The sequence below is a fragment of the Microbacterium sp. CH1 genome (assembly GCF_001595495.1).
Lineage (GTDB): Bacteria > Actinomycetota > Actinomycetes > Actinomycetales > Microbacteriaceae > Microbacterium.
This window is the reverse complement of record NZ_LOSO01000011.1, coordinates 771,078-827,161: the sequence shown is the minus strand read 5'-3', so window position 1 is coordinate 827,161 and position 56,084 is coordinate 771,078. Positions and strand designations below refer to the sequence as shown.

At 70.6% G+C, this 56,084-nt stretch carries 51 protein-coding genes (2 of these 51 cut by a window edge); 32 read left to right on the top strand and 19 right to left on the bottom strand.

The window, feature by feature from the left end; translation table 11 throughout:
* The 3 genes from AUV07_RS07400 to AUV07_RS07390 all read right to left on the bottom strand — a co-directional run.
* Positions 1-1,225, bottom strand: partial view of a Mur ligase family protein gene (locus tag AUV07_RS07400; RefSeq protein WP_062635243.1) — the 5' portion only. It extends 392 nt beyond the left edge of the window; 1,225 of the gene's 1,617 nt are visible here — the first part of the coding sequence; it begins with the start codon at positions 1,223-1,225; its stop codon lies beyond the left edge, outside the window.
* Positions 1,226-1,316: 91 nt separating this feature from the next.
* A complete protein-coding gene (locus tag AUV07_RS07395) occupies positions 1,317-1,991 on the bottom strand; it encodes a YcnI family copper-binding membrane protein (protein WP_025103163.1) in 675 nt (224 codons plus the stop codon).
* 91 nt (positions 1,992-2,082) lie between these two features.
* Complete coding sequence (locus AUV07_RS07390; protein ID WP_062634969.1) at positions 2,083-2,667, bottom strand: hypothetical protein; 585 nt, start codon at positions 2,665-2,667, stop codon at positions 2,083-2,085.
* Between the two features lie 66 nt (positions 2,668-2,733).
* On the opposite strand from AUV07_RS07390, the gene AUV07_RS07385 reads away from it, so the two are divergent.
* Entirely contained in the window at positions 2,734-4,047 is a 1,314-nt protein-coding gene (locus AUV07_RS07385; protein ID WP_157523943.1) for a M50 family metallopeptidase, read from the top strand.
* A 15-nt stretch (positions 4,048-4,062) separates the two neighbouring features.
* On the opposite strand, the gene AUV07_RS07380 is transcribed toward AUV07_RS07385, so the two are convergent.
* A complete protein-coding gene (locus AUV07_RS07380) occupies positions 4,063-5,946 on the bottom strand; it encodes a chorismate-binding protein (protein WP_062634967.1) in 1,884 nt (627 codons plus the stop codon).
* A 210-nt stretch (positions 5,947-6,156) separates the two neighbouring features.
* Here AUV07_RS07380 and ispG point away from each other — a divergent pair, with 210 nt between their 5' ends.
* The 3 genes from ispG to AUV07_RS07365 are packed head-to-tail and all read left to right on the top strand — an operon-like array spanning position 6,157 to position 8,551.
* Positions 6,157-7,287, top strand: coding sequence for a flavodoxin-dependent (E)-4-hydroxy-3-methylbut-2-enyl-diphosphate synthase (gene ispG / locus AUV07_RS07375; RefSeq protein WP_025103167.1), 1,131 nt, complete (start codon positions 6,157-6,159; stop codon positions 7,285-7,287).
* A gap of 13 nt (positions 7,288-7,300) precedes the next feature.
* Complete coding sequence (locus tag AUV07_RS07370) at positions 7,301-7,633, top strand: nuclear transport factor 2 family protein (protein ID WP_062634965.1); 333 nt, start codon at positions 7,301-7,303, stop codon at positions 7,631-7,633.
* A gap of 51 nt (positions 7,634-7,684) precedes the next feature.
* Entirely contained in the window at positions 7,685-8,551 is an 867-nt protein-coding gene (locus AUV07_RS07365; protein ID WP_062634963.1) for a hypothetical protein, read from the top strand.
* A 202-nt stretch (positions 8,552-8,753) separates the two neighbouring features.
* Here AUV07_RS07365 and AUV07_RS07360 read toward each other — a convergent pair whose 3' ends face one another.
* Together AUV07_RS07360 and AUV07_RS07355 are read right to left on the bottom strand one after the other, a co-directional pair.
* Entirely contained in the window at positions 8,754-9,446 is a 693-nt protein-coding gene (locus AUV07_RS07360; RefSeq protein WP_062634962.1) for a hypothetical protein, read from the bottom strand.
* Between the two features lie 98 nt (positions 9,447-9,544).
* Complete coding sequence (locus tag AUV07_RS07355) at positions 9,545-10,957, bottom strand: RNB domain-containing ribonuclease (RefSeq protein ID WP_062634960.1); 1,413 nt, start codon at positions 10,955-10,957, stop codon at positions 9,545-9,547.
* A gap of 78 nt (positions 10,958-11,035) precedes the next feature.
* On the opposite strand from AUV07_RS07355, the gene AUV07_RS07350 reads away from it, so the two are divergent.
* Both AUV07_RS07350 and AUV07_RS07345 read left to right on the top strand, forming a co-directional pair.
* Positions 11,036-11,806: an isocitrate lyase/PEP mutase family protein gene (locus tag AUV07_RS07350; protein ID WP_062634958.1), complete on the top strand. Its 771-nt coding sequence runs from the start codon at positions 11,036-11,038 to the stop codon at positions 11,804-11,806.
* Between the two features lie 39 nt (positions 11,807-11,845).
* A complete protein-coding gene (locus tag AUV07_RS07345) occupies positions 11,846-13,606 on the top strand; it encodes a proline--tRNA ligase (RefSeq protein WP_062634956.1) in 1,761 nt (586 codons plus the stop codon).
* An 18-nt stretch (positions 13,607-13,624) separates the two neighbouring features.
* Here the strand turns inward: AUV07_RS07345 and AUV07_RS07340 are convergent, their stop codons facing one another.
* Entirely contained in the window at positions 13,625-14,128 is a 504-nt protein-coding gene (locus AUV07_RS07340; RefSeq protein ID WP_062634954.1) for a pyridoxamine 5'-phosphate oxidase family protein, read from the bottom strand.
* A 134-nt stretch (positions 14,129-14,262) separates the two neighbouring features.
* On the opposite strand from AUV07_RS07340, the gene AUV07_RS07335 reads away from it, so the two are divergent.
* The 6 genes from AUV07_RS07335 (at position 14,263) to AUV07_RS17540 (ending at position 22,362) form a co-directional block, all read left to right on the top strand.
* A complete protein-coding gene (locus AUV07_RS07335) occupies positions 14,263-15,303 on the top strand; it encodes a TIGR00730 family Rossman fold protein (protein ID WP_025103176.1) in 1,041 nt (346 codons plus the stop codon).
* A 189-nt stretch (positions 15,304-15,492) separates the two neighbouring features.
* Positions 15,493-16,476: a transcription termination factor NusA gene (nusA, locus tag AUV07_RS07330; protein WP_062634952.1), complete on the top strand. Its 984-nt coding sequence runs from the start codon at positions 15,493-15,495 to the stop codon at positions 16,474-16,476.
* 62 nt (positions 16,477-16,538) lie between these two features.
* The gene (locus AUV07_RS17280; RefSeq protein ID WP_081811550.1) at positions 16,539-16,793 is read left to right on the top strand and encodes a YlxR family protein; all 255 of its coding nucleotides are present in this window, start codon (positions 16,539-16,541) and stop codon (positions 16,791-16,793) included.
* A gap of 94 nt (positions 16,794-16,887) precedes the next feature.
* Complete coding sequence (gene infB / locus AUV07_RS07325; RefSeq protein WP_062634951.1) at positions 16,888-19,620, top strand: translation initiation factor IF-2; 2,733 nt, start codon at positions 16,888-16,890, stop codon at positions 19,618-19,620.
* Positions 19,621-19,725: 105 nt separating this feature from the next.
* The gene (gene rbfA, locus AUV07_RS07320; RefSeq protein WP_060923633.1) at positions 19,726-20,151 is read left to right on the top strand and encodes a 30S ribosome-binding factor RbfA; all 426 of its coding nucleotides are present in this window, start codon (positions 19,726-19,728) and stop codon (positions 20,149-20,151) included.
* A gap of 72 nt (positions 20,152-20,223) precedes the next feature.
* A complete protein-coding gene (locus AUV07_RS17540; protein WP_062634949.1) occupies positions 20,224-22,362 on the top strand; it encodes a helix-turn-helix transcriptional regulator in 2,139 nt (712 codons plus the stop codon).
* Positions 22,363-22,366: 4 nt separating this feature from the next.
* Here AUV07_RS17540 and AUV07_RS07310 read toward each other — a convergent pair whose 3' ends face one another.
* Positions 22,367-23,263, bottom strand: coding sequence for an A/G-specific adenine glycosylase (locus AUV07_RS07310; RefSeq protein WP_442922880.1), 897 nt, complete (start codon positions 23,261-23,263; stop codon positions 22,367-22,369).
* Between the two features lie 52 nt (positions 23,264-23,315).
* Here AUV07_RS07310 and truB point away from each other — a divergent pair, with 52 nt between their 5' ends.
* The 6 genes from truB (at position 23,316) to AUV07_RS07280 (ending at position 29,593) form a co-directional block, all read left to right on the top strand.
* Positions 23,316-24,209 carry a tRNA pseudouridine(55) synthase TruB gene (gene truB, locus AUV07_RS07305; protein ID WP_062634945.1) on the top strand — a complete coding sequence of 298 codons (894 nt, stop codon included), beginning with the start codon at positions 23,316-23,318 and terminating at the stop codon, positions 24,207-24,209.
* Positions 24,206-24,574, top strand: a complete 369-nt coding sequence (locus AUV07_RS07300; RefSeq protein ID WP_062634943.1) for a hypothetical protein — start codon at positions 24,206-24,208, stop codon at positions 24,572-24,574. Before truB ends, AUV07_RS07300 begins: the two co-directional genes overlap by 4 nt.
* Positions 24,575-24,629: 55 nt before the next feature.
* Complete coding sequence (locus AUV07_RS07295; RefSeq protein WP_231729434.1) at positions 24,630-25,067, top strand: hypothetical protein; 438 nt, start codon at positions 24,630-24,632, stop codon at positions 25,065-25,067.
* Positions 25,064-26,014 carry a bifunctional riboflavin kinase/FAD synthetase gene (locus AUV07_RS07290; protein ID WP_062634940.1) on the top strand — a complete coding sequence of 317 codons (951 nt, stop codon included), beginning with the start codon at positions 25,064-25,066 and terminating at the stop codon, positions 26,012-26,014. Before AUV07_RS07295 ends, AUV07_RS07290 begins: the two co-directional genes overlap by 4 nt.
* A 201-nt stretch (positions 26,015-26,215) precedes the next feature.
* Positions 26,216-28,360: a DEAD/DEAH box helicase gene (locus AUV07_RS07285; RefSeq protein WP_062634939.1), complete on the top strand. Its 2,145-nt coding sequence runs from the start codon at positions 26,216-26,218 to the stop codon at positions 28,358-28,360.
* Between the two features lie 204 nt (positions 28,361-28,564).
* A complete protein-coding gene (locus AUV07_RS07280; RefSeq protein ID WP_025103187.1) occupies positions 28,565-29,593 on the top strand; it encodes a 6-phosphofructokinase in 1,029 nt (342 codons plus the stop codon).
* A 233-nt stretch (positions 29,594-29,826) separates the two neighbouring features.
* On the opposite strand, the gene AUV07_RS07275 is transcribed toward AUV07_RS07280, so the two are convergent.
* Positions 29,827-30,543, bottom strand: coding sequence for an endonuclease domain-containing protein (locus tag AUV07_RS07275; protein ID WP_231868212.1), 717 nt, complete (start codon positions 30,541-30,543; stop codon positions 29,827-29,829).
* A gap of 574 nt (positions 30,544-31,117) precedes the next feature.
* Positions 31,118-33,211, bottom strand: coding sequence for a S9 family peptidase (locus AUV07_RS07270; RefSeq protein ID WP_062634936.1), 2,094 nt, complete (start codon positions 33,209-33,211; stop codon positions 31,118-31,120).
* Positions 33,212-33,366: 155 nt separating this feature from the next.
* Here AUV07_RS07270 and AUV07_RS07265 point away from each other — a divergent pair, with 155 nt between their 5' ends.
* From AUV07_RS07265 to AUV07_RS07250, 4 genes are read left to right on the top strand one after another with little or no spacing between them, the layout of a single operon-like run.
* Entirely contained in the window at positions 33,367-34,731 is a 1,365-nt protein-coding gene (locus AUV07_RS07265) for an inorganic phosphate transporter (protein ID WP_062634935.1), read from the top strand.
* On the top strand, positions 34,728-35,063 hold the full coding sequence (locus tag AUV07_RS07260) for a hypothetical protein (protein WP_025103191.1): 336 nt from the start codon (positions 34,728-34,730) through the stop codon (positions 35,061-35,063). The genes AUV07_RS07265 and AUV07_RS07260 overlap by 4 nt, the downstream gene beginning before the upstream one ends.
* Before the next feature lie 51 nt (positions 35,064-35,114).
* Positions 35,115-36,044, top strand: coding sequence for a phosphodiesterase (locus AUV07_RS07255; RefSeq protein ID WP_062634933.1), 930 nt, complete (start codon positions 35,115-35,117; stop codon positions 36,042-36,044).
* Between the two features lie 51 nt (positions 36,045-36,095).
* Positions 36,096-37,556: an aspartate ammonia-lyase gene (locus AUV07_RS07250; RefSeq protein WP_025103193.1), complete on the top strand. Its 1,461-nt coding sequence runs from the start codon at positions 36,096-36,098 to the stop codon at positions 37,554-37,556.
* 64 nt (positions 37,557-37,620) lie between these two features.
* On the opposite strand, the gene AUV07_RS07245 is transcribed toward AUV07_RS07250, so the two are convergent.
* Entirely contained in the window at positions 37,621-38,490 is an 870-nt protein-coding gene (locus AUV07_RS07245; RefSeq protein WP_025103194.1) for a fumarylacetoacetate hydrolase family protein, read from the bottom strand.
* An 89-nt stretch (positions 38,491-38,579) separates the two neighbouring features.
* Between AUV07_RS07245 and AUV07_RS07240 the strand changes: the two genes are divergently transcribed.
* The 3 genes from AUV07_RS07240 to AUV07_RS07230 all read left to right on the top strand — a co-directional run bounded on the left by AUV07_RS07240 (position 38,580) and on the right by AUV07_RS07230 (position 41,193).
* On the top strand, positions 38,580-39,881 hold the full coding sequence (locus AUV07_RS07240; RefSeq protein WP_082802876.1) for a PrsW family intramembrane metalloprotease: 1,302 nt from the start codon (positions 38,580-38,582) through the stop codon (positions 39,879-39,881).
* Between the two features lie 211 nt (positions 39,882-40,092).
* Positions 40,093-40,461 (top strand): FKBP-type peptidyl-prolyl cis-trans isomerase, encoded by a 369-nt coding sequence (locus AUV07_RS07235; protein ID WP_025103196.1) that lies wholly within the window; start codon positions 40,093-40,095, stop codon positions 40,459-40,461.
* A gap of 177 nt (positions 40,462-40,638) precedes the next feature.
* Positions 40,639-41,193, top strand: coding sequence for a YceI family protein (locus AUV07_RS07230; protein ID WP_025103197.1), 555 nt, complete (start codon positions 40,639-40,641; stop codon positions 41,191-41,193).
* 31 nt (positions 41,194-41,224) lie between these two features.
* On the opposite strand, the gene AUV07_RS07225 is transcribed toward AUV07_RS07230, so the two are convergent.
* On the bottom strand, positions 41,225-42,520 hold the full coding sequence (locus AUV07_RS07225; protein ID WP_062634931.1) for an MFS transporter: 1,296 nt from the start codon (positions 42,518-42,520) through the stop codon (positions 41,225-41,227).
* A 185-nt stretch (positions 42,521-42,705) separates the two neighbouring features.
* Here AUV07_RS07225 and rpsO point away from each other — a divergent pair, with 185 nt between their 5' ends.
* Positions 42,706-42,975: a 30S ribosomal protein S15 gene (rpsO, locus tag AUV07_RS07220; RefSeq protein WP_017203073.1), complete on the top strand. Its 270-nt coding sequence runs from the start codon at positions 42,706-42,708 to the stop codon at positions 42,973-42,975.
* 98 nt (positions 42,976-43,073) lie between these two features.
* Here the strand turns inward: rpsO and AUV07_RS07215 are convergent, their stop codons facing one another.
* Positions 43,074-44,078: an isopenicillin N synthase family dioxygenase gene (locus AUV07_RS07215; protein WP_062634929.1), complete on the bottom strand. Its 1,005-nt coding sequence runs from the start codon at positions 44,076-44,078 to the stop codon at positions 43,074-43,076.
* Between the two features lie 150 nt (positions 44,079-44,228).
* Between AUV07_RS07215 and efeU the strand changes: the two genes are divergently transcribed.
* Genes efeU through efeB form a run of 3 tightly spaced genes read left to right on the top strand, consistent with a single transcriptional unit; the run spans position 44,229 to position 47,726 of the window.
* Positions 44,229-45,167: an iron uptake transporter permease EfeU gene (gene efeU / locus AUV07_RS07210; RefSeq protein ID WP_062635236.1), complete on the top strand. Its 939-nt coding sequence runs from the start codon at positions 44,229-44,231 to the stop codon at positions 45,165-45,167.
* The gene (gene efeO / locus AUV07_RS07205; RefSeq protein WP_062634928.1) at positions 45,164-46,396 is read left to right on the top strand and encodes an iron uptake system protein EfeO; all 1,233 of its coding nucleotides are present in this window, start codon (positions 45,164-45,166) and stop codon (positions 46,394-46,396) included. The genes efeU and efeO overlap by 4 nt, the downstream gene beginning before the upstream one ends.
* Before the next feature lie 25 nt (positions 46,397-46,421).
* The gene (efeB, locus tag AUV07_RS07200) at positions 46,422-47,726 is read left to right on the top strand and encodes an iron uptake transporter deferrochelatase/peroxidase subunit (RefSeq protein ID WP_062634926.1); all 1,305 of its coding nucleotides are present in this window, start codon (positions 46,422-46,424) and stop codon (positions 47,724-47,726) included.
* Between the two features lie 7 nt (positions 47,727-47,733).
* Here the strand turns inward: efeB and AUV07_RS07195 are convergent, their stop codons facing one another.
* Both AUV07_RS07195 and AUV07_RS07190 read right to left on the bottom strand, forming a co-directional pair.
* Positions 47,734-48,618 (bottom strand): serine hydrolase domain-containing protein, encoded by an 885-nt coding sequence (locus AUV07_RS07195; RefSeq protein WP_062634924.1) that lies wholly within the window; start codon positions 48,616-48,618, stop codon positions 47,734-47,736.
* Entirely contained in the window at positions 48,615-49,742 is a 1,128-nt protein-coding gene (locus AUV07_RS07190; RefSeq protein WP_062634922.1) for an acyltransferase family protein, read from the bottom strand. Before AUV07_RS07190 ends, AUV07_RS07195 begins: the two co-directional genes overlap by 4 nt.
* A gap of 111 nt (positions 49,743-49,853) precedes the next feature.
* On the opposite strand from AUV07_RS07190, the gene AUV07_RS07185 reads away from it, so the two are divergent.
* Together AUV07_RS07185 and AUV07_RS07180 are read left to right on the top strand one after the other, a co-directional pair.
* Complete coding sequence (locus tag AUV07_RS07185) at positions 49,854-51,080, top strand: LLM class flavin-dependent oxidoreductase (protein WP_062634920.1); 1,227 nt, start codon at positions 49,854-49,856, stop codon at positions 51,078-51,080.
* Position 51,081: 1 nt separating this feature from the next.
* Positions 51,082-51,726: an FMN reductase gene (locus tag AUV07_RS07180; RefSeq protein WP_025103206.1), complete on the top strand. Its 645-nt coding sequence runs from the start codon at positions 51,082-51,084 to the stop codon at positions 51,724-51,726.
* Between the two features lie 129 nt (positions 51,727-51,855).
* On the opposite strand, the gene AUV07_RS07175 is transcribed toward AUV07_RS07180, so the two are convergent.
* Positions 51,856-52,545, bottom strand: a complete 690-nt coding sequence (locus AUV07_RS07175) for a response regulator (protein ID WP_062634918.1) — start codon at positions 52,543-52,545, stop codon at positions 51,856-51,858.
* Entirely contained in the window at positions 52,542-53,828 is a 1,287-nt protein-coding gene (locus AUV07_RS07170; protein ID WP_062634916.1) for a sensor histidine kinase, read from the bottom strand. The genes AUV07_RS07175 and AUV07_RS07170 overlap by 4 nt, the downstream gene beginning before the upstream one ends.
* 145 nt (positions 53,829-53,973) lie before the next feature.
* On the opposite strand from AUV07_RS07170, the gene AUV07_RS07165 reads away from it, so the two are divergent.
* Positions 53,974-55,413 (top strand): cation:dicarboxylate symporter family transporter, encoded by a 1,440-nt coding sequence (locus tag AUV07_RS07165; protein WP_062635234.1) that lies wholly within the window; start codon positions 53,974-53,976, stop codon positions 55,411-55,413.
* Between the two features lie 54 nt (positions 55,414-55,467).
* On the opposite strand, the gene AUV07_RS07160 is transcribed toward AUV07_RS07165, so the two are convergent.
* Both AUV07_RS07160 and AUV07_RS07155 read right to left on the bottom strand, forming a co-directional pair.
* On the bottom strand, positions 55,468-55,647 hold the full coding sequence (locus AUV07_RS07160) for a DUF5302 domain-containing protein (RefSeq protein WP_025103207.1): 180 nt from the start codon (positions 55,645-55,647) through the stop codon (positions 55,468-55,470).
* A 39-nt stretch (positions 55,648-55,686) separates the two neighbouring features.
* Positions 55,687-56,084, bottom strand: partial view of a DedA family protein gene (locus AUV07_RS07155; protein ID WP_231868211.1) — the 3' portion only. Its footprint extends 187 nt past the window's final position; only the last 398 of its 585 coding nucleotides appear in the window; the start codon falls outside the window, past its right edge; its stop codon occupies positions 55,687-55,689.

The window sequence follows — 56,084 nt, the reverse complement described above, 5'->3', positions numbered from 1 at the left end:
CGAAGAGCATGAGCACCTTGCCGGGGGTCACCCGCCGCACGGCCGCCAGGGTCTTCTCGAAGGCGTCGGGCGAGTGGCCGAAGTCGACGAAGACGGCCGGTCCCCGCGCGCCCGAGACGAGCTGCGTGCGACCGGGCAGGTAGGCCCGGATGCCGCCGTCGCGCTGCAGGGCCCCGACGATCCGCTCCCAGGCATAGCCGCCCTCGAGCAGCATGACGATCGCGAGCGCCGCGTTCGCGGCCATGTGCGGGCCGATCACGGGGACGGTCGTGGTGAGCGTGCCGGCCGGTCCCGTCATCGTGAACGTGGTGCCGGTCGCCCGCTCGTCGTCGATGACGACCACCCAGTCCGCTCGCGATGCCTGATCGGCGTCGGCGGCGATGGAGGGGGTCCCGACGGTGACGACGGTGATCTCGGAGCGTTCGACGACGAGGGCGCCGGAGGACGAGTCGAGGCAGACGACCCCGCGCACGGCGCGGTCGGGGCGGAAGAGCGGCAGCTTCGCCTCGAAGTACTCCTCCATGTCGGCGTAGTCGTCGAGGTGGTCGTGGCTGAGGTTGGTGAACCCCGCGACGTCGAACCGGATGCCGTCGACGCGGTGCCGGGACAGGGCCTGGGCGCTGACCTCGACCGCGACGGCCTCGACCTCGCGCTCCCGCATCAGCGCGAGGAGGGCGTGCATCTCGGAGGCCTCGGGGGTGGTGAGCCGCGAGACGATGACCTCGCCCGCGATGTGCCGCTCAGCCGTGGAGGAGAGCCCGGTGACGACGCCCATCTGCTCGAGGATGCCCTCGAGGAGGTGGGAGACGCTCGTCTTGCCGTTCGTCCCGGTGGTGGCGAACAGGAGGGGGAGCGGATCCTCCGCGCCCGTGCCGTACACCCAGGCGCTCAGCGCGCCGAGCACGCCGCGGGGGTCGTCGACGATGAGGATCGGGAGGCCGGCGTCGGCGGCGATGTCGGCACCCGCCTGGTCCGTGATCACCGCGACCGCTCCCTTCTCGGCGGCGGTCTTCGCGAAGTCCGCGCCATGGCGGTTCACGCCGCGGATGGCGACGAAGGCCTCGCCCGGGCGCAGGTCCGCCGTGGCGAGGGTGATGCCACTGAGAGTGACGCCCTCCACATCGCCCCGCACGGAGCGGGCGAACAGGGAGGCGAGTTCGGACAGCTCGCGCCGGGGCGGGTTCGCCGGGCGGAGCACGGGGGGCAGGGTCGGCTGTTGTTCCATCGACATGTCGTCTCCATGTTCTCACGGCCGCGGTGTCAGCCCGGGCGGGTCGGTCCGCCGCGCGCCGGAGCCGGGCGCGGCGGACCGGGGGTCAGGCGCGGCGGCGGAACGCGAGCACCGCGACCACCAGCGCCGCGACGCCGGCGAGCAGACCGCCGGCACCCAGCGCGATGCCCAGCGCGTCGTCGCCGTCGTCCGCCGTCGCGGGCTGCGGCGCGGCGCTCGTGCCGTGACCGTCCGCGGTGCCGTCCGTGACCGTCACGACAGGCGCGGGGGAGTCGAGGTCGTGCGGGTCCTCACCCTTCTCGGCGAGCTGCGTCCACTCGGTCGCGCCGTCCACGCACTGCTGGACCACCGGGAAGGCGAGCGTCTCGGGCGTGTCCTCATCCAGGCCCACCGACATGCTCACGGCGCCGCGCAGGTCGGTGGGCACCGGCGTGAGGGCGGTGTAGGTGACGGCGCTCACGAGACCGTCGTCGCCGCGCTCGACCTGGATGGTCCAGTCGCCGTCGAGCGTGGGGGCGACCGAGGCGAGGCCGTCCGGCATGGTGATGCGCAGGGCGGTGGTGGGCGAGGTGCCGCAGCCGTGCGAGAACGAGAAGGTCAGCACGCCGTGGTCGCCCGCGGCGAGCTCGTCGGGGCTGACGCTGACGTGTGCCCCGGCCATCGCGGGGACGGCGAGGGCGAGGGCGAGTCCGCCGACGACGCCGGTGGCTCCGAGGAGGGTGCGGCGTGGACGACGGGGACGGATGGTGGTGTTCGACATGGGGTCTCCAGATGCTCGTGTGCGGGCGCGCCGGAACAGCGCAGCCCGGAAGGATGGGCCGTCGAACGGCGACGGTCGGATCGAGGGCGGCTCAGCCGCCGACGAGCACCGGAGGACCGCGTCGCGAGACCACGGCTGTCGTCGCGACGTCGAGCGGAGGGAGGAGGGCGGAGCGCAGCGGACGCGGCGGTGCCGGAGGCGTGGAGGCGGGCGTCGCCGTGCGTCGGAGGGCGGCCTGGAACCAGCGGGCGATCGTGCGCAGCACGCTCTCGCCATGCCACAGCAGCACCGTCGTCAGCAGGGCGGCGACGAGGTGCGCCGACAGCATCAGCGCTCCTGGCCCTGCGGTCGGTGACAGCGGGCCGAGTGCGCTCAGGTCGAGGTGGTGGGAGTGAACGCCGAGTCCCGGCGCCTCCTCGGCGGTGGGCGCCCCCAGGAGCTGGAAGAGCAGGTGGAACGCGCCCTGCGCCAGGATCACGGCCACCGCGACTCGGGCGCGCGAGGACCGACGGCCGACCACGGCGGCGGAGAGCGGCACGAAGAGCGTCGCGACGGCGGCGATGAGCAGCGGGTGCGGGGCGGCCCCGCCGGCGAGCGTGTGGGAGACGGCAGCGAGGAGCGTGGCGATCGCGGACACGGCGGCGGCGCGGAGGAAGCGCAGCTGCCGGGACGTCATCGTGCCAGCCTAGCGACGCTGCGCGAGCCGGGCGGATTCCTAGGCGGCGGGCAGTAGCGTGGGCTCGTGGTATTCCTGCTCTATCTGGGCGGCATCGTGTTCATGCTGATCGGCCTCGGCCTCTCGATCGGTCTGCACGAGGTCGGCCACCTCGTCCCCGCGAAGCTCTTCGGCGTGCGTGTCGGCCAGTACATGATCGGCTTCGGGCCGCGCGTGTGGTCGAAGCGGATCGGCGAGACGGAGTACGGCTTCAAGCTCCTGCCCCTGGGCGGCTTCATCTCCATGTCGGGGATGTATCCGTCGTCGAAGGACAGCGGGCCCGCCTCCGGGGCGTTCCGCACGCTCATCCAGGACGCGCGTTCGGCCAACGACGAGACGATCGCGGAGGGCGCCGAGGACCGGGTCTTCTACAAGCTGCCGGTGTGGAAGCGCGTGATCGTGATGCTCGGCGGACCGCTCATGAATCTCGTGCTGGCCGTGGTGATCTTCACCGTTCTCGTCAGCGGGATCGGCGTGCAGCAGGGCACCACGACGGTCGCGGCGGTGAACGAGTGCGTGGTCCCTGCGTCGTCGACGGCGACCGAGTGCGGGGCCGACGATCCGGAGTCCCCGGCCGCTGCGGCCGATGTGCAGCCGGGCGACGTCCTCGTGTCGATCGACGGGAAGCCGGTGTCGACCTTCGCGGAGGCCACCGCCATCGTCCAGGCCTCGCCGGGCGAGCCCCTCGCCCTCGTCGTGCGCCGGGACGGCACCGAGCGGACGCTGACCCTCACGCCCATCGCGGCGGAGCGCACCATCACGGACGCGAGCGGGCAGCCGGTGCTCGACGACGACGGCGATCCCGTCGTGAAGGAGGTCGGCTACGCGGGGATGATCGCGCAGATGGGCTACGTGCAGCAGCCGCTGACCGCCGGACCCCAGCTGGCGGCGGACACCGTCGCCCGGGTCGGCTCGCTGATCGTCACGCTCCCGGTGCGCCTGTGGGACGTCGGGGTCTCGCTCGTGACGGGAGGGGAACGCGATCCGAACGGGCCGCTGAGCGTCGTCGGCGTCGGGCGTCTCGCGGGCGAGGTGGCCGCGACGGACGCTCCGGTGCTCAACCGCTTCGCCGTGCTGCTCGGCCTTCTCGGCTCGCTCAACGTCGCGCTCTTCGTCTTCAACCTCATCCCGCTGCTGCCGCTCGACGGCGGGCACATCGTCGTCGCGCTGTGGGAGGGGATCAAGCGGGCGTGGGCCAAGCTGTTCCGGCGGCCGCCTCCGGCCCCGGTCGACGCCACCAAGCTCGTGCCGCTGACCGTCGTCGTCGCGACGCTGCTGATCGCGATGGGCGCGCTCCTGCTCGTGGCCGACCTGTTCAACCCGGTCAAGCTCCTGGGCTGAGCGGCCGGAACGCGCTCAGCGCAGGGCGTGCGCCGCCAGGCGCTCCAGCGTGCGGATGCCGTCGCGGGACAGGATCGATTCGAGGTGGCCCTGCACCGATGCGAAGCCTTCGCCGCGGAGCGCGTAGACGTCTCCGGTCACCGGATCCGCGGAGACCTCGGCCGCGCCCACCGTGGTTACTCCGGGGTCGACCCGTGCCGTGAAGGTGTTGTAGAACCCGATCGAGGCGTCCTCGCCGAATACGGGCACGGCCTTCTGCAGCCCCTGGTGCGGAGCGTCGAGGGGCGTCAGCGCGATCCCCATCCGGTCCGCCAGGATCTGGTGGCTCAGGCAGACCGCGAGCAGCGGCGAATGCGCCTGCAGGCGGGCCGCCACGACCTCGCGCATCCGGGCGATGCGCGGGCTCGTGTCGTCTCGGGGGTCGCCGGGGCCGGGGCCCGCGACGACGAGATCGGCCGTCTCGACCGCCTCGTCGTCCACCTCGTCCCAGGACGCGATGGTCACGTCGAGCCCGAGGTGCCGCAGCTGATGCGCGAGCATCGTCGTGAAGCGGTCCTCGGCGTCGACGACGAGGGCGGAGTGGCCGGAGAACGGACCGGTGAAGTCCTCGCCCTGCGGGTTCAGCCAGAACTCGGCGAGGCGGGCGTTGCGCGAGGAGAGGAGCGCGGCGACGTCCGGGTCGTCGGCGAGACGCCGCGGCTCACCGGGGGCGTCGGCGTCGCTGCGGGCCTCGGCCACGCGGTCCCGATCGATCGCGCCGATGGCGCCGAGCACGCCCGCGGCCTTGCCGTGGGTCTCGGACACCTCGCCGTGCGGGTCCGAGTGGCGGACGAGGGTCGCGCCGACGGGCACGCTCAGCTCGCCGTCGCGCAGGTACACGGTGCGGATGAGGATGGGCGCGTCGAGGTCGTGCCCGCCGTCGGCGTTGGGCGTGAAGAGCGCCGCGACGCCCGAGTAGTAGCCCCGGGGCTTGCGCTCGTGCCGCCGGATCACGGCGCAGGCGTTCTGCATGGGGGAGCCGGTGACGGTCGGGGCGAACATCGTCTCGCGGAGGATGTCCCGCGGGTCCAGCCCGCTCCGTCCGCGCAGCATGTACTCGGTGTGCGTCAGCCGCGACATCTCCTTGAGATGCGGGCCCGTGATGCGTCCGCCGTCGGCGCAGACGGCGCTCATCATCTTGAGCTCCTCGTCCACGACCATGAACAGCTCCTCGGTCTCCTTGGTCGACGCCAGGAAGTCGGTGAGCGTCTCCTTCGTCGCGCCGCCGGCCGGATGCCGGAAGGTGCCCGAGATGGGGTTCATGGTGACGACGCCGCCGCGGGCCACGACGTGCGCCTCGGGGCTCGCCCCGACCGCGATGTGCCCGGGGGTGACGACCGCGAACGTCCAGTAGGCGCCGCGCTCGTGGGCGAGCAGAGCCCGGAACCAGGTGAGCGCCGCCTGGCGCTCATCGGCGTCGACGGTCGCGGTGAAATCGCGGCGGATGACGAAGTTCGCACCCTCGCCGCGGCCGATCTCGTCCGCGATCACTGTCTCGACGATCCGCGCGTACTCCTCGTCCGCGATGTCGAAGCCCTCATCGCGGAGCGGGATCGGGGTGGTCGGAAGCGCGTCGAGCACAGCAGCGGTCGGCAGGTCGAGGTGCTCCGCGACGACGAGGCAGCGCAACGGGGCGCCGTCGTCCTGGGCCACGAAGCCGCGCTCGCGGACCTGTCGATACGGGACGAGCGCGAACACCTCCCGCGGCTCTCCCTCGACCGTCAGGGGGATGTCGGCGAGCAGGTCGACGTCGGTCACTTCTCCGGTGAGCAGCTCGACGGTGTCCGCGCCGTCCCGGGCGATCAGCACGAAGGACGCGGTGGGGTCGGCGCTGAGCTCGTCGAGGCGAGAGAGGGTCATCGATGTCTCCTGTGCGAGGGCTCCGGCTCGGCGCAACGAAAAGACCGCCCCGGAGGCGGTCTGGATTCGAGGGAACGCGAACACACCGCCTAGGAGGCGGGCCACCAGGTGATGTGCGCGATCATGGGGCGAAACTACCACACCCGCCGCATCCAGCCCTTCCGCATCCGGGCGGCGTAGGCTGGGATCGTGCCAGCAGTGAATCTTGGGATGCCGAAGGTCCCCGAAGTCCTCGCCCCGCGTCGCAAGTCCCGTCAGATCAAGGTGGGCAAGGTGCTCGTCGGCGGCGATGCGCCCGTCAGCGTGCAGTCCATGACGACGACGAAGACCACCGACATCAACGGGACGCTGCAGCAGATCGCGGAGCTCACCGCCTCCGGCTGCGAGATCGTCCGCGTCGCCGTGCCCTCGCAGGACGACGCCGACGTGCTGCACATCATCGCGAAGAAGAGCCAGATCCCGGTCATCGCCGACATCCACTTCCAGCCGAAGTACGTCTTCCAGGCGATCGACGCCGGCTGTGCGGCCGTGCGCGTGAACCCGGGCAACATCCGCAAGTTCGACGATCAGGTCGGCGAGATCGCGAAGGCCGCCAAGGACGCGGGCGTCTCGCTCCGCATCGGCGTGAACGCAGGCTCGCTCGACCGTCGCCTGCTCGAGAAGTACGGCAAGGCCACGCCGGAGGCCCTCGTCGAGAGCGCGGTCTGGGAGGCGTCGCTGTTCGAGGAGCACGACTTCCACGACTTCAAGATCTCGGTCAAGCACAACGACCCGGTCGTCATGGTCAAGGCCTACCGTCAGCTCGCCGAGCGGGGCGACTGGCCGCTGCACCTCGGCGTGACCGAGGCGGGACCGGCCTTCCAGGGCACGATCAAGAGCGCGACCGCCTTCGGCATCCTGCTGGGGGAGGGTATCGGCGACACCATCCGCGTCTCGCTGTCCGCGCCGCCGGCCGAGGAGGTCAAGGTCGGTCACCAGATCCTCCAGTCCCTCAACCTCCGGGAGCGCAAGCTCGAGATCGTCTCGTGCCCCTCGTGCGGTCGGGCTCAGGTCGACGTCTACACGCTCGCGGAAGACGTCACCGAGGGGCTCAAGGAGATGACGGTGCCGCTGCGCGTCGCCGTCATGGGCTGCGTCGTGAACGGCCCGGGTGAGGCACGCGAGGCCGACCTCGGTGTCGCCTCCGGCAACGGCAAGGGACAGATCTTCGTCAAGGGCGAGGTCATCAAGACGGTCCCGGAGGCCGACATCGTCGCCACCCTCATCGAGGAGGCGAACCGCATCGCCGCCGAGATGGGACCGGACGCTCCGCTCGGCACCGCCCAGGTCGTCACCGCCTGATCCGAGGAGTGCCGTGTCCGACATCCTCCTGCCCGCGCCGGTCCAGGCCATGATCGACGCGATCAACGCCGGGGACACCGACGCCTTCGTCGCCGCGTTCACCGCGGACGGCTTCGTGAGCGACTGGGACACCGTGAAAGCCGGTGCCGACGGCGTGCGCGGCTGGGCGGACAGTGATGCGATCGGCGCCGGGGCGCGGATGACCGTGCTCTCGGCCGCCACGGACGGCGACACGACGCGCATCCGGTTCGCGTGGAGCAGTCGCGTCTTCAACGGCGAGTCCGAGGGGATCTTCGTCATCGACGGCGACCGGCTCGCCAGCTTCACGATCCCGCCGTCCCACTGACACCCCGTGCCTGATCGGCACCACCGTTCCGCCGTCTCTCCGAGGAGCCCCATGACCACGCCCACGATCGTCACCTTCCCGGACGGCAGCCTCCGCGGAGACGCCGTCGTGACCCGTGTGGCCGACGATGCCGACGGGACGGTGGTCGTCGTGGACGCCACGCCGTTCCACCCCGTCGATCACACCTGGCCCGATCAGCCCGGCGATACCGGCGACATCTCCGGCGAGGACGGAGCCGTCCCCGTGACCGAGGCGCTCATGGCGGCCGTCTCGGATGACGGCGCGTTCGCGGTGGGCAGCGCGATCCCCGTCAAGCGCGGGACCGAGGGGTGGACCTGGCTGGTGGGCCACCGGCTCGATGGTGCCGCACCCGCCTGGCTCGCGGAGGGGACGCGCGTGGCGCTCTCGGTCGACGAGGCTCACCGTGCCGGCCTCAGCCGCGGTCACACCGCGTGCCACCTCGCCTCCCTCGCCCTGGATCTCGCGGTCGCCGACCTCTGGCGCAAGGACCCGGGGGAGGATGCGCTGGGAAACCCGGACTTCGAGGGACGGGCGAACCAGTCCAGCCGCATCCGCGAGGACGGCGCCGTCGATGAGTACCGCCTCGGCAAGAGCCTGCGCCGCGCGGGATTCGACACCGAGACGTTCGCGGCCACGCTGGCGGACCGCGAGCAGCGCATCAACGCACAGCTCGCCGCATGGGTCGCCTCCGCTGCCGCGAGCCGCATCGAGGTGGACGGACCGACCATCGTCGACCGGCGACGCTGGCACTGCGACCTCCCCGAGGGCGAGGCCGTGATCCTCTGCGGCGGCACCCACGTCCGTTCCCTCGCGGAATTCGCCGCCATCGCGGTGACTCTGGATCTGTCCGACCCGCAGCTCCTCGTGATGACGACGACCGCGACTCCCGCCTCCTGAGCCCTCGCCCGCCTCAGGCATTCGCGCGAGGACAGGCGTCAGCGGCTGGTGTCGCCTGCTGTCGCGTGCTTGCCTGTTCTCGCGCCACGCCAGGCGAGAGACGCGCGATTATGCCCTCGCCCGCCTCGGGCATTCGCGCGAGGACAGGCGCCAGCGGCCGGTGTCGCCTGCTGTCGCGTGCCTGCCTGTTCTCGCGATGAGGTCAGCGCACGAACCCCGCCTGCACCCGACCACCCGCGAGTTCCAGTTCCTCGCCGACCCGCGCCGCGAACCCCGGGATGTCTCCGGCGAGCAGCGGAGCGCTGAGCTGCTCCGCGCGCTCGGGACTCCACGCGCGCAGACGTCGGGGGAGCCACTTCCCGGAGCCGATCCACTGCCCGTTGGCCAGCAGCATCAGCTCGGCCATGCGCTCGAACAGCAGGCCGGCCACGACCTGCTGCTCGAGCGGGTCCGTGGCGTCCTGGAGGTCGTCGAGCAGATCGGTGATCACGTACCGCCGGAATCGTGTCTCGCGGTCTTCCACTGTGGGGCCCGCGGCGAGCACGGCGCCCCACCGGGCCCGCAGGTCGTCGAGCCCGGGCCCGGAGCGCACCGGCACGCCCTCCATGAGCATGTGCACGATGACGGGTCGGTACTGCGCAAGGCCGCGGTTCGCCCATGTCTCGAACCCTTCCGCCGTGTAGGCGAAGACCTCGAAGATCTCGCCCTCGAACTCGAAGGTGGCGGCCTCGCTCGCCCGGGCGTCGTCGGCGAAGAGATCATCGTCGATGAGCAGGAGGTCGATGTCGCTCGAGCGCGTGCGCTGGCCGCGGGCCGTGCTCCCGGCGACGATCGCGATGCGTGCGCGCGGATACCGCGCGGCGATGAAGCGCCCGACCCGCTCGACCTGATCCATCTCGACAGGGTAGCCGGCGGGGACGCAGGCGAACGCGGGAGCGCAGGCTCTGGTGCCGGTAAGCGCCTGATCCGGCGTCCTCGCCTGTTCCGGCGGAGTCAGACGGCGAGCTCGATCTCGCCCGTCGCGATGTCCACGCGCGAGACGCGCAAGCGCACCACGTCCCCGGGCCTGGCGAAGCCCACCGGCGCGGTCGTCGTCACCGCAGGCTCCGCGATCTGAACGGCGGCCCGCTCGCCCCGGAGCTCGATGACCGTCGCCTCGACCGTCTGTCCCACCAGAGGTGTGAGCAGGGCGGCCTCGACCCGGTTCACGGTGTCCGCGTCCAGCTGCGACGCCCGTCGGCCCGAGTCCTGCATGAGCGCGGGGAGGTCGCCGAGGGAGGAGCGCACCCACTCCGGCACCGGCTGCCCGGTCGACACCGCGAGACAGATCGCGAGGGCCCACCTGTCGACGAGCCGGCGCAGAGGCGCCGTCGCGTGCGCGTAGGGGGCTCCGATCGCGGCCTGCACGGCGTCCGCGGGCGGCTCGCCGTCGAACACCACGTACCCCGCACCGCGGAACAGCGAGGCTGCGGCCTCCAGCACGGGGAGCGCCATCGGGTCGGTGCGGTCGAGACCACGGAGGTACTCACCGTAGGTCCCGTCGGTCCACGCGCGTCCCAAGGCCTCCGTCTGGTGACGGAAGGCCGCGAACGCCGCCTCGTCCGGCTCCGGCATCGTGCGGAGGATGCCCACGCCTGCGTCGATCATGAGCGTCGCGGCCGCCATCCCGGTCATGAGCGACAGCTGCGCGTTCCACTCCTCCACGGGCAGGGGGCTGCGGCGCTCGATCGCATAGGAGCCGTCCTCGGTGCGCACGACCTCCTCGTCCGGGACGTTGAGGCTGGCTCCACCGCGCCCACGCTCCTGTTCGAGACGGAGGGCACCGATCTCCGGCAGCAGGGCCGCGTGGCCGCCGTCGCCCCGGTCCAGCGCCTCCTGGGTGGAGGCGTAGTCGAGCTGCGCGCGCGACCGGATGAGGGCGCGCTCCAGCCGGAAGTCGGTCACGGTGCCCGCGGCATCCAGCGCGAACGTCCACACGAGTGCGGGACGGTCGACATCGGGGAGCAGGGAGACGCGGTCCTCGCTCAGCACCGGCGGATGCAGCGGGATCGTGCCGTCCGCGGCGTATAGGGTCTGTCCCCGTCGGCGGGCCTCCGCGTCCACGGCACCACCGGGGGTGACGAAACCCGGCACGTCCGCGATGGCGTACCGCACCCGATAGCCGTCGCCGTCGCGTTCGAGGTGGAAGGCCTGGTCGAGGTCACGGGCGCCCGCCGGGTCGAGGGTCGCGAACGGGATGTCCGTGAGGTCGAGCTCCGGGGTCGTCGCCGAGGCCGCTTCCGCCTCGGCGAGCACGTCGGCGGGAAACGCGGTCGGCGTGTCCAGGGCCTCCCGCAGCGCGGAGAGCGCCGCGGCGAGCTCGGTCTGGGCGGCGGACGGGGCGACATGCGAGCGGCGCTGGGGCATGCCGCCAGCCTAGGTCGAGCACCGGGACGATCCGCCGCAGCCGGCCCGCGTGCCCGCATCGGCCGCTAGCGTGGGGACATGACCACTGCTGCCAAGGCCCAGACCCTCGTCGGACTCTATGACGCCCCGGAGATCCTCCGCGTGGTGAACGTGTGGGATGTCGTCTCCGCACGCGCCGTCGCCGCGCTGCCGGAGACGAAGGCGATCGCCACCGCCGGTCACGGCATCGCCGCGTCGTTCGGCTACGACGACGGGGACACCCCGCGCGACGTCATGATCGACATGGTCGGACGGATCGCGGCGGCCGTGTCCGTTCCCGTCACCGCCGACCTGGACGACGGGTACGGCGACGCGGGGGAGACCACCCGCCTCGCGATCGCGGCCGGCGTCGTCGGCGCGAACGTCGAGGACCGCCTCAAGCCGCTCGACGAATCGGTCGCCGTCGTCGAGGCCATCGTGAAGGCCGCGGAGGCGGAGGGCGTACCGTTCGCCCTCAACGCCCGGACCGACGCGTTCGTGCGCGCCGGATCGCGCCCCGTGGAGCAGAGCATCGCGGATGCCATCCAGCGCGGTCGCGCCTTCCTCGATGCGGGCGCCACCGCGGTCTTCGTCCCCGGCGTCCTCGACGCGAACGTCACCCGTCAGCTCGTCGAGGGGATCGGTGAGCGCAAGGTCAGCGTGATCGGCATCCCCGGCGCGCTCGCCGCCTCCGAGTACGAGAAGCTCGGCGTGGCCCGCATCTCCTACGGTCCGCTGCCGCAGCGCGTGGCGCTCACGGCTCTGCAGGAGCTCGCGGAGACCCTCTACGGCGGCGGTGTCGTGCCGCAGGGACTCCCGGCCCTCAACTGAGCGACGAGGCGGGTGACCGCGGCTCACTACACTTGAGCCGTGGTCACTCGTCTTTCGAACTTCTTCCTCCGTACGCTCCGCGAAGATCCTGCCGGTGCCGAGGTCGCCAGTCACAAGCTGCTGATCCGCGCCGGGTACATCCGACCGCAGGCGGCGGGCATCTTCGCGTGGCTGCCCCTCGGCCTGCGCGTCAAGGCGAAGATCGAGACCGTCATCCGCGAGGAGATGGCCGCCGCGGGTGCGCAGGAGGTGCACTTCCCCGCACTGATGCCGCGCGAGGCGTACGAGGCCACCGGGCGCTGGGACGAGTACGGAGATCTGCTGTTCCGCCTCCAGGACCGCAAGGGCGGGGACTACCTGCTGGCGCCGACGCACGAGGAGGCGTTCACGCTGCTCGTGAAGGATCTGTACTCGTCGTACAAGGACCTGCCGCTCACGATCTTCCAGATCCAGGACAAGTACCGCGACGAGGCCCGGCCGCGCGCGGGTCTCCTCCGCGGCCGTGAGTTCACGATGAAGGACGCCTATTCGTTCGACGCCTCCGACGAGGGGCTGGACGCGAGCTACCAGGCGCAGCGGGACGCATACGAGCGCATCTTCCAGCGGCTGGGCCTCGAGTACGCCATCGTGCAGGCCGACGCCGGGGCCATGGGCGGTTCGCGGAGCGAGGAGTTCCTGCACCCGACCCCCGTGGGCGAGGACACGTTCGTCCGCAGTGCCGGCGGCTACGCGGCCAACGTCGAGGCCTTCAGCACACCCGTCCCGGCTCCGGTCCCGTTCGATGCCGATGGCGCGCCCGTGGTCTTCGACTCGCCGGACACGCCGACCATCGAGACGCTCGTGGCGCACTGCAACCGCGAGCTCGACGGCGAGTACACCGCGGCCGACACGCTCAAGAACGTGGTCCTCGCCCTGAAGCACCTCGACGGCACCCGTGAGCTCGTGATCGTCGGCATCCCCGGCGACCGCGAGGTGGACGAGAAGCGCGCCGAGGTCGCGTTCGCGCCGGCCGAGGTCGAGACCGCTACCGCCGAGGACTTCGAGAACAACCCCCTCCTGGTGAAGGGCTACATCGGTCCGTGGTCGCCCACGGGCGCCGTGCTGGGCGAGGAGTCCGCGACCGGCATCCGCTACCTCGTCGACCCCCGCGTGAGCGAGGGCACGAGCTGGATCACCGGCGCGAACATCGACCAGAAGCACGCGCACTCCGTCGTCGCCGGACGCGACTTCGAGGCGGACGGCATCGTGGAGATCGCGAACGTGCGCGCCGGCGACCCGGCGCCCGACGGCTCCGGTCCGGTCGAGCTCGCCCGCGGCATGGAGATCGGTCACGTCTTCCAGCTCGGGCGGAAGTACGCGGAGGCGCTCGGCCTCAAGGTCCTCAACGAGAACGGCAAGCTCGTCACGGTCACGATGGGGTCGTACGGCATCGGCGTCACGCGGATCCTGGCGATCATCGCCGAGCTCAACAACGACGACAAGGGCCTCATCTGGCCGGCCTCGGTCGCCCCGTTCGACGTGCAGGTCGTCGCCGCCGGGCGCGACCAGGTCGCCTTCGACGTCGCGGAGGACCTCTCCGCGCAGCTCGAAGCCGCAGGGCTCGACGTGCTCTACGACGACCGTCCGAAGGTGTCGCCCGGGGTCAAGTTCGGTGATGCAGAGCTCGTCGGCGTCCCGAAGATCGTGATCGTCGGCCGGGGCGCCGCCGACGGCCAGGTGGAGTTCTGGGACCGTCGCACGGGCGAGCGCGAGGCGGTCTCGGTCGCCGAGGCCGTGGAGCGGCTCTCCGCCACGCGCTGACCCGGCGCTCCCGGTCGCTCAGCAGGTGACGCGGCCGTGGTTCATGATGTCGTCGTCCGGGGTGTCTCGGGTCACCAACGCCTTGAGCGCCCCGGCGGCCATCGCCACCTTGCCCTTCGCCGGTTCCCAGAATTCGGCGACGACCGGGGTGACCGCGAGCAGGGCGATGCCGGGGGTGTCCAGCCCGTCCTCGAACCAGATGTCGAGGGAGGGGGAGTAGAGCTCCTCCATCTTCGCGCGGTCGTGGACGACCTCTGCGGTGCCGGCGACGGACACGTAGCGCATGCCCTTCGCGTCGCAGTAGGCCAGCCCGACATCATGGTGACGGCGCGCCTCCTCGACCTTCTCCGTGTCTTCCGCCGTGAAGAACCAGATGGCGCCGGCGTCGTCCATCTGCCTGGTCGACATCGGCCGGCTGACGAGGTTCCCGTCCGGGTCGGTGGTGGTGAGCATGGTGAAGTCGATGTCCTCCACGAGCTCCTTGATGCGGGCGAGGGCCTCGGGTCCGGTGATCTCTGTCATGTCGCCATCGTGGCGCCACCGCCGACCGCGGGCACGGGCGTTGACACCGCGTCCCGCCCATGCTGCGGAGCGCGGGGGCGCGGATCCTCGGCGTTGCGTCCCGCCGGCGGGAGGCCGCGTGGGACGCTGGGGGCATGACCGAGGAACCGCTGCCGGCCGCTCTGAGCGACGAGATCAACCATGTGCTGGACGAAGCGGGGGTGTCCTCGGACCGCCGGCTGGTGATGCGGATGCTCCGCACGGCGCTGCTCCTCGGTGAGGACGACACCGACCGCCTCGACCTCAAGATCGCCTCCGCTGCCCTGGCCGAGATGCGCGACGCGTTCCGCCTCTTCGCCCCGTTCCGCGGCGTGCCGAAGGTGACGGTGTTCGGCTCCGCGCGCACCCTCCACGACGACCCGCTGTACCTGCAGGCGCGCGATGTCGCGGCGGCCCTCGCGAACGACGGCTGGATGGTCGTCACGGGCGCGGGCCCCGGGATCATGCAGGCGGCCGCCGAGGGGGCGGGGCCGGCGCTGTCGCTCGGCGTCTCCATCCGGCTCCCCTTCGAGGAGAAGGCGAACAGTCTCGTCGCGGGAAGCGATCAGGTCGTCGCGATGAAGTACTTCTTCACGCGCAAGCTCATGCTCATCAAGGAGTCGAGCGGATTCATCTGCCTGCCCGGGGGCTTCGGCACGCTCGACGAGATGTTCGAGCTGCTCACCCTGCAGCAGACCGGGAAGGCCGAGCCGACGCCGATCGTGCTGCTCGACGAGAAGGGCGGATCGTTCTGGCAGGGCATGCGGCGCTTCGTCGACGAGCACCTCGCCCCGATGGGGGTGATCTCCCCGGGGGACTTCGATCGCGTCGTCATCACCGACTCGGTCGAGGAGGCCCGCGCCGAGATCACCGGGTTCTGGCGCAACTACGACTCGCTGCGGTGGGTCGGGGACACGCTCGTGCTGCGGCTCAAGGCCGAGCCGACGGACGCCGAGATCGAGGAGCTCAACACCGCCTTCGCCGCACTCCTGTCGACCGGGCGGATCGAGCGCACGGCTCCCCGGTCCCCAGAGGTCGCCGATGACGACCGCCTCGACCTCCCGCGCCTCGCCCTGCACCTGGATCAGCGTCAGGTGGGCAACCTCTTCCGTCTGATCGGCGCGCTCAACGCCCTCCCGTCCGCGCCGAAGGCCTGACCAGGCGCGGGACTCCACGACGGGACAGGCCGCCGCGCGGAGGCAGGCCGGTTCCGGCAAGGGCGCCTGCTGCCGCGCGACGGCCTGTGCCGGCGGAGGCCGGATGGCCCGGGCGCGCGGCACACGGTATCGTTGTACGGATGTCGCGCGTGCATTCGGGCGCGACGAGAGCTGAATAGGGAGGCCGTCATGGACATCGAACTGAGTCTGCTGCGAGGGATCGAGAAGGAGAAGGCGATCCCGTTCGACGAGCTCGTCTCGATCATCGAGCAGGCGATCCTGACCGCGTACTCCAAGCACGTCTCGCCCGACGGCGCGACGCCGGAGGGCGTCCGCGTGCACCTCGACCGCAAGACCGGCCATGTCGCCGTCCTCCAGGTCGTCCGCGACGACGAGGGTGCGATCATCGGCGAGGAGGAGGCGACGCCGGACGACTTCGGGCGCATCGCCGCATTCGCCGCCAAGCAGGTCATCAGCCAGCGCCTCCGGGACATCGCGGACGACGCCGTCCTCGGGGAGTTCAAGGGCAAGGAGGGCGACATCGTCGCCGGCGTGATCCAGCAGGGGCCGAACCCGCGCATGATCCACGTCGACCTCGGCTCCGTCGAGGCGATCCTCCCGCCCGAGGAGCAGGTGCCCGGCGAGGAGTACGCGCACGGGTCCCGGCTGCGCGTCTACGTCACCAGCGTCGCCAAGGGGCTCAAGGGTCCGCAGATCACCGTCTCGCGCACGCACCCGGGCCTGGTCCGCAAGCTGTTCGCGCTCGAGGTGCCCGAGATCGCGGCCGGCCTGGTCGAGATCGTCGCGCTGGCCCGCGAGGCCGGGCACCGCACCAAGATCGCGGTGAAGGCGAACGACCCGGCCATCAACGCCAAGGGTGCCTGCATCGGCGAGATGGGGCGCCGTGTGCGGGCCGTCACGGAGGAGCTGGCGGGGGAGAAGATCGACATCGTCGACTACGACGCCGACCTGCCCACGTTCGTGGCGCACGCGCTGTCGCCGGCGAAGGTCACGAGCTCGTTCGTCCTCGACGCGAGCACCAAGGCCGTCCGCGCCCTCGTGCCGGACTACCAGCTGTCGCTCGCCATCGGCAAGGAGGGTCAGAACGCGCGTCTGGCCGCCAAGCTCACCGGCGCCAAGATCGACATCCAGCCGGACAGCGTCCTCGACTGATCCCTGTCCGTCCTCGACGCCACGCCCGGTGGCGGCGAGGACGGACGGAACGCAGGTGTAAGATGGAACCCGTACGAACGTGCGTCGGTTGCCGCACGCGTGCTCCCCGCTCCACTCTGCTCAGGGTGGTTGCCCAGAACGACACCCTCATCCCCGATGAGCGTGCTGTCCTGCCGGGGCGTGGCGCGTGGGTGCATCCGACACCCGAGTGCATGGAAGCCGCTCTGCGGCGTCGAGCTTTCGGAAGAGCACTGCGTGTGACCACTCAGCTGGACACACGGATCTTCGAACAGCACCCACCAAGAAACAAAGGCTGAACAGCTATGGAAACAAAGTGAACGGCTCGAAATGAGACCCGTCCGCGACTAGTGGTCTGCCCTGTCTGGGCAGACCGACCCAGACAGGAGAATTGTGGCTGGTAAACCACGCGTACATGAGATCGCCGCCGAACTCGGCGTCGACAGCAAGGTCGCACTTGCGAAGCTCAAGGAACTCGGCGAGTTCGTGAAGAGCCCGTCCTCGACGGTCGAGCCCCCGGTGGCGCGCAAGCTGCGCGCCGCGATCGAGGCCGACCCGTCCCTGAAGGCGGCCTCCGAGCCCGCTGCGGCGAAGCCCGCCGCGAAGCCGGCACCGAAGTCCTCGGCGCCCACCCCCGGTCCGAAGCCCGGCCCCAAGCCGGGTCCTGCAGCTCCGGCCGCACCCGCCCCGAGCCCGGCGCCCGCCCCCGCGGCGGAGAAGGCTCCGGCACCGTCGGCGCCCGCGAAGCCGTCGGCTCCGGCTCCGGCCGCTCCGTCCTCCGGTGACGGCAACGCCCCGAAGCCCGGCGCGCCCCGCCCCGGCAACAACCCGTTCTCGTCCGCACAGGGCATGGGCCAGCGTCCCGCAGGTCCCCGTCCCGGCAACAACCCCTTCGCCTCGGCGCAGGGGATGGGCCAGCGCCCGACCCCCGGCAACATCCCGCGTCCGCAGGCGCCCCGTCCCGGTGCTCCGCGCCCGGGTGCCCCGCGTCCCGGCTCGCCGCGACCCGGCGCACCTCGTGGTGGCCAGGGCGGTCGTCCCGGTGCTCCGTTCCAGCAGCGTACGGGCGGCCCCGGTCGTCCCGGCGGTGGTGGCGGTCCCGGTGCGGGTCCCCGTCCCGGCGGCGGTTTCGCCGGTCGTCCCGGTGGTGGCGGTCGTGGCCGTGGTCCCGGCGGCGGTACCGCCGGTGCCTTCGGCAAGGGCGGCGGCAAGAGCAAGCAGCGCAAGTCGCGGCGGGCGAAGCGGCAAGAGTTCGAGATGCGGAGCGCCCCGGTCGTCGGTGGCGTCAACGTCACCCGTGGCAACGGCGAGACGATCCGCATGCGTCGCGGTGCCTCCATCGCGGACTTCGCCGACAAGATCGAGGCCCTGACCGGCTACACCGTGCAGCCGGGCACCCTCGTCACGATCCTCTTCAACCTCGGCGAGATGGCCACGGCCACCGAGTCGCTGGATGAGGCCACGTTCGAGGTCCTCGGTGAGGAGCTGGGCTACAAGGTCCAGATGGTCTCGCCCGAGGACGAGGACAAGGAGCTCCTCGAGGGCTTCGGTCTCGACCTCGAGAAGGAGCTGGAGGAGGAGAGCGAGGACGACCTCGAGATCCGTCCCCCGGTCGTCACCGTCATGGGTCACGTCGACCACGGTAAGACGCGCCTCCTCGACGCGATCCGTCAGACCAACGTCATCGAGGGTGAGGCCGGCGGCATCACCCAGCACATCGGTGCCTACCAGGTCTGGACCGAGCACGAGGGCATCGAGCGGGCGATCACGTTCATCGACACCCCCGGTCACGAGGCGTTCACCGCCATGCGTGCCCGTGGTGCGCAGGTCACCGACCTCGCGATCCTCGTGGTCGCGGCCGACGACGGCATCATGCCGCAGACGGTCGAGGCGCTGAACCACGCCCAGGCGGCCAACGTGCCGATCGTGGTCGCGGTGAACAAGGTCGACAAGCCCGAAGCCAACCCGGCCAAGGTGCGTCAGCAGCTCACCGAGTACGGTCTGGTGGCGGAGGAGTACGGCGGCGACGTCATGTTCGTCGACGTCTCGGCCCGTGCCAACACCGGCATCCAGGAGCTCCTGGACGCGGTGCTGCTCACGGCGGATGCCGGTCTCGACCTGACCGCCAACCCGAACAAGGCCGCTCGCGGTGTCGCCATCGAGGCGAAGCTCGACAAGGGCCGCGGTTCGGTCGCGACGGTGCTGATCCAGTCCGGAACCCTCCGGGTCGGCGACGCGATCGTGGCGGGCACCGCCTACGGCCGTGTCCGCGCGATGATCGACGAGAACGGCGAGATCGTCGAGGCGGCCGCGCCGTCCCGTCCGGTCCAGGTGCAGGGTCTGAACTCCGTGCCCCGCGCCGGCGACGTCTTCATCGTCACCGAGGAAGACCGCATGGCGCGTCAGATCGCGGAGAAGCGCGAAGCCGTCGAGCGCAACGCCCAGCTGGCCAAGGCCCGCAAGCGCATCTCGCTCGAGGACTTCACCCGTGCTCTCGAAGAGGGCAAGGTCGAGTCGCTCAACCTCATCATCAAGGGTGACGTCTCCGGTGCCGTCGAGGCGCTGGAGGAGTCGCTCCTCAAGATCGAGGTCGACGACTCGGTGCAGCTGCGCATCATCCACCGCGGTGTCGGTGCGATCACCGAGTCCGACGTGAACCTGGCGACGATCGACAACGCGATCATCGTGGGCTTCAACGTCCGCCCCGACACGAAGGCGCGCGAGCGTGCTCAGCGTGAGGGCGTGGACATCCGTTTCTACTCCGTCATCTACAACGCGATCGACGAGATCGAGAGCTCGCTCAAGGGCATGCTCAAGCCGGAGTACGAAGAGGTCCAGTCGGGTGTCGCCGAGATCCGCGAGGTGTTCCGCTCCTCGAAGTTCGGCAACATCGCCGGTGTCATCGTGCGGTCCGGGACGATCACGCGCAACGCGAAGGCCCGTGTCATCCGCGACGGCGTCGTCATCGCCGATGGCCTCGCCATCGAGTCGCTGCGCCGGTTCAAGGACGACGTCACCGAGGTGCGGACGGACTACGAGGCCGGTATCGGCCTCGGCAAGTACAACGACATCCAGGTCGGCGACGAGATCGAGACGACCGAGATGGTGGAGAAGCCGCGCGGCTGATCCGCACGACTTCGGCGGCTGCCTCCTCCTCCCGTGACGGGGGAGGAGGCAGCCGCCTCCGCGGTTCGCTGGGAACCGCGACGCACAGAGGTGGGAGAAGGAACAATGGCTGGTGAACGACAGGCCCGACTCGCGGATCGCATCCGCGTCATCCTCGCCGAGCGCTTGGAGAAGGGGCTGCGCGACCCGCGTCTCGGCTTCGTGACCATCACCGACGTCCGCGTGAGCGGCGATCTGCAGCACGCGTCCGTGTTCTACACGGTGCTCGGCACGGAAGAGGAGCGCCTCGCCAGCGGTGCCGCGCTCACGTCCGCGACAGGAATGCTGCGCAGCGAGGTCGGTCGACAGCTCAGCACTCGACTCGTCCCCACGCTCGAGTTCATCCCGGACGCGCTGCCGGAGAACGCCGACCACATCACCGCTCTGCTGCGCGAGGCGCAGGAGCGCGACGCGGAGGTGGCCAAGCTGGCCTCGTCCGCGACCCACGCCGGCGAGGCCGACCCCTACCGGTCGGACGACGACGAGGACTGATGCGTCTGATACCCTCAGGTCCGCGGCGGGACAACCGGTGGATCTGGGGGGATCGACATTCAGGCGACGAGCATGCCCGCGGGGCTCTTCGTCGCGCCTGTCGTCGTGGAGCCGCTGCTGGATGAGCTTCGACGGCGGGATCTGTGCTGCGCGCCGCACGTGGCGGCGCAGTTGGCCGCCGCGCTGCCTGACGATGCCGAAGCCGTGTTCGCCGTCGCAGCCCGCCTCACACCGGAGCAGCGCCGCGGACTGAGTCGGATCCCGTGGCCGCTGCCGTCCGCGGCGGTCCATGCCGGCATCCGCGGGCTGGCGAGCGCCGACCGGCTGCTCCTGCTCACGGTGGTGCTGGCACTCGAGGAGGAGCTGGATCCGATCCTCGCGGCCGACGGACGCCGCGTGGAGGAGATACGGGCCAGCGCCGCCGCGCCGCATCTGACGATCCACGCGGGCTCGATCCGGCTCACCGACCCGCGCGTGGCCGCGGAGGTGTACGCGGCCGCGTCGGCGGCGGAGGTCGCGCGCGTGCACACCCGGCTTGCTCACGCCGCGGTCGCACGCGGGGACTGGAGTGGCGCGGCGTGGCATCGTGCGCGGTCGTGCGCCGCGCGGGATCGTCGGGCCGCAGCGGTCCTGACGGCCCGGGCCCGTGTCGCGGCCGACGCGGGACTCACGGAGCGCGCGCTGCTCCTGGCCGGTGAGGCCGCGGCGCACGAGTCCGGCGCCGTCGGCGAGGAGGCCCGGGTGCTCGCCGGCTGCGCGGCGCTCGCCTGCGGTTACGCCGCGGATGCCGAGGCGTGGCTGAGCGGCCTCTTCCCGGGCGCCGCGGAGCATCGACGGGTACGGGCGCTCGGCCCCTACCTCGCCGCCCGCACCCTTCGGCACGGCCACGTTCCCGCCGTCGATCCGCGGCGGCTCGCCTCCGGCTCCGCGGCCGACGCCACGGCATGGGCGCGATCCGCGGGGCTCGTCGCGATCCTGTGCGCGGAACGTCGCGACCGCGGGGCCGAGTGGCGCTGGCTCGCGGAGGTCCGCGGAGCCTCCCGCGCGGGGACGGACCGTGCGCTGCGCGATGCCGTGGTAGGGGTGTGCGCTCTCCTCGCCGGCGACGTCATGCCGGCGAGCGGGACCGCGGGCCTCGACGGGCTTGGCGGCGTAGCGGCGGCGCTGCAGACGGCATGCGCGGGCGACATCGACGAGGGCCTGCGGCTGCTGCGCACGGGAGGACTCCCAGGGGCGGAGCGCGATCCGGTGTTCCCCGGCTTCGAGAGCAGCCCGGTGGTGCGGGCCTACCGCGCTGTCACCGAGGTGCTGCTCCTCGTCTGGCGGGGAGACATCGGCCCGGCCAGGGAACTGCTCCGGCACGCGGCGGTCGAGCTCCCCATCACCATCCCGTTCGCCGGTCTCGGTGTCGTCCTGGCGCGGCGGCTCGACCTGGCGGTGCTCGGCGCCCTGGGCCCGATCGCGCGTGCACTCACCGACGTCCTCCCTCCCGCCGCCGAGTCGGACGTGCTGGTCGATCGCGCCGTCGAGGCCTTTCTGGACGGTTCTTTCGAGGTGGCCGTCGGCGCCATGGGGCTGTGGCGGGACCGCGGAGCCCCGCAGCCGCTGTTCGCGGTGCCGGGAATCGACGAGGTCGTGCTCTGGTCGCCGGGGGGATACCGGCCGGGGACCGTGCGGCCGCCGGAGAGCGAGATCGCCGCGGCGCTGCGGCGGGCGGTCGTCGGGTCCGCCGGCCCCACATGGCGCACGGACCTGGAGGAGCTGCGGGTGGCGGCGAGCCGGCTTCGGTCTCCGTTCGCCCGCGGGCGGGTCGAGGCCCTCCTCGGGGTCCGGTCCGGTCTGCACGGAGATGTGGTCTCGGCACGCGGGCACCTCGCGCAGGCCGAGCGGCTGTTCGAGGTCGCCGGAGCGCGGGCCTGGGAGCGCGCGGTGCGACGACGGCGGGAACGGCTCGAGGCGTCCGGGACCACGGCAGACGGGACCGCGGCCCTGTCCGCCTGCCGGAGCGCCTGGGCTCAGCGACTGACGCCCCGGGAACTCGAGGTGGCGATGCTCGCGGTCGGCGGAACGGCGAACCGCGCGATCGCGGAGCGGCTGTCGGTCTCGGTCCGCACGGTCGAGGTGCACCTCGGACGCGCGTTCGCGAAGCTGAACGTCCGCAGCCGTGTCGAACTGACCGTGTTGGCCCACCGCACCGAACAGCTCCTCTGAGCGCTCACCGTGGCAGGGAGAGGCCCTCCCCGTCGGCTTCCGCGAGCCCGTCGGCGATGAGGGAGTCGATCGCACGGTCCCGCTGACGCACGTCCGGCCAGTCCGGGAGGACGGCGGTGAGCGGGACCGCGGCGGGGGCGGCGGCGCGCAGGAGCCGGAGCACGGCGCCGCGGGCCTGGCGGTCCGAACCCTCGTACGCAGCCTGTCGTCGTCGCTCATCCCCGGTGTCGGGTCGGCCGGCCGCGAGCCACGCACACCCGTCCGCCAGCGGGCAGCGTTCGCATCGGGGCGCACGGGACGTGCAGATCGTCGCGCCGAGCTCCATCGCCGCGGCGTTGAGGACAGCGGCCTCTACGGGGTCCGCGGGCAGCAGCGCCGCCATGAGCGCGAGGTCGCGGCGGGACGGGGACCCCGGTTGTGCCCGTCCCTCGATCGCCCTGGCGAGCACGCGCCGGGTGTTGGTGTCGACGACGGGATGACGGTCGCCGTACGCGAACACGGCCACGGCACGGGCGGTGTAGTCGCCGATCCCGGAGAGGGCGAGGAGGGCGTCGACCTCACGCGGCACGACGCCGCCGTGGCGCTCGACCACCTCGACGGCCGCGCGGTGCAGCCACAGGGCGCGCCGCGGATAGCCGAGGCTCGCCCATTGCTGCACGACGTCCGCCGGAGACGCGGCCGCCATCGCGCGGGGCGTGGGCCACCGCGTCAGCCACGCATCGAGGTGCGGGATCACGCGGGTCACGGGCGTCTGCTGCAGCATGAACTCGCTTACCAGCACGCCCCAGGCGCCGAAGGCTGCGTGGAACTCCGGGCGGCGCCACGGCAGATCGCGCGCCTCTTCGGCGTACCAGCCGTGCAGGGGCGTCATCGTCGCAGGAGACGGTGCGGGCGCGGCCATCCCTCCAGCCTAGGCGAGCGGTCTCCGCTCCCGGCGTCGGTAGGCTGGAGGGATGGCGACCCCCGGCATCCTCCTCGTCGACAAGCCCGGCGGGCTGACCAGTCACGACGTGGTCGCCCGCACCAGGCGGGCCTTCGGGACCCGCAAGGTCGGTCACGCGGGGACCCTCGACCCGATGGCCACCGGACTGCTCGTCATCGGCATCGAGGGCGCGACCCGCCTCCTCACCTACATCGTGGGCGCGGACAAGACGTACGAGGCGACCATCCGGCTCGGAGCCGTCACCTCCACGGATGACGCGGAGGGCGAGATCCTCCACCGCGCGGATGAGAGCGCCCTCGCGACGATCGAGGAGGCGGCGATCGATGCCGGAGTGGCCGCGCTGACGGGCGCGATCTCCCAGGTCCCGAGTGCGGTGTCGGCGATCAAGGTCGACGGCCGCCGCGCCTACGACCGCGTCCGTGCGGGGGAGGAGGTGGTCCTCCCGCCGCGAGACGTCGTCGTGTCCCGGTTCGACGTCGTCGCGCGTCGCCGCGACGAGCACGCGATCGATCTCGATGTCGTCGTGGACTGCTCGTCCGGAACCTACATCCGCTCGCTGGCCCGCGACCTGGGCGCCGGCCTCGGCGTCGGCGGCCACCTGACCGCTCTCCGCCGCACCCGCGTCGGCCCGTTCGACGTGCGCGACGCCGTGGCGATCGACGCCCTCGAGGGCGCTCCCGTGCTCACCCCCGGCGCCGCCGCCGGCCGCGTGCTCCCCGCCCTCCCCGTCACAGCGGAGGAGGCGCGTGACCTGAGACACGGCAAACGTCTCGCGGGGCAGGCGGTGCGCCTGGACGGACCGCTCGCGGCGGCCATCGAAGACGACGGCACGCTCGTGGGGGTCGTCGAGAAGCGCGGTGCCGATGTGAAGAGCGCCATGAACATGCCGGAGGTCTCCCGATGATCCTGTGGTTCACGATCGTGCAGATCGTCGTCGCCGTCGCCGCCGGGCTCTTCTGCCTCGGCGCGGGGTTCGCCGGCCGTCGCCCCAGCGACTTCTCCGTCGGGGCGCTCGCTTTCGTCGAGGTGCTGCTGATCGTGCAGATCGTCGTCGCCATCGTCGCGCCGCTCGCGGGGAACCCGCCCACCGGGGATCTGCTGGAGCTCTGGGTGTACCTCATCTCGGCGGCCCTGCTTCCGATCGGGGCCGTGCTCTGGGCGCTGATGGAACGCAGCCGGTGGAGCACCGTCGTGCTCGGCGTGGCCGCCCTCGCGATCGCGATCATGCTGTGGCGCATGCAGGTGATTTGGACCGTCCAGGTCGCCTGAGCGCCAGCCGGGGCGGACGCCGGGCGGCTCGCCCGGCTCTAGGATGGAATGCGCTATGAGCTCCACCGCCCCCTCCACTCGGATGACCGGTATCGGTCGTGTCCTGGTGATCGTCTACGCCGTGATGGCGCTGGCGGCCACCGGGCGCAGCTTCGTGCAGATCGTCCGTCGATTCGACGAGGCCCCGTTGGCCTACAGCCTCTCGGCGCTGGCCGCGGTCGTGTACGTCCTGGCGACGCTCGCGCTCGTCTTCGCGCGTCGTCGCGGCTGGTACACCGTCGCGTGGGTGGCGATCGTCTTCGAACTCACCGGGGTGCTGGTCGTCGGCGTGCTCAGCCTCGTCCTCCCCGAGCTCTTCCAGCACGAGACCGTATGGTCGCTGTTCGGGCGCGGCTACCTCTTCATCCCCCTCGTCCTCCCGATCTTCGGGATCTGGTGGCTGCGCACGCACCGGCCCGTCGAGACCGCGCGTCCGGTCGAGGTCGCCGCGTGATCGTGTTCCGGAATCCGGACGAGGTGCCGGAGGACTTCGGGCCCAGCGCCGTCGCCATCGGCAAGTTCGACGGCGTGCACGAGGGGCACCGCGCCGTCATCCGCCGCCTGGAGGAGGCTGCCGCGGCCTCGGGGAGCCGTGCCGTCGCGGTCACGTTCGACCGCAACCCCCTCGCCGTGATCCGTCCCGACCGGTGTCCCGAGAACGTCGTGACCGTCGACCGCAAGTTGGAGCTCCTCGGCGAGCTCGGACTCGACGCGACGCTCGTGCTGACGTTCGACGAGACGCTCGCCGCCCGGAGCGCGGAGGACTTCGTCGTCGACATCCTCGTCGGCGCGCTGCACGTGTCCACGGTGCTCGTCGGCGCCGACTTCCGCTTCGGACACCGGGGCGCCGGCACCCCCGAGCTGCTTCGGGAGCTCGGCCCCCGGTACGGGTTCACGGTCGAGGTCGTCGACGACGTCTACCTTCCGGGATCGAGCCGCCGGGTCTCGTCGAGCTGGATCCGCGAGCTGCTGATGGCGGGGGACGTCGCCGAGGCGGCCCGCGCCCTCGGACGGTACCCCGACGTGCGCGGCGTCGTCGTCCACGGGCTGAAACGCGGACGCGAGCTCGGGTTCCCGACCGCCAACCTCTCCACCATCGTCGACGCGTTCGTCCCCGCCGACGGCGTCTACGCCGGCTGGCTCGTCGACCACGACACCGGCATCCGGCACCCGTCGGCGATCTCGGTGGGCACGAACCCCACCTTCGACGACGTGCTCGTCCGTCAGGTCGAGGCGCACGTGCTGGGGGAGACCGGGCTCGACCTCTACGGTCACTACGTGACGGTGGAGTTCGTGCAGCGGCTGCGCGGCATGGTCGCGTTCGAGGGCATCGAGAAGCTGATGACGCAGATGGCCGCCGACGTCGCACAGGCCGCGGCCATCCTCGAGGTCTCCGCGTAACACGGCGGCGCCCTGCTTCCGCGGCCGGGGGTGGGGATGGCATAGAATGGCAGCAGGCTCCCACCGGTCCCGCACGTATCGCGTGCTCCGGCGGGAACACCGATCCACAGTCCGCACGGTCCTGGCTCACGCCACACGCGGACGACGAGAACGGCTCACGGCTCCCTGAGGGCGCCGGAGCCCTTCAGGCTCAGGAGGAGCATGCCGACCACGGCAACCGCCGCCCCGCGGCGCAAGAAGACGTCCCGTCGCGATGACGAGGCACCCCTCATCCCGATTCTCGCGCGCAAGGTGCGGGAGATCGAGGCGAAGTCCCAGCGGGGAAAGCTGGGTCCCACGAACCGCACGAAGTTCCAGGTGATCGCGTTCCTGGTGCGCGAGGAGCGCGCCAGGGTGAAGGCCGACACGGAGATCACCGACGCGGCCCGCGCCGAGCTGCTCAAGCGGCTCGACGGTGTCGCGACGATCCTCGCGAAGACGGCCGCGCGGGACACCTCGCTCATCCAGCTGCTCGAGGCCGACCAGGCCACCTCGCCGGTCGCCAAGCGGATGCGGCGCGACTGGCTGCTCGAGTCGGGGGCCGAGCTCCCGCCGGAGGAGCTCATCATCGCCGACCCCGCGCCCGTGCAGGTGTCGGTGGTCCCCGCGGCCATCGCCGAGCGTCAGGTCACCCCGCCCTCGGTGGAGGCCCGTCAGCTGGCCAACCCGTTCCTCGCGCCCGACCTGACCCCGCGTCCGGCCAGCACGCCCCGCCGCCGCCTCGACGGCTGGGAGCTCATGGGGCCGCTGTACAAGGCCTTCGAGACCGGCGCGGGCGGTGCGGCAGCGTCGATGGAGCTTCCGCCGGCTCCGGAGTTCGATCACATCTCGCCCAAGGGGCGCGAGATCATGGTGCACCAGTCCCGTTTCCTCGAGGCTGTGCGCGCCGGACACCGCAGCTTCCTGCTCGCCGACGAGCCGGGCCTCGGCAAGACGGCGCAGTCGGTGCTCGCGGCCTCCGTCGCCGGCGCCTATCCGCTGCTCGTCGTGGTACCCAACGTCGTGAAGATGAACTGGGCGCGCGAGGTCGAGCGGTGGACGCCGCAGCGTCGTGCCACGGTCATCCAGGGCGACGGCGACGACATCGACGCCTTCGCCGACGTGTTCATCGTCAACTACGAGATCCTCGACCGTCACATGTCCTGGCTCGCGTCGATCGGCCTGCGCGGCATGGTCGTCGACGAGGCGCACTTCATCAAGAACCTCTCGTCGCAGCGTTCGCAGAACGTGCTCTCGCTCGCGGCGCAGGTGCGCGAGCGCACGCCGGGGCACGACCCGCTCATGCTCGCCCTCACCGGCACCCCGCTCATCAACGATGTCGAGGACTTCGACGCCATCTGGCGTTTCCTCGGCTGGACGAACGGCGAGAAGCCCGGGCCGGAGCTCATGGAGAAGCTCGACGCGACGGGGCTCACGCCCGCGGACAAGGCCTTCTATCCGGAGGCCCGCGACGCGGTGATCTCGATGGGCATCGTGCGACGCAAGAAGAAGGACGTCGCCGCCGACCTGCCCGACAAGCTGGTCGCCGATCTGCCGGTGCAGCTCGACGACGAGTTCGGTCGCAGCATCCGCCAGGCCGAGCGCGAGCTGGGAGAGCGCCTGGCCACCCGCTACCGCCGCATCATCGAGGCACGCGGCGACCGCGGTCTCGCGCCCGGCGAGATCGACGACGACATCGTCCGGCTCGTGGCGCAGAACGAGCTCGAGGAGTCGAAGGCCGCCGGTACCGGGGGAGACAACGTCTTCACCATGGTGCGCCGCATCGGTCAGGCGAAGGCACTCCTCGCGGCCGACTACGCCGCACAGCTGCAGCGGTCGGTCGGCAAGGTCGTGTTCTTCGCGAAGCACATCGACGTCATGGACCAGGCGGAGGCGCACTTCGCCTCCGCAGGCATCCGCGCGGTGTCCATCCGCGGTGACCAGACCAACACGGCACGGCAGCAGGCCATCGACGACTTCAACGGCGACCCCGAGGTCGGCATCGCGGTGTGCTCGCTCACGGCGGCCGGCGTCGGACTCAACCTGCAGGCGGCCTCGAACGTCGTCCTCGCGGAGCTGTCGTGGACCGCCGCCGAGCAGACGCAGGCCATCGACCGCGTGCACCGCATCGGCCAGGACGAGCCGGTCACCGCCTGGCGGATCATCGCCGCGCACACGATCGACACGAAGATCGCCGAGCTCATCGACCAGAAGCAGGGCCTCGCGGCCCGTGCGCTGGACGGCGAGGCGACGGAGGAGACGGCGAGCGAGTCGGTGCAGCTGGCGGCCCTCACGCACCTTCTGCGTGAGGCTCTGGGCGGGCGCTGAGACGCCGTCAAGAACACGGGTTCTTAACTGCGATTTCTAGGCCTCATCCTGTCGGGACGCGAAGTTCGGGGTGATCGCTCGCCGCGGCCGTCAAGATCCTCGGTTTTCGACGCGCTCGAATGGCCACGCGAGGGGGCGGCGCGCTAGTGTCGATCGCAGGCACTGTCGCCGCACCCCCATCCCTCGACCTCCGAAGGCAGCAGCATGAAGATCGGCATCCTGACGAGCGGCGGCGACTGCCCCGGACTCAACGCGGTCATCCGCGGCATCGTGCTCAAGGGCACCACGACCTACGACCTGGAGTTCGTCGGCATCCGCGACGGATGGCGCGGCGTCGTCGAGGGCGACTTCATGCCCCTGACGCGGCATGAGGTGAAGGGCCTGTCGAAGGTGGGCGGCACGATCCTCGGCACCAGCCGCACCAACCCCTACGAGGGGGAGCGCGGAGGCGCCGACAACATCGCGAAGACCCTCTACGGGCACAAGATCGACGGCATCGTCGCGATCGGCGGCGAAGGCACCCTCGCGGCGGCGGACCGTCTCGCCAAGGACGGCATCAAGGTGCTCGGCGTTCCGAAGACGATCGACAACGACCTCCGGGCCACCGACTACTCGTTCGGCTTCGACACCGCCGTGAACATCGCCACGGACGCCATGGACCGGCTCCGGACCACGGGCGACTCCCACCAGCGCTGCATGGTCGCCGAGGTCATGGGTCGTCACGTTGGCTGGATCGCCCTGCACGCCGGAATGGCCGCGGGCGCGCACGTCATCTGCATCCCCGAGGTGCCGATGTCGCTGGACGAGATCACCGCTCTCGTCACGAGCGCCCACGATCGCGGTCGCGCGCCGCTCGTCGTCGTCTCCGAGGGCTTCAAGCTCGCCGGTATGGACGAGGCCTACAGCGACAAGGGGCTGGATGCGTTCAACCGTCCGCGGCTCGGCGGCATCGGCGATCTGCTCGCCCCTGAGATCGAGCGGATCACGGGCATCGAGACGCGCGCCACCATCCTCGGCCACATCCAGCGCGGCGGCTCGCCGTCGGCCTTCGACCGCGTCCTCGCGACCCGGCTCGGCCTGCACGCCGCGGATGCGATCGTGGACGGCGCCTGGGGGCAGATGGTCGCGATGCAGGGCACCGACATCGTCCGCGTCCCGTTCGCCGACGCTCTGGGCGAGCTCAACACCGTGCCCCGCTACCGCTACGACGAGGCAGCCGCCCTCTTCGGCTGACCGCCGGCTTCAGGCTCTCGCGCGGCTTCAGGCGTCCTGCTGTCTTTCTTGCCTGAACTCTCGTGAGAGCCTGTGTCCGCGCGTTCGCCTGTTCTCACGGCCTCGCGCTGTGTCAGGCTCTCGCGTGGCTTCAGGCGTCCTGCTGTCTTCCTTGCCTGAACTTGCGTGAGTGCCTGTGTCCGCGCGTTCGCCTGTTCTCACGGCCTCGCGCTGTGTCAGGCTCTCCCGCGGCTTCAGGCGTCCTGCTGTCTTTCTTGCCTGTTCTCGGGCGAGGGCCTGTGATTGTGTTCGGTCTGCTCCCCGCGAGCCGTCGCGCCAGGGCGTGCGCGATGCAGGCCCTGCGCGAGCGCGGCCAGGACGGTGGCCTCGACATGAGTGTCATCGATCATGACCTGGTGGTAATCGAAGCGCAGGACGGTGTACCCGCGGAGTGCGAGCCTCGCGTCCGCAGCAAGATCACGCCGCCGGTCCCCGGCCGCGCTGTGGTGGCGGAAGCCGTCGATCTGGATGGCGAGCCGTTCGCCGATGACACCGTCGAGCGGATGGCCGTCCACCCACACCTGCTGTCGCACGTCGATGCCGATCGCGCGCATCCGTTCGACGAAGACCGTCTCGGGACCGGAGTCCGACCGGCCGCGGACGATTCGAGCGAGGCGGTCAGCGGCGTGGCACCGCCACCGCACCCGCGCGAGCGTATCCAGCTCCACCGCCCCGTGGCGGATGGCGGACTCCCAGATCGCGCGGGCCTCGACGGGCGGCCGACATCGCGCGACCTGGAAGAGGACATCCAGGACGGGATCGACCGCCGCGCGCGGATGCGCCGGCACGGGCCCCTGGGCGCAGTGCACCTGGACGCCGCCGCGGTCGAACCGAGAAGCGGTACGCGGGAGGGCGACGTGCACGTCCGTGGCCCCGATGTCCCACCATCCGGCGAGAGCCGCAGCGCTCACACAGGTGACTCTCCCGCCGACCGAAGCAGCCGCCCGGCGCCGTGGATCGACATCGGGGAGGAGGAGCCACGACCGGCGCACACGCTCGAGCGTGCCTTCCTGCACCGCGCGACGCACTGGTACTCGGTGAACCCCGCCTCACGTACTCGCGACGAATGCGCGGAGCCTCCCTGCTCTCGAACCCAGCTCTCGACCCTCGTGCGTCTCACCCCTCCACCCTGAGCGCTCGCGCAGCACTCTCCATCGCAGCCCTCCGGATGGGGAGATCGTTCGCGAAATCCTGGCCCTGTGCAGGATCAGTCGTCGCGTGTGGTCACCACAGGCGTCCGCGCGAGATCAGGCAGCAAGAGCCTCTCGCGCCTGATGCCGCCCTAGCGCCTGATGCGGCGCGGAAGCTTGAGCCGACGTCAGACACGGGAGTGCAGGCTTCCGCCCGAGATCAGGCCAGGAGAGCCACGCCTGCCTGATGCCGCGCGAATGCCTGATGCCGCGCGAATGCCTGATGCCGCGCGCGCCTGATGTCGCGTGAGCGCCTGATGCCGCGCGTGACTGACGTCGCGCGTGACTGATGCCGTCAGGCGAGGTGGAGGGTGTCGAGCAGCCAGGCGAGCTCGAACGCCCGCTCGCGCCAGGAGTTGTACCGCCCGCTCACGCCCCCGTGTCCCGCGACCATCTCGCACTTGAGCAGTACGTCCTTCGCGCCGGCCTCCCGCAGCCGGGCGACCCACTTGGCGGGCTCCACGTAGAGCACGCGGGTGTCGTTCAGCGAGGTCACCGCGAGGATCCGCGGGTACTCCACGCCGTCGCGCACGTTCTCGTACGGGGTGTACGACTTCATGTACGCGTACACCTCCGGGTCGTGCAGCGGGTCGCCCCACTCGTCCCACTCGATCACCGTGAGGGGGAGCGAGGGGTCGAGGATCGTGGTCAACGCGTCGACGAACGGCACTCCCGCGAGGATCCCGGCGAACAGCTCCGGGGCGAGGTTGGCGACCGCGCCCATCAGCAGACCACCCGCGCTGCCGCCCTCCGCGACGAGCTGGGCCGGGGTCGTGGTGCCCTCGTCGACGAGGTGCCGGGCGCAGGCGACGAAGTCCGTGAAGGTGTTCCGCTTGTACAGGAGCTTGCCCTCTTCGTACCACTGCCGGCCCATCTCGCCGCCGCCACGCACATGCGCCACAGCGAAGACGACTCCGCGGTCCAGCTCCGAGAGTCGGGCGACGGAGAAGCCCGGGTCGATGGAGTGCTCGTACGAGCCGTAGCCGTAGAGGTGGATGGGCCGGGGCGTCGCGCCGGGCTCTCCGAAGGAGCGCTTCCAGACGAGGGAGATCGGCACGCGCGTGCCGTCCTCCGCGGTGGCCCATTCCCGCCGCTGTCCGTAGTCGGCGGGGTCGTAGTCGCCGAGCACCGTCACCTGCTTGCGGAGGACGAGTTCGCGCGTCGCGAGGTCGAGTTCGTACACCGTGCCGGGCGTGACGAACGACGTGTAGCCGAGGCGCAGGAAGGGGGAGTGCCACTCCGGGTTGCCGCTGACGCCCGCCGAGTAGAGGGGCTCGTCGAACTGCAGCTCCTCCACGGCGTCCGTCGCGTAGTCCAGGAGCCCGACCCGTTCGAGGCCCTCGCTGCGGTACTCCACCGTGGCGAAGTCGCGGAACGCATCCACCCCGAGCAGCCGTCGTCCCGGCTGATGCGCGACGACGACGCGGCGCTCGCCCTGCGGATCGTCTGCCGCCACGGAGACGAGCTCGAAGTCCAGGGCGTCGTCATTGTGCAGGATGAGCAGGCGGTCCTCGCCGTCCACGACCGCGTGCTCGAGCGAGTACTCCACGCCCTCCCGCCGCGGCCATACCGGACGTGGCTCCGCGGTGATGTCACCGGTCAGGTCGACGAGGTACTCCTCGCTCGTGATGCTGGAGCCCACGCCGATCACGAGGTAGCGACGGCTGCGCGTGATCCCGGCGCCGAGCCAGAACTTCTCGTCGGGCTCGTGGAAGAGCTGGATGTCGTCCGACACCGGGGTCCCGAGCCGGTGCAGCCACAGGGTGTCGGGGCGCCAGGCATCGTCGCGCGTCGTATAGAGGATGCCGGTGCCGTCGGGTGTGAAGAACGCGCCCCCGGTGTTCGGGATCTCGTCGGCGAGCGTGACGCCCGTCTCCAGGTCGCGCACGCGCACGGTGTAGAGCTCGTCGCCCTCGAAATCGGTCGACCACAGCAGCTTCGTCGCGTCGTCGGAGGTGTCGAACGCGCCGAGCGAGAAGAACTCGTGCCCCTCCGCCTCGACGTTGCCGTCCAGCAGCACGACCTCGCCGGGTACCGGGACCCCGGGCTCGAGACGCGGGGGCGTCCAGTCGCCCTCGACGGCGGCGGCCCGGCAGTGGATGCCGTACTGCGCGCCTTCCTCGGTGCGGCTGTAGTACCACCACTCTCCGCGTCGCGTCGGCACGGAGAGATCCGTCTCCTGCACGCGGCCCTTGATCTCCTGGAAGAGCGTCTCGCGGAGCGCCGCCAGATGCGCCGTCTCCGCCTCGGTATGCGCGTTCTCGGCCTCCAGGTGCGCGATGACCTCGGGGGAGTCCTTGGCACGCAGCCACTCGTACGGGTCGTCGACCGTGTCGCCGTGGTGCGTGCGGAGGGTCGAGCGGCGGGCGGCGATCGGGGCGTCAGTCACCGTCCCACGCTATCCCAGGTCGAGTTTGACCGGCACGGGGGACGGTGGCAGGATTTACCGGGGCCGGTAAACGGAAGTCAAACCCACGGTGAACTCTTCGTTCGTCACGTCGATCCCGTCGACATCTCCCTCTTCCTCAAGACCGAAAGCGAACGGTGGAAACCGCAGCCCTCATCGTCGTGCTCGTCATCGCGCTGGCACTCTTCTTCGATTTCACGAACGGGTTTCACGACACCGCGAACGCGATGGCCACGCCCATCGCGACCGGGGCGCTCAAGCCCAAGACCGCGGTGCTCCTGGCCGCTCTCCTCAACCTCGTCGGCGCCTTCCTGTCGACCGAGGTGTCCAAGACCATCTCCGGCGGCATCATCCAGGAGGATGCGATCCTCGCCGCGGGGGCGGAGCTGTTCCTCTCACTGATCTTCGCCGGACTCATCGGCGCGATCACCTGGAACATGCTGACCTGGCTGCTCGGCCTGCCGTCCAGCTCGTCCCACGCCCTCTTCGGCGGTCTGATCGGCGCGACGCTCGTGGGAGCCGGCCTCGGCGGCATCGACTTCGGCGCCGTGCTGTCGAAGATCGTCCTCCCCGCTCTCATCGCCCCGATCACCGCCGGCATCATCGCCTTCGTGGCGACGAAGATCGCCTACTCGGTCACCCGGCGCTACGACGGCAAGCCAGACGGGCGCGACGGCTTCCGCTGGGGTCAGATCTTCACGTCGTCCCTGGTCGCGCTCGCCCACGGAACCAACGACGCGCAGAAGACGATGGGCGTCATCACCCTCGCGATGATCACGATCGGCTGGCAGTCCGGTGCACACCACGAGCCCGAGCTCTGGGTCATCGTCGCCTGTGCGTTCACGATCGCCCTCGGCACGTATCTCGGCGGCTGGCGCATCATCCGCACGCTGGGCAAGGGCCTGACCGACGTCAAGCCGGCGCAGGGCTTCGCGGCCGAGAGCTCGACGGCGGCGACGATCCTGGCCTCCAGCGCCCTGGGCTTCGCCCTCTCCACCACGCAGGTGGCCTCGGGATCGGTCATCGGATCGGGTCTCGGTCGCCGCGGCTCGACGGTCCGCTGGCGGACGGCCGGTCGCATCGGCGTCGGCTGGCTGCTGACCCTGCCCGCGGCCGGAGGGGTCGGCGCCCTGGCGGCGCTGCTCGTCGTCTGGCTCGGTCCCTGGGGTGTGGCCATCGATGCCGTGCTCGCGGTGGTGATCATCCTCGGGCTGTACATGCGTTCGCGACGCAACGCCGTCACGCCGGCCAACGCCATGAGCGATGTCGCCGAGTCCCACCTCGCGGTCGAGGTTCCCGAGACGCCGCCGCCCACGCGTCGTCAGCAGCGCATCGCCCAGGCGAAGGCGGAGGCGAAGGCCCGCGCCGAGGCCAAGGAGAAGGCGAAGGCCGAGGCCAAGGACAAGGCGAAGAAGAAGGCCAAGGCCAAGGCCGACGCGAAGGCCGCGAAGACCGGCAGCGCCTCCTCGTCCGACGCGTCGCAGAACGGGGATCCGGCATGAACGTCACGATCGACTGGATCGCCTTCCTGCAGGTGTTCGCCGCCGCGCTCATCGGCGCCGCCGCCATCGTCACCTTCTACGCCCTGGGTCTGCGTCTGCTCGTACGCAGCGGCCGGGCCCCCGTGGTGAGCCCGGCGGAGTTCACCGACGCCATCACGGTGATCTCCGAGAAGGAGCTCAAGCGGGCCGCCAAGCAGGCGGCGAAGGCGGCGAGGAAGAGCCCGCTCACCGAGGGGCAGAAGACCCTCGCCCTCGTGGGCGCCTACGGCTGCTTCGTGCTCTGCGGGGCCGCGGTCATCGCCGGCATCCTGCTCATCGTCGTCGGCCACTGAGCCTCCGGCGCGCCAGGGACGGGCGTCGGCACCCGCCCCTAGGCTGAGGGCATGTCCGCAACCAACGGAACGCCCCCGGTCTTCGGCCGATACGCCCCCGCGTCCCATGTCCTGATCCATGTCAGCGACCCGCACTTCCTGGCCGGCGGCGCGGCGTTGGGGGGACGGTACGACGTCGAGCGCACGTTCGCGCGGACGCTCGAGGCGATCCGCGCCGTGCATCCCGCTCCCGCCGCCATCGTGATCACCGGGGACCTCGCCGACCTCGGCGAGCCGGATGCGTACCGCCGGCTGCGTGCGGCGATCGAGCCGGTCGCCGCCGAACTGGGCGCTCCCGTGGTCTGGGTCGCGGGCAACCATGACGAGCGCCCGGCGCTCCGCGAGGCGCTCCTGGACGGCGAGCCCACCGAGGAGCCGGTCACCGGGGTGTGGGATCTCGACGGGCTGCGGCTCGTGGCCCTCGACACCAGCGTCCCGGGATGGCACCACGGCGACCTCGACCCGGCGCAGCTCGCGTGGTTGGCCGACGTCCTCGCGGAGCCCGCGCCGCACGGGACGATCCTGGCGATGCACCATCCGCCGCTGCCCAGCCACCTGCCGCTGTTCGACATCCTCGAGCTCCGTCATCAGGACGAGCTCGCCGCCGTCATCCGCGGCACCGACGTCCGCGGCATCCTCGCCGGCCACCTGCACTACTCCTCACACGGTCTGTTCGCCGGCGTCCCGGTGAGCGTCGCGTCCGCGACCTGCTACACCATGAACGTCGCCCGTCCGGCGGCGGAGGTGAACGGCATGGACGCCGCCCAGTCGTTCCAGCTCGTGCACGTGCGGCCGGAGACCCTCACGCACACGGTCGTCCCCGTGGTCGACGCGCCGACCGACGACTACTTCTCGGAGGAGTGGATCGCGCGGATGGCGGCGCTGACCCCGGAGGAGCGCCTGGAGGCGTTCTCCCGGAAAACCCCGCAAGGACCGGCGTAGACTGGTCGCATCCCCCACTTTTCCGTTCGCCACGACCCACGAGGATGTGACATGGCTTCTGCCGCGCCCGCCCATACCCGCACCGAGACCGATTCGCTGGGGAGCATGGAGATTCCCGCCGACGCGTACTGGGGGATCCACACCGCCCGCGCCGACGCGAACTTCCCGATCACGAAGCGCCCCATCTCGGTCTACCCCGAACTGGTGATCGCCCTCGCGATGGTGAAGCAGGCCAGCGCCAGGGCCAACAAGGAGATCGGCGTCCTCGACGCCGAGCGGGCCGACCTCATCGACCGCGCGGCACAGCGCGTCATCGACGGCGAGTTCCACGACCAGTTCACGGTCGGCGTCATCCAGGGCGGCGCCGGCACGTCGACGAACATGAACGCGAACGAGGTCATCACCAACATCGCGCTGGAGATGGCCGGACGCGAGAAGGGCGACTACGCCTTCCTCTCTCCGATCGACCACACGAACCGCAGCCAGTCGACCAACGACGTCTACCCGACCGCGGTCAAGATCGGCCTCTCGCTGACGCTGCGCTCGCTGCTCGACGAGCTGGACGCCCTGCGCGTGGCCTTCCTCGGCAAGGCGGGGGAGTTCCACGACATCCTCAAGGTCGGCCGCACCCAGCTCCAGGACGCCGTGCCCATGACGCTCGGTCAGGAGTTCCACGGCTTCGCCACGACCCTGGGCGAGGACCACAGCCGCCTCACCGAGAACGCCTCCCTCATGTTCGAGATCAACATGGGCGCGACCGCGATCGGCACCGGCATCACGACCCACCCCGACTACGCGCCCGCCGTGCTGAAGCACCTGCGCGAGATCACCGGACTCGACCTGGAGACGGCGACCGACCTCGTCGAGTCCACGAGCGACACGGGCGCCTTCATGTCGTTCTCCTCGTCGCTCAAGCGGAACGCCATCAAGCTCTCGAAGATCTGCAACGACCTGCGCCTGCTGTCGTCGGGTCCGCAGGCGGGCCTCGGCGAGATCAACCTGCCCGCACGCCAGGCCGGCTCCAGCATCATGCCGGGCAAGGTCAACCCGGTGATCCCGGAGGTCGTGAACCAGGTGGCGTTCGCGGTCGTCGGCGCCGACATGACCGTGACCATGGCCGTCGAGGGCGGTCAGCTCCAGCTCAACGCCTTCGAGCCCGTCATCGCGCACTCGATCTTCCAGTCGATCACCTGGATGCGTCAGGCCATGTGGACGCTGCGCGTGAACTGCGTCGAGGGCATCACCGCCAACCGCGACCGTCTGGGCGCGATGGTCGGCGCGTCGGTCGGCGTCATCACGGCGCTCACGCCCTTCATCGGCTACGCGGCGGCCGCCGCCCTGGCCAAGACGGCCCTACTGACCAACCGCAACGTCGCCGACCTGGTGGTCGAGGCCGGACTCATGTCCCGCGACGAGGTCACCAAGCAGCTGTCTCCCGCCCGTCTGTCGGGCCTGGAGGCGGTCACGGCGGCCATCCCGATCGTCACCCCCGACGACCTCATCCAGATCTGAGCGTCGACCGGATACGCGAAGGGGACGGGAGCTCGCAGCTCCCGTCCCCTTCGTCGCGTCCGGGTCAGTCGAGGATGCGGCAGTGCGTCGTGAGCTCGCCGATGCCGTCGATGCCGACCGTGACGGTCGAGCGGTCGCGGAGGAAGATCTGCGGGTCGCGCGAGTAGCCGGCGCCGCCGGGGCTGCCCGTGGAGATCAGGGTGCCGGGGAGCAGGGTGAGCGACTGGGAGAGGTGGGCGATGAGCTTCGCCACCGAGCGCACCATCTGGTCGGTGCTGGCGTCCTGCACGGTGTGTCCGTCCACCACGGTCCAGATGTGGAGGTCCTGCGGGTCGGCGATCTCGTCGGCGGTCACCGCGAAGGGCCCGGTGGGGGTGAAGCCGTCGAACGACTTGCAGCGGGACCACTGCGCCTCGGAGAACTGGATGTTCCGCGCCGTGATGTCGTTGACCACCGTGTAGCCCCACACGTGCGTCAGGGCGTCCGCCTCCGGCACGTCCTTCGCGGGGGTGCCGATGAGCACGCCCAGCTCGGCCTCGTAGTCGACGGCCTCGCTGAGGCTCCGGGGCCAGGACGTGGTCTGGTCGTGACCGGTCAGCGAGTTCGGCCACAGCGTGAACACGGTCGGCGCGGCGTCGGTCTTGAGTCCAAGCTCGCTGGAGTGCGCGGCGTAGTTGAGACCGACGGCGAGCACGGCCGGCGGCGCGATCACGGCGGAGGCGAACCCCCAGCCGGTCAGCGGGTGGCGCGGGGCCGTGCTGTCGCGCAGGGCGGCGCGGAGCTCGTCGAGTCCGGCGTCTCCTCGCTCGATCAGCTGCTGCAGGGTGGCAGGCGCGTCGGACAGGAGATCGGAGACGAGGATGGCGTCCGAGCCCTCCACCACGGCGAGAACCGCCTGGGAGGAGTCTGGACGGCGCAGGTGAGCGAACCGCATGGTTCTACGCTACCGGGTGTGTGCGGCCGGTCGGGTGGAGGAAGCCCCCAGAGCCCGGCGCGGATGCTTGTGCCCCATAAGCTTTGAGCATGACCTTCGGAGGACCGTCCGACCCCCAGCAGCCCGCCCGGTACACGCCGCCGTCCGCGCCGCCCGCGCAGCCGAGTGCGTACTCCGCCGCGCAGTACGCACAGTCGCCGTATCTGCCGCCGTCGTTCGGACAGCAGCCGGGCTATGCGTCGGCCCTCGCGCAGCCGACGCCCTACACGCCACCGGCTCCCGTCGCGCCGTCGCCCGCCGAGTCGCTGCCGGCTCTCCCGGTGCCGAACAAGAAGGGCCGGACGATCTCGCTGTGGCTGTTCGGCTTCCTCGGGTTCCTCCTCCTGGCGCTCATCGGCTACTTCGGCTGGGCGCTCGGACCGACCGCCTCGGTGATCGGGCTCGTCCTGGCGTTGATCCCGCTCACGATCGTCTTCCTCGGGGTGCGCATGATCGACCGGTGGGAGCCGGAGCCCAAGCGTCTCGTGGCGTTCGCCATCGCCTGGGGTGCCGTGGCCGCGGTCGGCCTCACGCTCCTCGTCGACATCGGCCTCACGATGCTGTTCGACATCCGCTCCGAGGAGTTCTCCGCGGTGATCCAGGCGCCCATCGTCGAGGAGTTCTGGAAGGGCCTCGGGGTCTTCCTCATCTTCCTGCTGGCGCGACGATCCTTCGACGGTCCGATCGACGGCGTCGTCTACGGGGCGCTCGTCGGCGCGGGCTTCGCGTTCACCGAGAACATCCAGTACTTCGCCATCAGCCTGATCGAAGGCGGCGGCGAGCAGCTCGGCGTCACCTTCATCGTGCGGGCGGTGCTCTCGCCGTTCGCCCACGCGATGTTCACCTCGCTGACGGGGTTCGCGATCGGCCTCGTGGCGCGCCGGCACGCCTCCGCGGGAGCGGCCGCCGGCGCGGGCCTGGTCGGCATGGTCGGGGCGATCCTCCTGCACGGCCTGTGGAACGGGTCGGCGACCTTCGCCGACTTCTTCGGGCTCTACTTCACCCTGCAGGTGCCGCTGTTCATCGGCTTCATCCTCGGGATCGTCGCGCTGCGGCGAGAGGAGGCGCGGCTCACGCGGGCGCGCCTGGCCGAGTACGCGGCCGCCGGCTGGTTCACGCCGGAGGAGGTCACGATGCTCGCCACGCCCGCCGGGCGCAAGGTCGGGCTGGCGTGGGCGGCGCAGCTGCGCGGCGACCGCCGGCCGCTGATGCGTGAGTTCATCAAGGACGCGACGGCTCTGGCGGCGGTTCGCCAGCGGGCGATCACCGGCCGCGACCCGCTCGCGGTCGAGGACGAGCGTGCTCTGCTGATCCGCACGAGGGCGGCACGCGCCGCGCTGCTGGCCTACTGAGGGACCGCTCCGGACAGACTCAGCGCCCGGTGCTGCGGCGATGCCTGCATGTCTCCCGGGCGCTGAGTTGATCTGCCACCAGGGTGCACCCGGCCCCGGGGATGTGTCAAGGGTCTCCGCGACGGGCGGCCACGGCGGCTCGACGAGGTGTTCGCTGTGAGTAGGTGCGGTCGCGTTGACCGCGCGCGCGGCGGTCGGGTTGGATGGAGCCATGACTGATCGCACAAAGCCCGAGTTCGACGCCCCGACCGGCCCTGCCCCCGCAGAACTGGTCATCCGCGACATCATCGAGGGTGACGGTGCCGAGGCCAAGCCCGGCGACACCGTGACCGTCCACTACGCCGGCGTGGAGTTCGAGTCCGGCGAGGAGTTCGACTCGTCGTGGGGTCGCGGGGAGACCATCCAGTTCCCGCTCCGTGGCCTGATCCAGGGCTGGCAGGACGGCATCCCCGGCATGAAGGTCGGCGGCCGTCGCGAGCTGATCATCCCGCCGCACCTCGCGTACGGCCCGGCCGGGGGAGGGCACTTCCTCTCCGGCAAGACGCTGATCTTCATCATCGATCTCGTCGCTGTCGGCTGACATCCTCGTTCGGAAGCGCCCCGCACCCTGTGGTGCGGGGCGCTTTCGATGTCTCCGGACTTTCTGCTCGACACGGGAATACATGCGAATGAATGTATGTTGTCGGAAGGGTGCCGCGGACGATCGCGGTGCCATCCCTTCGCCGCCGCCGCGGCCGACGTCTCCTGAGGAGCAATCATGAGCAGCATCGACATCCCCGGTTACCGCCCCGGCACCTGGGTCCTCGACCCGTCCCACAGCGAGGTGACCTTCAGCGTCCGCCACATGATGATCTCGAAGGTGCGCGGCACCTTCGGCGTGAAGAGCGCGACGCTCGTGGCTCCGGAGAACCCGCTCGACGCCAAGGTCGAGGCCTCGGTCGACGTGACCTCCGTCGACACGAAGGACGAGGGCCGTGACCAGCACCTCCGTTCCGCCGACTTCTTCGACACCGAGAACTTCCCGACCATGGACTTCGTCTCGACCGGCGCGCGCGTCGAGGGTGGCGACTTCCTCGTGGACGGCGACCTCACCATCCGCGGCATCACCAAGCCCGTCACCTTCGAGCTCGACTTCGGCGGCTTCGGCAGCGACCCGTGGGGCAACTACAAGGCCGGTGCCTCCGCCAAGACGGTCATCAACCGCGAGGACTTCGGCCTCACCTGGAACGCCGCGCTGGAGACCGGCGGCGTACTCGTCGGCAAGGACGTCACGATCACGCTCGACCTCCAGGGTGCGCTGCAGCAGGACTGACGCGCGCGGACCTCTCCGAACCCCGGGCCCGTCAGGGCTCGGGGTTCTCTGCGTCGTAGGCGCGGAACCGCGGGTGCCGACGGGCGAGGAGGGCGACGAGCACGATCACGAGGATGCCGCCGAGCAGCGGGGGGAACCACAGCGACGTCAGCGTCGCGAGGGTCCCGGCGTAGAGGGCGCCGACGCGGGGGCCGCCGGTCACCACGACGACGAAGAGCCCCTGCAGGCGTCCGCGCATGGCGTCCGGTACCGCGGCCTGCATCATGGTGTTCCGATAGATCGAGCTGATGTTGTCCGAGGCGCCGGAGAGCGCGAGCGCCACGCACGCGGCGACGATGAGCAGGACGTGCGGCCGGTCCTCGCCGGCGGGCGTCGCGGAGAAGGCGCCGATCAGGAGGACGACGCCGAACAGGGCGATCGCGGCGCCGTAGGCCTCGATGGCACGGGCGATCCCACGACCGTGCCACCGGTACTGCACCACGCGGCCGGAGAACAGGCTCGAGGAGAAGGTGCCGACGGCGACCGCCGCCGTGAGGATGCCGGTCGTGAACGCCCCGCCGCCGAGGATCACGGTGCCCAGCGCCGGGAAGAGCACGAGCGGCTGCCCGAAGGTCATCGCGATGATGTCCATGACGTACTGCATCCGGATGTTGCCCGCCCGGCGGAGGAAGCGCCAGCCGTCGACGAGTGAGGCGAGGCCGGGGCGCACGGTTTCGCCTTCGGGGCGCAGGGCGGGGAGGGTCCACAGTCCGAGGAACATCGACAGCATGAGCACGACGTCGATCGTGTACGTCCAGCCGTACCCGGTGAGGGCCACGAGGAGTCCGGCCAGCGCGGGGCCGGCCATGACCGTGAGTCCGAACGCGACGCCGTTGAGCGCGGACGCGGCGGCGAGCATGCGGCGGGGGATGAGTCGGGGGACGATCGCCGTCCGGGTGGCCATGCCGACGGAGTTCGCCGCCGAGTTCACGATGCTCAGCGCGTACAGCCACCAGATCGTCTCCGTCCCCGTCCACGTGAGCGCGGCGAGGAGCGCGGTGGAGGCGAACGTCACGGTGGCCGCGATCAGCGCGACCCGACGGCGGTCGAACGCGTCGGCGAGCATGCCGCCGTACAGGCCGGCGAGGATCATCGGGAGGAGACCGGCGACGGCGATCATCGAGACGGCGAACGTGCTCTCGGTCAGTTCGAACACGTGCAGCATCACGGTCACGATGGTGAGCTGACCGCCGATGCCGGCGAGCGTCGAGCCGATCCACATCCGGGCGAAGGCCGGGCTCGCCTTCAGCGGGGTGAGGTCGATCAGATGGCCGCGTCGGGAGCTCACAGGGCGATCTTCTTCTGCACATCCCGAGCCTAGTTGACCGGTGCGCCTCGCTCCGGACCCCGTGTCCCGCCGTGGTCGTTCGGGCTGGTAGACTCGTCAGGTTGCCGTTCGATCGGCCGCGGATAAAGAGAGCTCACGCATCAGGCGTCGGGCGCCGCGCAACAAGCAGAGAGGGGATCGAATCTATGGCACTGGAAGCAGACGTCAAGAAGGCGATCATCGAAGAGTACGCGACGCACCCCGGTGACACCGGATCCCCCGAGGTGCAGGCCGCGATGCTGACGCAGCGCATCAAGGACCTCACCGAGCACCTGAAGGAGCACAAGCACGACCACCACTCGCGTCGTGGTCTGTTCCTGCTCGTGGGTCAGCGCCGTCGTCTGCTCGGCTACCTCCAGAGCGTCGACATCGAGCGGTACCGCTCGCTGATCGCACGCCTTGGTCTTCGCCGATAAGGCACCACGGACCCAGCGTTCAATCGCGCAGAACATTCTTGAGAAGGCCGCCCCACGGTGTGGGGCGGCCTTCGTCATGTCCTGGCGGTGGGATCTGCTCAGGCGGTCGCCTGCACCAGGTCGGGGTGGTGGATGGCCGCCACGTCGGGGTGTGCGCGCAGCCGGGACTTCATGGCGTTCTCGCCGTAGGTCGCGTGGATCGGATTGCTCGGGTCCTCGGTGACCCCGGTCGCCTCGGCGGCGAGGTCGGCGGGGAGCTCGAGCAGCGGGAGCTGTTGATCGAGCGCCGGATTGAAGAAGAACGGGATCGAGATGCGCTCTTCCGGTGCTCGCGGCGAGATCACCCGGTGGTTCGTCGCCTTGAGGTAGCCGCCGGTGGCGTACTCGAGCAGCTCGCCGATGTTGACGACGAAGGCGCCGGGAACCGGGGGAGCCGACACCCACTCGCCGTCACGCTCGACCTGGAGCCCGCCCTTGCCGGGCTCGACCCAGAGCAGCGTCAGCACCCCGGAGTCCTTGTGCGCGCCGACGCCCTGCTGCGGTTCCGGCTCGTTCGTGCCCGGGTACCGCACGATCTTGATGAGGGTCGACGGATCGCGGAACGTCTCGTCGAAGTAGGTCTCCTCGGCCCCGAGAGTGAGGGCCCAGGCGCGCAGGAGCTTGCGGGCGATCTCCGTCAGAGCGTCGTGCCACTCGGTGACGACCTGCTTCAGCTCGGGCTGGGCGGCCGGCCAGAGGTTGGGGCCGATGAGGCGGTTGAAGGCGGGGCCACCGTCCACCGGCTCGCGCTCGGGGCCGATGTCGATCTGCTCGCGCCAGTCGACCTTGCCCTGCGTCCGTTCCCCGCCGATCCGGGTGTAGCCGCGGAAGTGCGGGCTGTTGACGTTCTCGATCGCGAGCTTGTCCTCCTCCGGCAGGGCGAAGAAGTCGAGGGCCGCCTGGTGCAGCCGCGCCTCGAGTTCCGGCGAGATCCCGGTGCCGGTGAGGTAGAAGAAGCCGACGTCGTGAGTGGCCGCGCGGAGGTCGTCGCGGAAGCGCGCCGCGGCCTCGGGGCCGTCGTCGAGCTGGGACAGGTCGAGGATGGGGAGCGAGAGTTCAGCCATGGACCGAGGCTATGTCGGGGATGTGGCCGGAGGACGCTCTGTTGCACTCCATTACCTCCGGCGGCGGTGTCGGGGCCGCGCCGGTCGCGGTGCTAGAGTCTCGGTGGTAAGGGATGCCTTACCTCAGTCGTCAGTCAGAGAGTGTCTCCCGTGCTCGCCACCTTCCTCATCGGACTCCGCGAGGGTCTCGAAGCCGCGCTCGTCGTCGGCATCCTCGTCGCCTACCTCCGCCGTCTCGGTCGCCGGGACGCGCTGCCGAAGATGTGGGCCGGGGTCGGTCTCGCGATCGCCCTCGCTCTGGGCATCGGCGCGATCCTGACCTTCGGGGCCTACGAACTGACCTTCCAGGCCCAGGAGCTGATCGGCGGCGGGTTGTCCCTCGTCGCGGTGGCGATGGTGACGTGGATGATCTTCTGGATGCAGCGCGCCGGCCGCACCATGAAGGCGACTCTGGAGGGCGGCATCGATCGCGCGCTGACGGTGGGTGGTCTCTGGGCGCTCATCGCGACCGGCTTCGTCTCCGTCGCCCGCGAGGGGATCGAGACCACGCTGCTGCTGTGGTCGATGGTGCAGTCCTTCGGCGACGCCCCCTCGGCCCTCGTCGGCGCGCTCCTGGGACTCTCCGTGGCCGTCGTGCTCGGCTGGCTCATCTCCCGCGGGGCGCTGCGCCTGGACCTGCGGCGCTTCTTCGCCTGGACGGGCGGCTTCCTCGTGATCGTCGCCGCCGGCGTCCTCGCCTACGCGCTGATGGATCTGCAGGAGGCGGGCGCGCTTCCCGGCCCGTTCACCGCCGCCGCTCCGCTCGACCCGGTCACCGGCGCCGTCGCCGTGGGCGCGGCCGGCTTCCCGTTCGGCTGGGCGTTCGACGTGTCGGCGGCGATCGCTCCCGGCGGCGCGCTGGCCTCCGTCCTGCAGGCCACGGTCGGCTTCATGCCCGCCATGACCTGGCTGCAGGTGATCACCTGGGGCCTCTACATCCTCGTCGTGGGCGGGCTCTACCTCCGCGGCCTTCGCTCGGCACGCCCTTCGACGCGCGGCGCCTCCGCCGCCACACCGACGTCCTCCCTCACACAGCAAGGAGCAGCATGATCACCTCGCACCGGGTCCTCGCCGCGGCAGCCGCCGCGGGTACCGCCGTCCTCCTCCTCAGCGGCTGCGTCGCGAAGAGCGATGCCCAGGCGACGGCGGCGTTCGACGTCTCATCCACCGCCACGGACTGCGCCGTCTCCGCGTCCACCGCGAAGAGCGGGACGCTGACGTTCGATGTGACGAACGACACCGACCAGGTCTCCGAGTTCTACCTGCTGGCCGAGGACGGACTGCGAATCGTCGGCGAGGTCGAGAACATCGCCCCGGCCGCGTCCCGCACCCTCACGGTGGTCGCCCAGCCGGGCGAGTACTTCACGCTCTGCAAGCCGGGCATGGTCGGCGACGGTGTCGGCCGGGCGTCGTTCACGGTGACCGGAGACCGCGTGGCGGTGGACGGCCCCGACGCTGAGCAGAAGCAGAAGGCCGTCGATCTCTACGGGGCGTTCGTGAAGGATCAGGTCGGGCAGCTCGTGCCGGCCGTGGAAGACCTCGTGGCCGCCTACGAGTCCGGCGACGACGAGACCGCCCGCACGCTCTTCCCGCAGACGAGGGCGTTCTACGAGCGCATCGAGCCCGTCGCCGAGGCGCTCGGAGACCTCGATCCGCGGATCGACTACCGAGAGGTCGATGCGGTGGCGGAGGGTCTGGACTGGACCGGCTTCCACCGCATCGAGAAGGACCTCTGGGTGCCGGCGAAGGACGCGCTGAACGCCGACGGAGAGACCCCGGCATGGCAGGACTGGGCGCCGTCCACGCCCGCGGAGCGCGCCGATTACGGCGACCTGCTCCTGGCCGACGTGCAGGAGCTGTACGACTACGTGCACTCGGACGACTTCACCACCGCGCTGGACGACCAGGGGATCGGCGGCATCTCGAACGGCGCGATCGCGCTGCTCGACGAGGTGGCCACCGGCAAGATCTCCGGCGAGGAGGACTGGTGGTCCGGCACGGATCTCTTCGACTTCGCCGCGAACGTCGAGGGCTCCAAGATGGCCTTCTCGCTGGTGCAGGACTTCGCCGCGGCGCAGGGCGACGACGGCGAGGCCCTCGTCTCCGAGATCGAGACCGGATACACCGCCCTCGAGGAGTCCCTCGCCGCGCACGGCTCGCTCGCCGAGGGCTTCGTGGGGTACGGCGAGCTGACCGAAGCCGACAAGCGCGAGTTCACCGACCTCATCAACGCACTCGCCGAGCCGCTCTCGCAGCTCACCGGCACGGTGCTCGACTGACGGCGGCACACGGAGGAGCACGGACGTGAACGAGTCGGAATCCGTCGCCCGGGAGACTCCGGCGGCCCCGCCGTCGGAGCCCTCCGGCGGCGGTCTCAGCCGCCGCGGGCTGCTCGGGCTGGCCGTCGGCGGTGGCGTCGCCGGCCTGGCCGTCGGGCTGGGGGCCGGCACGGCCGGAGGCATGGCGCTCGGGCGTGCGCGCGCCGCCGAGGACGCCGAGTCGCGGTACGAGTTCTTCGGCGCGCACCAGGCCGGCATCACGACGCCGGTGCAGGACCACCTGCACTTCGCGAGCTTCGACATGATGCCCCGCACCGATCGGGACGACCTCATCTCCCTGTTGCAAGACTGGTCGTACGCCGCGGCGCGGATGACGCAGGGGCTGGAGGTGAGTGCGAGCGGCGCGGTGAACGGTCCCGCCGAAGCGCCCCCGGATGACACGGGGGAGGCGCTGGGGCTTCCCGCCGCGGGCCTGACCCTCACGTTCGGGTTCGGGCCGGGGCTGTTCGAGAACGAGGACGGCGATCGCTACGGTCTCGCCGCTCGGCGCCCGCCCGGCCTCGAACGCCTCCCCGCCTTCCTCGGGGACGACCTCGATCCCGCGGCGTCGCACGGCGACCTGTGCATCCAGGCCTGTGCCGACGACCCCCAGGTCGCGGTACACGCGATCCGCAACCTCAGCCGCATCGCATTCGGGCGGGCCCGTCTGCGCTGGTCGCAGCTCGGATTCGGCAAGACCTCGCGCACGACGGCGAGCCAGGCCACGCCCCGGAACCTCTTCGGCTTCAAGGACGGCACGGCCAACATCCTCGCCGACGACACCGCGGCGCTCGCCGAGCACGTCTGGGTCGCCGAGGGTGACGAGCCGTCCTGGATGGCCGGCGGTTCGTATCTGGTCGCCCGGAAGATCGCCATGCTCATCGAGACCTGGGACCGGGTGCGCCTGGCCGAGCAGGACTCGATCATCGGACGGGACAAGGGGGTCGGGGCACCGCTCTCCGGAGGCGATGAGTTCACGGCCCCCGACTTCCGCGGCACGGAGATCGATGCGAACAGTCACGTCCGGCTCGCGCATCCGGAGCAGAACGACGGCATCCGCATCCTGCGCCGCGGGTACAACTACGTCGACGGCAACAACGCCCTGGGGCGCCTGGACGCCGGGCTGTTCTTCCTGTCCTACCAGCGTGATCCCGCCCAGTTCATCAGCCTGCAGCGCCGCCTGTCGACCGACCGTCTCAACGAGTACATCCGTCACGTGGGCTCGGGCATCTGGGCCATCCCGCCGGGAGCGCGACCGGGTTCGTACGTGGGGGCGGAGCTGTTCGCCTGAGCAGGACTCAGCCGGCGGCGACGTCTTCGAGGACGGCGACGGCGTCCGCGGCGAACGCATCCGCTCCGGCGTGATCGTGAGCGGTCACCGTCACCACCGCGTCGCCGAGGAACAGCAGCAGCTGGCCGTGGGCTCCGTGCAGCCGCCACGCCCGCCCCGGACCCTGCCAGCCCGCGAGCGCATAGCGGTCGTAGCCCGGGTTGACGCCCGCGACGACGCCGTCCTCGTGCATGGCGTCGATCCACTCCGCGGCGACGAGTCGACCTCCCTGCCAGGAGCCGCGATCACGGATGAGCAGTCCCAGGCGCGCGACCTCCTCGGTGCGGAGCGGCAGGCCGCCACCCGCCTCGATGCGTCCGTTCGGGCAGCGGGACCACGTCACGTCGTCGATGCCGAGCGGGGCGAAGAGGCGCGCCGAGAGGTAGTCGCCGACGTCGCCCACGCGGGTCGCGAGGGCGGTCATCGCGGTGTAGGTGCTCGCGTTGGAGTACTGGAACACCCGCCCGCGCGACGGCCGTCGCAGGAACTCGCGGGCCAGATCCGGCCAGTCCGTCATCAGCGTCTCGGACCACGGCAGGTCGATGCCGCTCGACATCGACAGCAGATGACGCAGGGTGACGTGAGCGACGCCCTCGCCGAGTTCGTGCTCCGGCAGGAGGGTGGCGACGGGGTCGTCCAGGCGGATCAGTCCGTCATCGGCGGCGAGGGCGGCGGCCAAGACGCAGACGCCCTTCGCGATCGAGTGCACGTCCTCACGGACATCGGGCGTCCAGCGGTGATCCGCGGTGTCGTCGCCGATGCACACGTGGAGCCCGTGCGCGGCGAACCCCTGGGAGTCGGCGATGGCGACGAGCCGATCCCGGACCTCGGACGCGGGGTGGGCGCCTGTCATCGCGGACGTCGGGAGCCGGTCGGATCGTTGCGGCGACCTTCCCGCGACGCGAGCTCGGGATCGGCGAACAGCCACCGCGGCCGCGGCTCCACGAGCGGACGGAACACCCGCCGCACGGGCGTGGTCGCGAGCAGCAGTGCGAGGACCACCGAGAGCGCCGTGACCGCAGGGAGCCAGAACCAGGTCGGCTCGAGGTCGCGCAGCACGCCGCTCTCGCGGAACGGGTAGAGCACGAAGGAGTGTAGGAGGTAGACGTACATCGTGTACTGACCGAATGTGGTCCACCAGTACGCCCCGCGGGGGATGAGGGCGAAGAAGGCGGCGCACAGCACGACCGCGAGCAGCATGAGCAGGATGCGGATGCCGCCGGCCCACCACTGGTCGCCGACGAGGTCGACGTAGGAGTCCTCGTAGAACAGCCAGTGCCGCAGGTCGACCGCCTGCCACAGCGGCAGCCAGTTCCACGCGGCCCATCCGGCCGTGCCGAGGACGACGAGCGCGAGGACGCGGCTCCACCACGGGCGGACGTCGAGGAGACGGAGGCGGTCGACGACGTTCTTCTCCCGGAGCCACCAGCCCAGGGTGAAGAACGGCAGCAGGCCCAGGGTCCGGGAGAGCGAGAACGTGCTGTCGACGTTCGGCAGGTAGCCGGCGCCGATGGAGATCACGATCGTCCACAGCAGCGGCCAGCGTAGCAGCGCGAGGTAGGGGAGGACGAGACGGAAGATCCCGAGCGCGAGCAGGAACCAGAGCGTCCAGCTGGGCTGCGTCGGGTTCGGGGTGGTCTCTCCCTCCACGAGCCACTTGGTGAGCGTCCAGAGCGCCTCGAAGATGACGTAGGGGAGGATGATGTCGGTGATGACGCGGGCCATCTGCGTCCGGGTGGGAGAGCCCGACTTGGAGAAGTAGCCGGAGATGATGGCGAACGCCGGCATGTGGAACGCGTACAGCGCCAGGTAGAAGGCGAAGGCGATGTCCGAGTCGTAGCTGAGGCGCTGGATGGCATGGCCCAGCACGACGAGGACGATGCAGGCGTAGCGGGCGTTGTCCCAGAAGGGCACGCGTCGGCGTTTACGGGCGGGCCCTGTGTGGGGCCGCGTCGTCCCGACTCCGGTGGTGCTCATTCTCCGAGGCTACCGGCCGGGAATAAAGTTGCCCTGCACGCGTTGACCCAATTACATTCAAATGAATAGAACTGGATGTGGAGCATCCGATTCGGAGAACACGGAGCAATCATGAGCGAGCAGTCAGGCGCGCAGGCGATGCAGTTCGGCATCATGTCGGTCAGCGACATCACCCGCGACCCCACCACGGGAGTCACCCCCAGCGAGCAGGAGCGGATCAAGGAGACGCTGGCCATCGCCACGCATGCCGAGGAGGTGGGCCTCGACGTCTTCGCCATCGGCGAGCACCACAACCCGCCCTTCTGGTCGTCGAGCCCCACGACGTTCCTCGCCGCGCTCGCCGCCCAGACGGAGCGCCTCATCGTCTCGACCTCGACGACGCTGATCACGACGAACGACCCGGTCCGCATCGCCGAGGAGTACGCGATGCTGCAGCACGTCTCGGACGGCCGCATGGACCTCATGCTGGGCCGCGGCAACACCGGCCCGGTGTACCCGTGGTTCGGGCAGGACATCCGTCAGGGCCTCCCGCTCGCGATCGAGAACTACGCGCTGCTGCACAAGCTGTGGCGCGAGGACGTCGTCGACTGGGAGGGCAAGTTCCGCACGCCGCTGCAGGGCTTCACCTCCACGCCCCGTCCGCTCGACGGCATCGCCCCGTTCGTGTGGCACGGTTCGATCCGCACCCCGGAGATCGCGGAGCAGGCCGCGTACTACGGCGACGGCTTCTTCGCGAACAACATCTTCTGGCCGAAGGAGCACTACCAGCGGCTCATCGAGCTGTACCGTCAGCGCTTCGAGCACTACGGCCACGGCACGCGCGAGCAGGCGATCGTCGGTCTCGGCGGCCAGGTGTTCATGGCCGCGAAGTCGCAGGACGCGGTGAACCAGTTCCGCCCGTACTTCGACAACGCGCCCGTCTACGGTCACGGCCCCAGCATGGAGGACTTCACCGAGATGACCCCGCTGACCGTGGGGTCGCCGCAGCAGGTGATCGACCGGTACGCGGCGATGCGCGAGCACTACGGCGACTACCAGCGCCAGCTGTTCCTCATCGACCACGCGGGTCTGCCGCTGAAGACGGTCCTCGAGCAGCTCGACATCCTCGGCGCCGAGGTCGTGCCGGTGCTCCGCAAGGAGCTCGCGAAGGGCCGCCCGTCGACGGTGCCCGACGCGCCGACCCACGCCGCGCGCGTGCAGGCGACGTACGGCGACGGGCCCACCCGGCAGGCGCGTCCCGGCGCGAACCGCGGCGACAACCTCACCGGGGACTCGCCCTACCAGGACACGCCGGCGCCCGCCGGTGCCGCATTCGGACTCGGCCGGAAGGAGGCCTGACATGACCACGCGTCGCATCGCCGTCGTTTCGGCGGGGCTGTCGAACCCGTCGTCCACCCGGATGCTCGCCGACCGTCTGGCCGCGGAGACCGTGAAGGCGCTCGCGGAGCGCGACATCGAGGCCACCGTCGACGTGATCGAGCTGCGTGACCACGCGCACGACATCACGAACAACATGCTGACCGGCTTCGCGCCTCCCGCACTCGAGACCGCGATCAACACCGTCGTCTCGGCCGACGCCCTCATCGCGGTCACCCCGATCTTCTCGACGAGCTACTCGGGCTTGTTCAAGTCGTTCATCGACGTGCTCGACCCGGACGCGCTCACCGGGAAGCCGGTGCTGATCGGAGCGAACGCGGGAACGCCGCGGCACTCCCTCGCCATCGACTACGCGATCCGACCGCTGTTCGCCTACCTGCATGCCGAGGCCGTCTCCACGGGCGTCTTCGCGGCGTCGAGCGACTGGGGCGGCGCGGGAGACGACGTCGCGCCGCTGGCGAAGCGGGTCGAGAAGGGAGCGAGGGAACTCGCCGAGGCGGTCGCGCGCCGGGACGCCGCCGCCGTCGTCGACCCGTACGACCCCGCCACCTACCTGGGTGAGGGACGCTCCTTCGGTCACATGCTCGGCGGTCTCGCCGGGGAGTGAGTCACGCATGACGCCATCGACGAAGTCCGAGGGACGTCGTGCGATGGCGTCATGCCCGCGCACCGGCGTGAGCCTCGCGATCCAGTCGGGAGACCGCAGCTGCTCCACGAAGGACCCCGACACGCTCACCTAGGCGGGAGGCGATCCAGGACATCTCCAGTCGTACTCGGTCTCCGGCCGGCCCCGCGTGCCGTAGCGTGCAGCCCGTGTCAGCACGCGCTCGGCGACCAGGTGCTCGAGGTACCGGCGCACCGCGACCCTCGACATGCCCAGTCGCTCGGCCGCCTCGCGTGCCGACAGGGGGCCACCAGCGCGCAACACTGCGACGACTCGGTCCAAGGAGGTCGTCGAGAGCCCCTTCGGCAGCGCGATCGCGCCTGTGGTGCGGCCGAGCAGCGCGTCGATCTCCGCTTGTGTGGCCTCGCCTTCAGTGGACCGCGCCTGCTCTCGGTACGCGCGGTACTGTTCCATCCGCTCGCGGAAAACGCTGAACGGGAACGGCTTCACGAGGTAGTGGAACACCCCGAGGGCCGCCATCTGCCGCACCGACTCGGCGTCGCGCATGCTGGTGATCGCGATCACGTCCAGGGCGGCGGAGCGTCCTCGGAGTGCGCGAAGCACGTCGATACCTGAGCCATCCGGCATCGTGATGTCGAGCAGCATGAGTTCGAATGCGTCGGGTCGATCGAGCACGGCCGTCATCGCGGCGCGAGCGCCCGTGCATTCGCCGGTGACCTCGAAACCGTCGAGACGGGCCAGGTAGTCGCGGTGCAGTTCGAGAGTGAGTGGATCGTCGTCGACGATGAGCGTGTGTATCATCGTCGCCGCCCGTGCTGATCTCGCGCAGCGGGGAGGACGACACGGAAAGTGGTCGGAGCGTCTGTCACCGTCACCGATCCACCCGCCCCGCTTACCACCGAGCGCACGAGTGCCAGGCCGATGCCACGCTCCTGCGCACCGGCGGGCTTCGTGGAGAAGCCCTGGTCGAACATCCGCTCGCGCACGGCCGCCGCGATCCGGGGACCGCTGTCGGAGACCTCCAGCACGACTCCGTGGCCCTCGTGTGGACGGAGCGAAACTCGCACCCAGCGGTCCTGCGAGTTCGCCGCGGCATCCATGGCGTTGTCCACCAGATTGCCGAGCACGGACACGGAATCCACGGTCGACAGGGTCGTGCGTGGGGTGTCCGGCTCGATATGCACCCGCCAATCGATGCCGCGTTCCCTGGCCTGAGAGGCCTTCCCGAGGAGGAGCGCTCCGACGGCCGGATCGCCGTGGCGTCGCGCGGTGACCTGGTCGACGAGGGACTGGCTCTGACGGGACGTCTCCGTGAGGATCTCGATCGCCTCGTCACGGCGTCCGAGTTCGAGCAGAGCCACCGCGGCGTGCATCCTGTTCCCGTGTTCGTGCGTCTGCGCCCGCAGCGCTTCCCCCAGAGTGCGGATCGATTCGTACGACGACACGGCGTCGCGCAGCTGGCCGGGCGGGAGGTCGCCGGCGATTCGGCGGGTCACGCGGCGAGCGATGATCGCGCCACCGGCACCGAGGGCGACGAGGGCGATCGTGATGCCGAGCGTGAGAGGCAGGCGGCGGATCAGCGTGTCGCTGATGGACTCGGTCGTCACCCCTGCGGCGACCCAGCCGATCATGTCGTCATCCGGCGCGGTGACCGGGACGATGGTCCGTACCGATGGTCCTAGGGTGCCGGTGAACTCCTCCGTGAGCGTGCGCGGCGACGCGGGGATCGTGCCCAGGTAGGTTCCGCCGATCTGGTCGGCGTCGGGGTGGGTGATCCGCGTGCCGTCCGGAGTCATCACGGTGATGAAGTCGAGCCCCGCACCGGCGACGACGGTCAGCGCGTAGGGCTCGAGCGCCCGCGTGGCTGCCGCGCGGTCTTCTGAGCTCAGCCCCTCGATCACGTCCGGGGAGGCGGCGAGCGAGACGGCAGTGGTGGCCGTGACCCGTTCCGCCTCGGCGCGGATCGATCGTTGCGCCTCCAGCACCAGGAAGCCCGCGACGAGGATGCCGATCACGACGGCGACGACCAGCAGCACCGCGAACACACGGGAGGCGGTGCTGCGGGTGCGGGAGGGGCGCGCCATCGCTTCCTCCGATCGTCGATGCTCAGATGCCGTGACCAATACGACCACAACTCGCCCCGACGCGGGAAGTCGAGGACCGTGAACTCTGATCGGCGGCGAAGCAGCCGCCCACCGGACGATGACGTCGATGATCGAGGAGGACGCGATGGCGCTCACAACAGGATTCTCACTGCCGAAGTTCAACTGGCGACGAGGGAAGCAATCGTGGGACCGGCACACCTGGCTGTATGTGTCGGTGCTCCTGGCGGTCGTGCTCGGTGCGGTCGCCGGTCTCGTCTGGCCCGAGGCCGGACAAGCTTTCGAGCCGTTGGGCAAGGGATTCGTTGCCCTGATCAAGATGATGATCGCCCCGATCATCTTCTGCACGATCGTGGTCGGTGTGGGGTCGATCGCCAAGGCGGCCACCGTCGGCAAGATCGGCGGACTCGCGCTGCTGTACTTCATGGTCATGTCGACCTTCGCCCTCGCGATCGGTCTCGTGGTGGGCAACATCATCCACCCCGGGTCCGGACTCGACATGGCCTCATCGACGTATGATGCGGTCGAGGCGGAGGCCAAGACGACACAGGAGTTCATCCTCGGCATCATCCCGACCACATTCTTCTCGGCGTTCACGGGAGAAAGCGTGCTGCAGGTGCTGTTGATCGCGCTCCTCGTCGGTTTCGCCCTCCAGGGGCTCGGCGACCGTGGCGCCACGATCATGGAGGCGGTCAAGCAGCTCCAGAGGCTCGTCTTCCGCATCCTCGGCATGATCCTGTGGCTGGCGCCGCTCGGTGCCTTCGGCGCGATCGCCGCCGTGGTCGGCAAGACCGGCATCGCCGCGATCTGGAGCCTGGGCACGCTGATGGTCGCCTTCTACATCACCTGCGTCCTGTTCATCGTCGTGATTCTCGGGGTGCTGCTGTGGGCCGTCGCGCGGGTGAACATCTTCGCGCTCATGAAGTACCTCGCCAGGGAGTACCTGCTCATCGTCGGAACGTCGTCTTCGGAGTCTGCACTGCCCCGTCTGATCGCGAAGATGGAGTTCGTCGGCGTCTCCAAGCCGGTCGTGGGCATCACCGTTCCGACCGGGTACTCGTTCAACCTCGACGGCACGGCCATCTACCTGACCATGGCCTCGCTGTTCATCGCCACAGGCATGGGCCAGCCGATGACGATCGGCGAGCAGATCGGTCTCCTCGTGTTCATGATCATCGCGAGCAAGGGAGCGGCCGGGGTCACCGGAGCAGGTCTCGCCACCCTCGCCGGCGGCCTTCAGGCTTACCGCCCCGACCTGGTCGATGGCGTCGGTGTGATCGTGGGCATCGATCGGTTCATGTCTGAGGGGCGAGCGCTTACAAACTTCACCGGTAACGCGGTCGCGACCGTGTTGATCGGCACGTGGACGAAGCAGATCGATCGTGGACGTGTGCGACGCGTGCTCAGCGGCGAGCTGCCCTTCGACGAGTCCCTGCTCGACGGCGTCGATGCGCACGGACCCGCGGGCAGCGGGAAGGACGCGGACATGCAGGAGCTGCGGGAAGCAGCCGTCGCCGAGATGACGGCGAAGGAGGAGCGGGCTCGACTCCGCGGCGACCGTCGTTGACACGCACGTGCGGGATGCGGGAGCCCGGCCGAGCCGGCTCCCGCATCCTCACGGTCAACCGCTCTTGCGTCGGAACTCGCGCCGCGTCTGCGGGGCGTGGGCGGCGTGCACGGCGGAATCGCCGTCGAGGTGAGCCTCGCCCTGCCGGTGGTGCGCGTTCTTCTTCTCGAGCGCTTCCTTGAACTTGCGCTTCATGTCCTCGGAGGAGGAGCCGGCGCCTTCTTCGGTGCTCATGCTCCCGAGCCTAGAGCACGGCCGGACGTGCGGCGAGGGTCACCGCTCCCGTCCCCGTGTGAGTCGGTCGAGCCCGAGCCCCAGGGCGACGGCGAGTGCCACCGATACCGGGACGGCGACGAGAGGGCCCCCGGGCAGTACTGCGGCGACCATCGCTCCGACGGCGGCCTGGTAGCCCGCCCACCCGAGCGCGGCCAGGGTCACGAGTACCAGGTAGCGAGGCGGATGAATGCGGGAGGCGCCCGCCACGAGGTTCACGGCGAGCCGGGCGAACGGCACGAAGCGCGCGGTGAACAGCACCGTGGCCGTGCCGTGGTCCAGCCGGTCGCGTGCCCAGGCGAGGGCCTGCCGGACGCGGCGCCCTCGCATCCAGCCCCAGCGCTCGGTGCCGACGACGCGGCCGATCAGATAGCAACAGGCGTCGCCGAGCACCGCTG

Excerpts from the sequence above, each read along its gene's own strand:
- AUV07_RS07395 (WP_025103163.1), bottom strand. The coding sequence starts at position 1,991 with ATGTCGAACACCACCATCCGTCCCCGTCGTCCACGCCGCACCCTCCTC.
- AUV07_RS07390 (WP_062634969.1), bottom strand. The coding sequence starts at position 2,667 with ATGACGTCCCGGCAGCTGCGCTTCCTCCGCGCCGCCGCCGTGTCCGCG.
- AUV07_RS07380 (WP_062634967.1), bottom strand. The coding sequence starts at position 5,946 with ATGACCCTCTCTCGCCTCGACGAGCTCAGCGCCGACCCCACCGCGTCC.
- ispG (WP_025103167.1), top strand. The coding sequence starts at position 6,157 with ATGCCGAAGGTCCCCGAAGTCCTCGCCCCGCGTCGCAAGTCCCGTCAG.
- AUV07_RS07365 (WP_062634963.1), top strand. The coding sequence starts at position 7,685 with ATGACCACGCCCACGATCGTCACCTTCCCGGACGGCAGCCTCCGCGGA.
- AUV07_RS07360 (WP_062634962.1), bottom strand. The coding sequence starts at position 9,446 with ATGGATCAGGTCGAGCGGGTCGGGCGCTTCATCGCCGCGCGGTATCCG.
- AUV07_RS07355 (WP_062634960.1), bottom strand. The coding sequence starts at position 10,957 with ATGCCCCAGCGCCGCTCGCATGTCGCCCCGTCCGCCGCCCAGACCGAG.
- AUV07_RS07350 (WP_062634958.1), top strand. The coding sequence starts at position 11,036 with ATGACCACTGCTGCCAAGGCCCAGACCCTCGTCGGACTCTATGACGCC.
- AUV07_RS07340 (WP_062634954.1), bottom strand. The coding sequence starts at position 14,128 with ATGACAGAGATCACCGGACCCGAGGCCCTCGCCCGCATCAAGGAGCTC.
- AUV07_RS07335 (WP_025103176.1), top strand. The coding sequence starts at position 14,263 with ATGACCGAGGAACCGCTGCCGGCCGCTCTGAGCGACGAGATCAACCAT.
- nusA (WP_062634952.1), top strand. The coding sequence starts at position 15,493 with ATGGACATCGAACTGAGTCTGCTGCGAGGGATCGAGAAGGAGAAGGCG.
- AUV07_RS17280 (WP_081811550.1), top strand. The coding sequence starts at position 16,539 with ATGGAACCCGTACGAACGTGCGTCGGTTGCCGCACGCGTGCTCCCCGC.
- rbfA (WP_060923633.1), top strand. The coding sequence starts at position 19,726 with ATGGCTGGTGAACGACAGGCCCGACTCGCGGATCGCATCCGCGTCATC.
- AUV07_RS17540 (WP_062634949.1), top strand. The coding sequence starts at position 20,224 with ATGCCCGCGGGGCTCTTCGTCGCGCCTGTCGTCGTGGAGCCGCTGCTG.
- AUV07_RS07310 (WP_442922880.1), bottom strand. The coding sequence starts at position 23,263 with ATGGCCGCGCCCGCACCGTCTCCTGCGACGATGACGCCCCTGCACGGC.
- truB (WP_062634945.1), top strand. The coding sequence starts at position 23,316 with ATGGCGACCCCCGGCATCCTCCTCGTCGACAAGCCCGGCGGGCTGACC.
- AUV07_RS07300 (WP_062634943.1), top strand. The coding sequence starts at position 24,206 with ATGATCCTGTGGTTCACGATCGTGCAGATCGTCGTCGCCGTCGCCGCC.
- AUV07_RS07295 (WP_231729434.1), top strand. The coding sequence starts at position 24,630 with ATGAGCTCCACCGCCCCCTCCACTCGGATGACCGGTATCGGTCGTGTC.
- AUV07_RS07285 (WP_062634939.1), top strand. The coding sequence starts at position 26,216 with ATGCCGACCACGGCAACCGCCGCCCCGCGGCGCAAGAAGACGTCCCGT.
- AUV07_RS07280 (WP_025103187.1), top strand. The coding sequence starts at position 28,565 with ATGAAGATCGGCATCCTGACGAGCGGCGGCGACTGCCCCGGACTCAAC.
- AUV07_RS07260 (WP_025103191.1), top strand. The coding sequence starts at position 34,728 with ATGAACGTCACGATCGACTGGATCGCCTTCCTGCAGGTGTTCGCCGCC.
- AUV07_RS07255 (WP_062634933.1), top strand. The coding sequence starts at position 35,115 with ATGTCCGCAACCAACGGAACGCCCCCGGTCTTCGGCCGATACGCCCCC.
- AUV07_RS07250 (WP_025103193.1), top strand. The coding sequence starts at position 36,096 with ATGGCTTCTGCCGCGCCCGCCCATACCCGCACCGAGACCGATTCGCTG.
- AUV07_RS07245 (WP_025103194.1), bottom strand. The coding sequence starts at position 38,490 with ATGCGGTTCGCTCACCTGCGCCGTCCAGACTCCTCCCAGGCGGTTCTC.
- AUV07_RS07240 (WP_082802876.1), top strand. The coding sequence starts at position 38,580 with ATGACCTTCGGAGGACCGTCCGACCCCCAGCAGCCCGCCCGGTACACG.
- AUV07_RS07235 (WP_025103196.1), top strand. The coding sequence starts at position 40,093 with ATGACTGATCGCACAAAGCCCGAGTTCGACGCCCCGACCGGCCCTGCC.
- AUV07_RS07230 (WP_025103197.1), top strand. The coding sequence starts at position 40,639 with ATGAGCAGCATCGACATCCCCGGTTACCGCCCCGGCACCTGGGTCCTC.
- rpsO (WP_017203073.1), top strand. The coding sequence starts at position 42,706 with ATGGCACTGGAAGCAGACGTCAAGAAGGCGATCATCGAAGAGTACGCG.
- AUV07_RS07215 (WP_062634929.1), bottom strand. The coding sequence starts at position 44,078 with ATGGCTGAACTCTCGCTCCCCATCCTCGACCTGTCCCAGCTCGACGAC.
- efeO (WP_062634928.1), top strand. The coding sequence starts at position 45,164 with ATGATCACCTCGCACCGGGTCCTCGCCGCGGCAGCCGCCGCGGGTACC.
- AUV07_RS07195 (WP_062634924.1), bottom strand. The coding sequence starts at position 48,618 with ATGACAGGCGCCCACCCCGCGTCCGAGGTCCGGGATCGGCTCGTCGCC.
- AUV07_RS07190 (WP_062634922.1), bottom strand. The coding sequence starts at position 49,742 with ATGAGCACCACCGGAGTCGGGACGACGCGGCCCCACACAGGGCCCGCC.
- AUV07_RS07185 (WP_062634920.1), top strand. The coding sequence starts at position 49,854 with ATGAGCGAGCAGTCAGGCGCGCAGGCGATGCAGTTCGGCATCATGTCG.
- AUV07_RS07180 (WP_025103206.1), top strand. The coding sequence starts at position 51,082 with ATGACCACGCGTCGCATCGCCGTCGTTTCGGCGGGGCTGTCGAACCCG.
- AUV07_RS07175 (WP_062634918.1), bottom strand. The coding sequence starts at position 52,545 with ATGATACACACGCTCATCGTCGACGACGATCCACTCACTCTCGAACTG.
- AUV07_RS07170 (WP_062634916.1), bottom strand. The coding sequence starts at position 53,828 with ATGGCGCGCCCCTCCCGCACCCGCAGCACCGCCTCCCGTGTGTTCGCG.
- AUV07_RS07165 (WP_062635234.1), top strand. The coding sequence starts at position 53,974 with ATGGCGCTCACAACAGGATTCTCACTGCCGAAGTTCAACTGGCGACGA.
- AUV07_RS07160 (WP_025103207.1), bottom strand. The coding sequence starts at position 55,647 with ATGAGCACCGAAGAAGGCGCCGGCTCCTCCTCCGAGGACATGAAGCGC.